This window comes from Arthrobacter sp. KUASC02, from assembly GCF_059739395.1.
This window is the reverse complement of the sequence record NZ_AP046053.1, coordinates 3,638,145-3,695,815: the sequence shown is the minus strand read 5'-3', so window position 1 is coordinate 3,695,815 and position 57,671 is coordinate 3,638,145. Positions and strand designations below refer to the sequence as shown.

Below are 57,671 nucleotides of genomic sequence, written 5' to 3'. Positions count from 1 at the left end.
CGCCCGCTGGGCCCGGTCCGTCCAACAGCGCGCTGGTGCTGCTCTGGGGCACCACCACGTGAACGGCGTTGCGCTGGACGGTAAAGTCGGCGGGCGTGGTGGTGGCGATCTCGCCGTCGAGGTTCACCGGCAGCGGCGGCTCGGTGACCAGCCGAACGTGCCGGCTTGTCAGGTGGTGCACCCGGTCGTGTTCGATGAAGCTTCCGTCCTTGAGCAGCCGTGCGATGCTCACATGCTCCCGGAGCGGACCCGCCAGGATGGCATAGATGTCCAGGAGGTGGTCATCGATCCCGGCGGTGGGGGAGACCGTGTTGCCGCCGCCGTAGTGCCGGCCGTTGCCGACCGCCACCTGAAGCAGGTTGTCCAGTTCCATCGGCTCGTGGTCGCCCTCGGGGAATTCGAGGCGTGCCCGGAACGGCTTGTGCCGGGCATAGGCCCGAAGCGTGGCGATGCTGTACGCCAGCGGCCCGATGTACCGCTTCAGGCGGGGGCTCAGAGCCTCCGTCACAGCCACCGATAGGCCCACGGACGCGACGTTGAGGAACGGCTCGCCGTTGGCCCGGCCGAGGTCGATGTCCACCACCTTCCCTTCGGCGACGGTGGCGCACGCCTCGGCAAGGTTGTTCGGTATCTCCAGCGTGCGGGCGAAGTCGTTGGCGGTGCCCAGCGGAAGAACGCCGAGCGCAACGTTGGTGCCGGCAACCCGGCCGGCGGCGTAGGACACGGTCCCGTCGCCGCCGCCGACAACCACCAGATCGTGGCCGTCCGCAAGAACCCGGTCAAGCGTCCCGGCCAGCTCGCCGCCGGACAGCACGTGGTGCACGGCTGAGATGGGCACGCCTGCTTTCCGCATCGTGTCCACGGCAAGTTCGTGTGCAGCTCCTCTGCGTGATCCGGCGTTGATGACGACGGCGGCAGAGCGGGCGTCCCGGGCAGCATTCATGAGGGCCATGTTAGGGCGGGGACCTGTGGGTTTCCTATGGCGGGAGATACATCCGAGGCACTCAGTCGTAGTCTCTCGGCCCGCGACGCCGGGGACCTTGGACTCTACCCCCGACGCCGGCACGAGCGTCCGATGGAACCATGACAGCTGGAACCGAACCCCGCACGCTCACAGGGTAGGGCGCGGCACGGTTCGGTTCGGCGAGGCAGTGAAAGGAAAGGCAGATGACCAGTACCGGTTCGTTCTTGATAGTTGTCGGTGTTGACGGTTCCGAATATTCCCGGGCTGCACTGGACTGGGCCATGGATGAGGCCCGGCAGCGCAATGGCCAGCTCCGCCTGGTCACAGCATGGAATAAGCCCCCGATGGCGTGGTATCCCGCTGTCCTGGAAACGGCGGCAGGTGAGATTGCGGCCGAAGAGTCCCCGGAGCAAGTCGCACGGGCACGACAGGGTGAGGCACTGAAGACCACCGCAGACGGAGGCGTGGCCGCGGCTGGGGAGCTGGTAGACACTCCTTCACCTGCTTCGGCAATTCTGGACGCCGCCAAGGACGCGGATCTTATTGTCGTCGGATCCCGGGGTCATGGGGGATTTCCGGGTTTGCACCTGGGCTCGGTCTCCACCCAGGTTGTCACCCACGCTCAGTGTCCTGTCCTGGTGGTTCACCGCAAAGCGTGATTCTCCTGGAGCTTGCTGCTCCGGGATGGCTGGCGGGCACCGTTAAGAACGCCGGAATCCCCGGGAAGATTGGCTCTTGCGCCTTCGGAAAACTAGGCGTAACACTGTTAATACGTTCTTCGAAAGAAGGACGGGAACGAACAACAGGGAACCTTGGAACACACTGTGGATCTGATCCGCGTGGTCTGCCGATGACGAGGCAGGAAACACCAGAATTCCCGCAAGTTCGGGAGATGATGTTCGTCATAACGGAATCAAAACAGTCGAAGCCCCTTCAGCCTTGCTGGTGGGGCTTCCCCTTTTTGCGTTCGACGGCGGCGAGGTCGTGTCGCTGTGGCGGCTTCTTCCCCGCTAGCCCGCCACGGCTGCCTTCGCCTCCTGCTTGGCCTGCATCCATTCGCTCATCCACGGGGCCCGGACGCTCGACGTGATCCGGCAGTCGGCCACGAAGGTCCCCTTCGCGCCGGCGTCGATCCAGTCCTGAAGCGCGGAAAGGTCCCCCAGTGAGCGGATGATCGCGGACTCAGCACCCAAAGCGCGGGCGATGCCGCTGAAGTCCACCTCCGGGATCAGCATCGGCTTTTCGGTCAGGCCCTGAGAGCCGTACTGGTGGATCTCGGCTCCGTAAGCGGCATCGTTGTAGATCACCACGATGGCGCTGCTCGCCGCCCCGATCAGCGATTCGAGGTCGGACAAGCCCATCAGGAAACCGCCGTCGCCCGAGGCCAGGACCAGGGTGCGGCCGTCCTCCAGCGCACGGGCTGCCCCGACGGCGCTGGCAAGGCCCAACCCGATGGCCTGGTAGGCGGTGCCCACCATCACCAGGTCCTGGGGCCGCGGGATGTTCCAGTACATGGGGGCCCAGCCGACGAAGTGCCCGCCGTCCTGGACCACCGTGCGGCGCTCCGGCAGCACGGCATCCAGCGCCGTGGCCAGGGAGCGCGGGTCCAGCCGGCCGTCCGGCGTCTCCGCTGAACCTGCGTGGTGGGCCGGTCCCTCGGCCAGACGCAGGACGGCCTCCGCACGCCAGGCTTCCGCGCGGCCGGCGTCCGCAGAGGCCGTGCCATCCAGCATCCGGAGGATGCGTCCCGTAGCGGACTTCACGTCTGCGCTGACGAACGTGTCCACCCGGGGGTGCGTCGGCTGCAGGGCGGCGTCGATCTGGATGACGGTGCTGTCCGGGCCGAGCAGGTGCCCGAACCGCATGGTGAAGGGGCTCAGGCTTGCCCCGGCCACCAGGACCACATCGGCCTCGCCCATGAGCCCGGCCGCGGTGTCGGTGCCGAAGCCGCCCGCGACGCCCAAGTACCCCTCGCCTTTGAGGAGGTTGAGCGCCAGGGCGGTTCCGGCGGTCAGTGCGCCGAGGCGGTCGGCGAGCTCCCGGAGCTCCGGGCCGGCGCCGGCGAGATGCGCACCGCGGCCGGCGAGGATCAGCGGCCGCTTCGCCCCAGCGAGCAGGCGGGCTACCTGCCCAAGGCCGCCGTCGACGTCGTCAATCACCGCCGGTGCCAGCGGCGCCGGAAGCGCTTCGTCCCCAGCCTCGAGTGCGGCGAGGTCATAGGGGATGGCAATCACGACGGCGGTGCGTTTGGTGAGTGCGTACTCCACCGCCTGCTGTGTGATGGAGCCCGCGGCGTCGCGGGTGACGGTGAAGGTGGCCGCGCCGAGTGCTGCGGCGATGGCTGCCTGGTCCACGTCCTGGGGCCGGGCGCCGCTGCTCGGAGCGTCCCCGGTGACCAGCACGACGGGGATTTGCGCCTGGACCGACTCGGCGAGGGCGGTGAGTGCGTTGGTGTAGCCAGGGCCGTAGGTGGTGGTGCCTGCGGCGAGGCGTCCTGACGTCCGGTAGTAGGCGTCGGCCGCGGCGATGGCGGCGCCTTCATGGCGGACGGCGGAGAAGCGGAGGCCCAGCTTTTCCGCGGCGTCCAGGAAGTAGACGTTTCCGTTGCCCATGACGCCGAAGACGTCGCTGACATAGCTGCTGAGAACCTGCGCCACGCGGCCGGAGACGGTAAGTGAAGTCATGCAGGAATCATGTGGGCTGGTTCACAGATAGGCAAGAGAGCGGAATTTGATTGGGATATTTGGCAGGCAAATGCAGGGATGAGTGAAAATTTGCCCACTTGTGGTGCGCATCACCCGTGTTTAGTGCGAGGGGCGGGATTCCTGCTCCGAGAGCCGGCTCAGGAGGCCGTCGTAGCGGGGCGGCATGAGTTCTAGTACGGAAATGGCCGTGCTGGTCCGCTGGATCCCCTCAATTTCCAGGATCTCGTTGGTGATGCGGTAGAGATCCGCCGTACTGCGGGCCACCACTTTGGCCATGAGGTCCGCGTCGCCGGTGGTGGCGTGCACCTCGATGACCTCCGGGATCGCGGCGAGCCCGTCTTCCACCGCACCGGTCCGGGTCTGGCTGATGGACAGCGAGAGGAAGGCCATCAGATCATAGCCGAGCGCTGCGGGATCCAGCCTCCGGCTGAAGGAGCGGAGGGCGCCGCTGCGCTCGAGCCGTGCCAGCCGGGCGTGGACGGTGTTCCGTGCGACGCCGAGGGTGCGCGAGAGTGCAAGGGCGCTGGCTTCCGGATCCTTGTCGAGGGCCAGGATGATCCTGCCGTCGAGGGAATCCAGGGTGCGGGGGTTCGGGATGGTCATATTTTCACCACGGTTACTAGAAGTTGAGCAGAAGTCCCAATGCTTTGAGGGTATCTTGCATTGTGTGGCGGATCACAATCATGATCAGTCCTCATGACCCGTGATCAGATCCTGACCGCACCGGACACCGCGCTTCCCGCCCTTCGCGGCGCGGTGGCCGGACTTCCGCCCTACGTTCCGGGCCGGCGCAGCGCCGGCGCGGACATTGCCGCCCTCGCCAGCAACGAAAGCCACTACGAACCTTTGCCCGCGGCCGCCGCCGCGGTGGCCGCAGCGGCGGGTACCATGAACCGCTACCCGGACAGTGCCGCCGTCGAACTCCGCGAACGGATTGCCAGTCACCTCGGCGTCACGGCTGACGAGGTCGCGGTGGGACCCGGCAGCGTCGGCGTCCTCCAGCAGATCATCACCGGCCTGTGCGACGCCGGGGATGAAGTGATCTTCGCGTGGCGTTCCTTCGAGGCCTACCCCATCCTGGTTGAGCTGGCAGGCGCACGGCCGGTCCGCATCCCGCTGGACAGCGCTGAGGGCCACGATCTCGAGGCCATGGCTGCGGCCGTCACTGCCCGCACGAAGGTGATCCTGCTCTGCACCCCCAACAATCCGACCGGCGTGCCCATCAGCCATGACCGCATCGAGGCCTTCCTGCAGTCCGTCCGCTCCGACATCCTCGTGGTGATCGACGAGGCCTATGTGGAATACGCCGAAGCGGGCAGCGGCCCCGATAGCCTGGCGCTCTACCGCCGGTTCCCGAACGTCTGCATCCTGCGCACCTTCTCGAAGGCCTACGGACTCGCCGGCCTGCGCGTGGGATACGCCGTGGCGGCGCCGGGCATCGCCGAGGGACTGCGGCGGACTGCACTTCCCTTCTCCGTGAGCGCGCTGGCCCAGAAGGCGGCCATCGCATCGCTGGACGCGGGGGAGGAGATGGAAGCACGCGTGGCAGCCGTCAGGAAGGAGCGCACCCGGATGGCCGCGCAGCTGGAAGCCCTGGGCTGGAAACTGCAGCCGAGCCAGGGCAATTTCCTGTGGATCCGTGCCGATGAACATTTGCTCGCGAGGCTGGTGGCCGCGTTCGACGCCGCCGGCATCATGGTCCGGGCGTACCAGGGCGACGGCGTGCGGATCACCGTTGCCGATCCCGCCTCCAACGATCTCGTGCTTCGGCTTTTGGAAGCGCACGCAGCCTCGACAATCGACTGACCCTTTACCAACCAACCGTTCCGCCTACAACCAGAGGACTCCCCATGGAACAACAGACAAAGACGTCTGGCCGCGCACTGGGCGCGGCACTCAAACCCCGCCAGCTGACCATGATGGGCCTCGGAAGCGCCATCGGCGCAGGCCTCTTCATCGGCTCCGGCGCCGGCATCCAGGCCGCCGGCCCGGCCGTGCTGATCTCCTACCTCGTGGCCGGAACCCTCATCATCCTGGTGATGTGGGCCCTCGGCGAGATGGCCGCCGCCAACCCGGACAGCGGCGCCTTCTCCGTCTACACCGCCAAGGCCTACGGGCCGGTGGCCGGTGCCACGGTGGGCTGGCTGTGGTGGCTGCAGCTCGTGGTGGTCATCGCGGCCGAAGCGCTCGGTGCGGCGGGCCTGCTGGCCACCATCTTCCCGGCCCTGCCGGTGTGGCTCGTGGCCTTCATCTTCATCGTGGTGCTCACCGCGGTGAACCTCACCAGTGTGAAGAACTTCGGCGAGTTCGAGTTCTGGTTCGCCCTGCTCAAGGTGGCGGCAATCGTCGGGTTCCTCCTGGTGGGCGCTGCCCTGCTCTTCGGCTGGCTGCCGGGCGTGCAGTCCCCGGGCCTGACCAACTTCACCGGCGCCGGATTTGCACCCAGCGGTTTCGCCGGGATTGCCACGGCCCTGTTTGTGGTGGCGTTCGCGTTCGGCGGCACTGAGATTGTTTCCGTGGCGGCAGCTGAGACGGCTGAGCCTGCCCGCAGCGTGAAGAAAGCAGTCCGGACGGTGCTGTGGCGCATCCTGGTCTTCTACATCGGTGCAATCTTCGTGATCGCGGCCGTGGTTCCCGTGGGTTCGGCGGGGCTGAAGAGCCCGTTCGCCGCGGTGCTGGATGCGGCCGGCATGCCCGGCGCGGCCACCGCCATCACTCTGGTAGCCGTCGCAGCGCTGCTCTCCGCCCTCAACGCCAACCTCTACGGTGCCTCCCGGATGGCCTACTCCCTCGCTGAGCGGGGCGAAGCACCGCGCATGCTCGCCTCGGTGTCCACGGCCCGTGTCCCGGTTGTGGCAGTCCTGGCCAGCGTCGCCTTCGGCGTTGTCACGGTGGTGCTGGAGCTGGCTTTCCCCGAAAAGGTCCTTCCCGTCCTGCTCAACATCGTGGGCTCGACGTGCCTGCTGGTGTGGACGTCAGCGCTCCTGGCCCAGCTCGCGCTGCGCCTCCGCGCCGACCGCGACGGGACGGAGCTTCCCCTGCGGATGCCCGGCTTCCCGTGGCTCACGGTGTTTGGTCTGGTCATCCTCGCCGCGATCTTCACGGTCGGCTTCATCGGCGAGGACTCCCGTCCCCAGCTCCTGAGCACGTTCGTACTCGTGGCGCTTCTGGCGGTGGCGAACTGGCTTTACCACCGGAACGGGAAGGTTGCGCCGGTCGTTGAGGCTTCGGATGGTGCCAAGGAGCCTGTACTCATCGACTGAATCAGGGGCTGCGGACACTTTCGTAGGTTCGGTGATCGCGGAGGGCGCGTCCGGCTTTGGCCGGGGCGCGCCCTCCGCGACTCGGTCGGGCGCGGCTGGTCGTCAAGAACGGACGCACGAACGTCGGGTTGCCGTAGGGGTTCTGTAAGTACCGCTAACCCTTCCCTTGCTAACGAAGCACGTCTGATCGGCCAGCGACTTGGGGTGGAATCGTACATAATTGTATTTGCCACTAAACGGGAGGCCCCTGCCAACGAACCTTGACGGGCGCGCACACGAGGTCGGCGCTGAGTTTGTCCAGCCAGGGCGGGACAGTGAGACATTTAAGGAGCCGTTATACGAAGTGGCTCGAATCAGGGAAAGAAGAAGATGTATGAGCGATCCGCGGAACAAGCTGAAATCAATGGGGAGATCGTTTATGGTTTCACTTGCTACTGCCGCCCAGGAGGTGCTGGGTCGAGATGCTGCCCTTAGTACCCTCAAGATAGATACCAAGAATAACGACTATAAAGATGTGATTGGGAAGCTAGCCTACGCGATCGTTGAGCTGCAAGAACAGGTTGCAGAGTTGAGGGCTGAGGTTGTGGAGCTACAGAAGGATTCAGGAACTGCTTAGAGGGAAAGAGCCGAAAGAGAAACCCCTGGTAGCGAACATACAGGAGCCGTAATGACGCCATTCGTACGAGATCCTGGGTGCTTTAGCAGCCGGCTTGGACGAGAGCCTTCAATAGGGCTGCGCCGAACTGAATGCGATCGCTAGAGTCCACCAGGCACTCGTTGTGGGCGCTTTGAGGAATGGGCAGAAGCTGGTCCTGAATGCCGAATTGTGCGCAGACTTCTTGGTAACCATTGTCGAGGCTGGCGTCTAAAGGCGGTGACACCGCAAAGCCCTCTGATAGACATCGAATACGTACGCCGCTCTTAACGAGGGTGATCCACCGCTCGTTCCACTCGTATCCAGTGAACCAAGGATCCTCGATCCTGTCACCAACCCCGCTTATTTTCCAGATCGCCAACAGATACGGGTCGCGGTAATTGCTGTTTCGCTGAGTCCGGTGGAGCATGCACAGTGAATACCCAAGGTCCGCATCACGACCAAAATAAATACCAGACCTGCCCTCGCGCATTTCGTCGTATTTCACGAGGTAATACCGCCAATCAAACCTGCCCTGTGTCTCATAGTCCTGGATTGCCTGTTCACGGAGGTTATTGAGCGCAGTTTCAACATCCCCTTGTTCTGCAACTGAGTCCAGAAGTTTCATGAAGGCCACCCGGGTGGCTGCCAGGGCGCTACGGCTACCGGTTCCAAGGACGCTCCTCCAGGCAGCCTCCGTGCCTCGCGCACCCACCCCGAACTGAAAGGACCGCTGTGCGCGGTCGCGCGGCCGCGCGTACGGGCCGGCTGCAAGCAGCGCGCCGGTTATCGAGGTCCAGTGTTCCCTTGAACGAAACAGCTCTGAGAAGGCCCTGGTGCGTCCGGGCAACGAATCAGCGTCAAGTTCAAAGGCCACCAAGGACCCTCTGAGGATGTCGTGGTCTTCCAGCTCAAACACCGTCGGGGTCAGATGCGGGTGGGTCTCCATGAAAGCGGCTTTGACAAGTTCGTCGTCAAACTGGTCACGATTAAAAGAGGTCGAGCCAGAGTGCAGGCCGTTGAGGGCTATGTCCTCGACTTCAGCCAGTAGGAGGGGCATGCGGTCGAGGCGTATTTCGTTTTCGGAGGCCTCAATAAGGTTCCTGATGATGCGAATCCGCCGCTTCAACGTGTCGTCCACTTCTGTGGAGTGTCCTGTCCGGTACGCCAGCACGGCGCAGAGCAGCAGCTGCTGGCCGAATGCGAACACGCGTGTTGCGCCCCGGTATTGGCCGTACGTGGTGATGCAGGACTCGAAAAGATTCGTTTTTCCGGCACTAAGGAAGAGCGGCACGGAACCGGCTGCTGATGTTTCTTGCCCCCCAGAAGCGAACAGTGCGGTGAAGTATGGTGCAGGATCACCTTCGGCCCAGGTGTCGAAGGCCTCGATAAGGTAACGGAGATGATCCTGGGCAGCTGGGTTGCTGGCGTCAAAGAGTGCCGGAGTTCGGGATTCGGTTGTCCCCGCTACAACCGTTCCCTGCTTCCATTCGCAAACCTCAATGAGGAAGGACAGGTAGTTGAGCAGCTTTCCATCGATCAGATCGTCGCTGCCCCTGTAGGCCCAGAAGACGTTTGCCCAATTGCCATCCATTTTATGCGCGAGCTCTTGCGTAGGATCTATCGGCGCTATCAGTGCTTCCAGACGTGCCTTGTAGTTTTCGAACCCGGTGAGGGGCTTTCCGCGCGAATTCATTCTGATATAGAGATCCGCGGGTGATCCCATTGCACGAATGGGTAGCAGGTGAAACGAGATCGCTGGAGCAGTGGCGTCTGTGAGACGCCGCCAAGCAGCGCCCAAGTCCGTTGCCGCAAAGCGTTCATGGATTGCAGTGATCATGGTTAGCATCGACTGGATGGTCGGATCATGCTGCCAGCCGTATTGAAACCACGATTGATCGCGGACCCACGAGGCAGGATCCTCGCATTCAGCAGGCGGAGGTAAGGCTACGAGCCGTTGGCAGAACAGGCGTGCACTCGGCCGGGTCGCGTAGTCGAAGGCAGTCCAGGTCTCTTGCTCCAGGGCAATTGAGATGCGGTGAGCCACATACCAGTGCAAAAGAAACAGAGTCGTGAGCCGTTGCTGCCCGTCTAACGGGCGAAATGCTTTATCGCCGCTGTCAACGTCGCCGTAGACGAAATCCAGGCCGATCCTGCCTGGGTTTTCACCCACGAGCGCGGAATAAAGAACCTCGAGGAACGAAGCACGGATTGCGGCGGTCGGCGCGTCCTCACGGCCCTGGGCGTAGTCGCGCTGGATCAGGGGAATTTCGATACGGGTTATTGGACCTGCAGAGTCAATGTCGCGGAGGAGGTGGGCGAAGGAAGTAACACGGCTTGTTTCACACATCTGTTGACCCCTCAGTCAAGTAAGGAGAAAGTACCTCGAGAATCGCGGCCAAGTATCCCTGACGGTCCGCTGGACCCCAGAAGTGCAGCTGTTGATTGGCGTCTGATGTGTAGTACTTCAGGAATACGTTCCGCGTGCACACCGGGATGTAGCTTCCCTTCTTATCTCTGCGAAGGACCTCGCGACGTTTGACTTCAAAAACAGAGTTGCTGAGTGCACTGTTTGCCCCGGAATCCAGAAGCGCAAGGTTGGTGATCGAATGCACGTCCAGGTCCGGCGCGCCGCCGAGTGCGTCGATTACCCTTGATTCAATCCGGCGGAACACACCCTGCGGCAGCTTCTGCATCGACAACGCAGCGTCCATTTCCTGTCGGAGTACTTCCCGCTCGTCCTCATCGAGTGAAGGCAAACCGGCGATGGCGTCACGGTGTAGGCGCAGCCATTCGGACCACTGCTCCTGACGCGTGAGCAGTTCAGCGTTTTGAGCGTGGACATGTTCCAGCGACCAACGGCCGGTTGCATGCGCGTGAAATGAATAGCGCTCTGATGAGTTGGTCTGACGGCGGACAGTCTCGACGTTCATGAGGAGCAGCGCGTGCTCGAGTCGATTGCTGCCCCGGCGCTCGTAGTTGAGATCGCGCACCCCGTCCGCGGAGAGAGCCAAACCTGTCCCGATCTGTTCTGTCAACAGATCATCGAACTCATGTTTCGTTCGGTCCCGCGACAGGTTCACCAGACTCCTGAGATTGTTCCCGGTTGCCACGAGAAACCCTACCCGGTGAAAGACATTCCGGTCCTCAAACCACCCGGTAATAAGCGAGTGCAGGTCTAGGACTTCGTCCCATGTTTCAAGAGGCTTCATCTGGATGCGGCTGCGAAGAGCATGGAACGTGTGAAAAATCGGTAGGTCTGTATTGACGGGGCCGGCCGCGAGGACATCCAGGAGCAGGCTGATGTGGGTGGAGTCGGACCGTACGCCCCCGGTCAGGAATGCCCAAAGTTCAGGGTTTCGCAGGTCGCGTTCGATCAAGTCCCATTGCGCCGCAATCTCAATGGAGCGACCACGTGTCGATGGAGCTTCATCGGCGTGCGTCAGTAACAACGCTTTGACGAGTTCAGCATCGGTGAGGGGAATTCGCCCGACATTCAACCTTGTGAATACTGCCGTCGAATCCGTGTCGGCTGGTGCCTCATACCAAATGATGCGGACGCTTTCGAAAAGGTACCCGTACACTTTGTTCGCAACGAATTGACGCCGTCCCTCATGGCGGTCAAACCACTCCCCGATGGTTCGGTAAGCGTCAACGACGTGGAAGGAGTCGATGTTGTCCTGACCTGTCACTGTTGAAGGATCCGCAAGGTATCCTCTCATCTCTTGTCGGGTCTCGTAGTCCAGGGAGAAACGTGCTGAGACATTCTGCAGCGATGCCTTCCTCATGAAGGCGAAGATCAGGTAAAGAGTTGTAAGTCGCTGCTGTCCGTCAATCAGTTCCCATCGCCCGTCAGGCAGTTCTTTGACAACCACCGGCTGAAGATAGTACGGAGCCCCTTGACTTTCCCAAATATCGTCGAGAAGACGCTTGACCTCGTGGGCGCCCCAACGGTAACCCCGTTGAAAGGCTGGCACCCAGAACGATTCTGTGACGTCACCCACGAACCGCTCGCGAAGCGCGGCATTGTTGATTTCTCCGGGCACTGAACTCCCCTTAGGTAAGTACACATCGCGTGCGATTCGTCAGCTGCTTTCCGCCGAGTCTATGACATGAGAATGATACTGCCAGCTATAGCGATAACTCCGGCGCATTGTTGATGACAAAGTTATTGAGCTGGCCAGCAGTCCGCGAAAACTGCCAAAAACCGCAGCTTATTAGCATGCCCCAAAGGAAAGCCAGAGACGAACCTTGGTTTTAGACCTTGGCACTATCGATGTTCCTAACCCCACAGGCCCACCCAACGCGCTTTGGAAAGTCACACGACTTAAGGAGCGTCTATCAGCATTCCGGCCTGCAGGTGCGTAGGGGCGAAGCAGGAGAGATGAATCGATGTCTATCGCAAAAGCAGGATCGACCCATGCCCGCTGAGGCAAAAGGCCGCAGCCCAGGGAGTAAGGCTTGCAGTTGCCTCCCAGCCTGAAGTGTTGCACTGTGCACCCTCAATATCTGGGCTGCTGGGATGTGCCCTGTTCAGGGAGAACAAGCCGACAATAAGTGCCATCGGCCGGACTCTCGCCTCCAGAGGATACGGCACCGAATCCGCTTGGCTTCGGACGCGGCTGCCGGCGAGTAGCCGGAAACACGTATCCAACCAGTCATGGCGCTTGGGCACCACCCTGAACTAAACCCATGAACATCGTCCGGTGCAGCACGTCCACGTGCTTCCGCGAGACGTCCACGGCTTCCTGGACATCGCCAGCACGCAGGGCCGCCACCAGCGCCACGTGGTCGCAGTTTGATTTGTGCAGCAGCTCGATGGGGTAGGGGATGAAATAGGCGTAGAGCTCCGCCAGCGTCTCGTGGTAAGCCTCGGCCGCCGTGCCCAGCCCTGACGCGGTGCCCACCAGTTGGTGGAACTGCTCATCGGCCTGGTGGTAGTCAGACCAGTCCGAAGACTCGGCCATGTCGCGTGTCAGCTGCTCGAGCTCGTCCAGCTGTTCAGCCGTGGCGTTGAGCGTCGCGTAGTGCGTCACGGCGCATTCGAACAGCAGCCTCCGGTCCACGAGCCGGTTCACGGCCTGGGACTCGGCCGGCGACGCGGAGAGTTCGGCCAGCACGCTCTGCGGAGGCTCATCCGCCACGAAGGTTCCGCCGGCCCGGCCCCGGCGGCGCACCACGACGCCCTGCTCCGCCAGGCTCGCTAGCGCGCGCCGCGCGGTGATCGGGCTGACCGACAGGCCCAGCGCCACATCCTCCTGGTCGGGCAGACGCTCGCCGGGTTTCAGCAGCCCCAGCGAAATCGCCATGCCGATGCGCAACCGCACGGCATCAATGGCGCTGCGGCGGTCGATGCCGGCCAGCCTCCCTGCGCCGATGGGCGATGTGTCGGCGGTGTCCTCCAACTGACGGGTCATATCCGCTACTTTACGGCCCATCCGCCCCTCTTCCCATAATTAGATCATTCTGATCTAATATAGTGCAGATCACATCCCCAACGTGGAGATAACCCATGCAACGCACTCTTCCCCTCATAGCAGCCCAGGCCCGGCCCCGGCTCATCGGTGAACCCGTCTCGGCCTTCGCGGACGAGATCAAAGCCGCCCTCGCCGCCCAGCCGCACAGCAAGCTCATCGTCTTCCCCGAACTGCACCTCTTCGGAGATCAGGACCCCGACCAGCAGCGCACCGAAATGCTCCAGGCCTCCGCCGAACCGCTAAACGGCCCCCGAGTCAAGGAACTCCGCCAGATCGCCGGGGACCTGGGCATCTGGCTGGTCCCGGGCAGCGTGTGCGAGCGCGGCCCGGAAGGGCAACTGTTCAACACCCAGCTGGTCCTGTCACCGGAGGGAGAGCTCGCCGGCTACTACCGGAAGGTCTTCCCCTGGCGCCCGTTCGAGCCCTATGACCCCGGCGACCGGTTCACCACCGTGGACCTGGCCGGCGTCGGCAGGGTGGGCCTGAACATCTGCTACGACGCCTGGTTCCCGGAGGTCTCCCGCCAGCTGGCCTGGATGGGCGCCGAAGTGATCCTCAACGTCGTGAAAACCACGACGCCGGACCGCCGCCAGGAGCTGGTGCTCGCCAAGGCCAACGCCATCGTGAACCAGGTCTTCGTCGTCAGCGTCAACTGCGCCGGTCCCACCGGTAAGGGCCTGAGCATCATCGTGGACCCGGAGGGCAACACCCTCGCCGAGGCCCCCGATGACGCACCCGTGCTGCTCATGGCGGAACTGGACCTTGCCGCCGTCGAGCATGTCAGGACGCACGGCACCGAAAACCTTAACCGCCCCTGGTCCCAGTTCCGCGACGGCGAAGACGCCGTCGAACTGCCCGTGTACCAGGGCCGGATCAGCCCGGCCACCTGGGCTCCCCAGACCTTCAACGCCTAAGGAACCACCCGTGACAACTTCACCCACCCTCACCCGCACGCTGAAACTGCCTTCGCTGGTCCTGTTCGGTCTGGCGTACCTGACCCCGCTGATCGTCCTGGGGATCTTCGGCATCATCGCCGAAACCACCGGCGGCGCCTCCCCGGCCGCGTACCTGGTGGCGATGGTCGCCATGCTGTTCACGGCGCACAGCTACGGCCGGATGGCCATCGCGTACCCCGTGGCAGGCTCCGCCTACACCTACGTCCGCCGGTCCATCGATCCCCGGGTGGGGTTCCTGGTGGGCTGGGCCATCCTGCTGGACTACCTCTTCCTGCCCATGGTCATCTGGCTCATCGGCGGCTCCTACCTGACCGCGCAGTTCCCCGGAATCCCCATCGCGGTCTGGATCGTGGGCTTCATCCTCATCACCACACTGCTGAACATCCTGGGCATCAAGGTGGCGGACAAGGCCAACTACGTGCTGATGGCGTTCCAGCTGCTGGTCATCGTGTTCTTCGTGGCGCTGTCCATCAGCAACGTGGTTTCGACGTCCGGCGCCGGCGGCCTGGCCAGCACCCAGCCGTTCTTCAACGACACCTCCAGCGTCGCCACCATCTCCGCCGGTGCCGCCATCGCCGCGTACTCGTTCCTCGGGTTCGACGCCGTCACCACCCTCACCGAGGAGACCATCAACCCGCGCAAGAACATGCCGCGAGCCATCATGCTCATCGCCCTGATCGGCGGCGGCATCTTCGTGGCCGTCTCCTACGTGACCCAGCTGGTCCACCCCGGAGGCGTGTTCGAGGACTCCGCCTCCGCGGCCAGCTCCATCGCCCTGCAGATCGGCGGGCAGCTGTTCGGCGCCGTGTTCCTCGCCGGCCTGGTGGTGGCGCAGTTCGCCTCCGGCCTCGCCGCGCAGGCCAGCGCCTCCCGCCTGCTGTACGCGATGGGCCGCGACTCGGTCCTGCCCAAGGCGGTCTTCGGCCGGCTCAGCGCCAAGTACCACACCCCGGTGGTGAACCTGATCGTCACCGGCATCATCGGCCTGATCGCGATCTTCCTGGACGTGGCCACCTCGACGTCGTTCATCAACTTCGGCGCCTTCACGGCCTTCACCCTGGTCAACGCGTCGGTGGTGTTCCACTACGTGCGCCAGCGCCGTGCCGGGCACCAGCTGAACCCCGTGTCCTACGTGATGGTCCCGGTGGTCGGAGCGATCATCTGCGCCTACCTGCTCTCCCAGCTGGACAGCAACGCGATTACGCTGGGAGTGTCCTGGCTGGTGCTGGGCATCGTGGTCCTTGCCCTGATCACCCGCGGTTTCAAGGCGGCACCGCCGGAAATGACGGCCCCGGAAAAGGCGACGGTTGAGGCGGCCGCCTGAGCCGGACGCCAGACTTTGGGCCGCCGTCTGAGCTGCGCTGGTGACAGAAGGGAAGGAGCAATCGTGAGGATAGCGCTCGGGCAGCTGGAGTCGGGCACCGACATCCAGGCCAACCTTGCCGCGATCGACCGGTTCACCGCCGAGGCCGCGCTCGACGGCGCCGCGCTGGTCGCCTTCCCCGAATACGCCACCTACGAGAAGAAAAAGGTGGACGCCACATTCGCGGAGGTTGCGGAGCCGCTGGACGGCCCTATCTGCCGGGAGCTCGCCAGCACCGCCCGCCGCCACCGCATCGCACTGGTGGCGGGCGTGGTGGAAACTTCGGACGAGTTGGGCAAGGCATACAACACCCTGGTGGCTTTCGGGCCGGACGGGGTCCAGTTGGCCGTCTACCGGAAGATCCACCTCTTCGACGCGCAGGGCTTCGGGGAGTCGACGTTCATCAAGCCGGGCCCGTCCACCAGCCCGGTGGTGTTCGAGTCCGGGGGAGCGCGTTTCGGCCTGATGACGTGCTACGACCTGCGGTTCCCCGAGCTGGCCAGGTCACTGTCCGACGCCGGCGCAGAAGTTCTGCTGGTCTGCTCGTCCTGGGTGCCGGGCACCCACAAGACAGAGCAGTGGCTGGCACTAAACGCGGCGCGAGCCATCGAGAACAGCGTGTACGTGGCAGGGGTGTGCCAGGCTCCGCCGGTCTCGGTGGGACGTAGTGTGCTGGTTGATCCTATGGGCGTTGTGGAAGCTGATTTGGGACTTGAACCTGGTGTTCGGGCGGTGGCTATCTCGCTGGAGACGGTGGTGCGGGTGCGGGAGGCGTTCCCGATGTTCCGGCAGCGGCGGATGTAGGCGGGCGGGCAAGCTGCACGGCCACCAGGCAGGCCGCAGCACCTCAGCTGAGCCGTTTGAGCAGCACGGGCATCGCACTAGAGGGGTTTCCACCTTTGACACCACTGGTAACTTGGCGGCCGCCTGCGTTCGCCCGAGTCACGGCTTCTCCGTAATCAGCGAAGGGAAACTTCGCCGTGACGGCCTTATTGTCGTGTCCCAGTTCTCTGAGCCGACGCCGTAGCGAGTCGTTCGTGCAGTGCTGGTTCATATCCTCAAAATGCCAGAGCAACCAGACTTCGAAACAAGGATTCGAGACGACCACGTCAATGTTGCTCGATGCCGCTTCGATTAGACATTGGCTCAGCGTCGCGTGTGCATCTACATCCACGATCACCCACGTCGAATCGTAACCGTCCTGATCCTCTCCACGAATCCGCTCAGCCTCCCGGAGTACATACAGGGGGTCTTTTCCAATGCCCTTGGTCTTGGCTGGACGAACCTGTACTCCAGTCGCATTAAGATACTGAAGTAGACCCTGCACATACTGAACCTCTGTTTTTATGCCCTCGGTGACGACTAATACTCGTTCTCTTGTTTTCCGACGCGGGCGATTCCGGCCAATTTCCCGTGACGATCTCATGCGTCCGCTGCTTCAGTTGGTTCATGATGGTCAGGACTTTCTAATTCATGGCGAGCACCGTTCTGCGCTGGCTGATGAATGAGATTTTCAAGGAATGACGGTGCAACAGACGGTGTAGCCCCATAGCGTCCATGGAGATAGCGGCGCGAATGATTCTCATCTTTGCGGGTTTCGAAATCACCCAAGGAATACAGTTCACTCATGCCCGCGTTATTCTTCTCCGCAAACCACACTTCTTCCGGATCGAGACGTACGTCCGACGAGGAGGACAAGAAGTACGTATCATGTGTCGTGAACACAAGTTGAGCGCCGAGGCGATTTGTTTTCTGATCCTTGAACATTTGAATCAGTACCTGTCCAAGCTGCGGATGCAGACTGGCATCGATTTCATCGATGAGCAAGACGCTGCCTTTTCGAAGCGCCTCCAGGGCAGGAACTGCCAGGGAAAGCCACGAAAGCGTGCCGGTGCTCTGGTCGACTGCTTCTAGAGCATAAAACTTCCCACCCTCACCTCGGTGCCGGAACGACAGGTTGCGAGAGACCTGCTCATATATGGGCTCCATATCTGGATCATCGCTGGCCGCCCCATCGTCCTCCCCTTGCGCAGTATTCGACCTCTTCTTGCTGGCCTCAAGCATCGCCCCGATCATCGACCGCACGACGTCCGGAATCTCGCGAGTAGCTATTTCGACTTCGCCGATACCGACATCTGCCACCTTGAGAAGAGTTACCAAATCGGCTACATCGATCTGTTCCGATGCCAAGCCTTCGATGATATTTCGCAGGCGCGACGTTCGGTCCTTTTCGTCAAATCGGGCAAGGGAGATTTCCGTTGTCAGCGCATCAAAAATCGGCCGCAACATAGGGTTCTTTGAAACAGCTGCACGCGAAAGAAAAAGCTCTCGGTCGCCAGTAAACTTTTCTATAGCGGCCAAGCCGCCTTTGAGGGAGCGACCGTAACGATATTTAACTTCTTCATCGGATGTTCGGTCGAAGAGTAAGCGTCTTCTTCCCGCTGGATAGTCATAAAGCCATTCGGAGTTGACGGATTTGGCGGACATGCTGAAGCCGTATTCGTACCGCACATCATCGATGACAAAATCAATGGCGTAATGGGATTGCTCGTCCCTTGACCCATCGTCGAGAGCGAACGCCTGATGCGGCAATCTGGATCTCTCGGACCATCTGGTCGCGGAGTGTCGCACAACCGCCAGCATGAAACTAAGAGCGTCTAAGACGGATGACTTGCCCGAGGCGTTGGCTCCGTAGATACCAGCAACCTTGAGGGTGTAGTCCGACCACGTCCCTTCGACCGGGCGCGTCGTCTTGAGCCGGGACTGCACCATGGTTAGCTCCGTGGCGTCGCGGAAGCTCTTGTGGTTCTGAAATCTGAATCGCAACAAGATCATGCACTAATAGTGCATCCTCAGACCGATTTTCGTCGAATTTACCCAGAATTCGATCGAAAGCAGGGGAGGGTATCGCGGACTTGACGTGCACCGCTACCGGACGATCCAGAGGCGGTCAGGATTGCGAGTTCGTACCGTCGGACAGAGAAACGACATCTGTAAAGGGTGGGCGAGCCCCCGTACAGCCGCAGTCACATCGGGTGTTCCAGTTCGCACGCAATTGGCTCCGATCGCCAAACCCGACAAGTTACGCAAGATATCCATGGTCTCCGATCAGGATTGCGCGGAGCTCCAGTTTTCAGCAGGCTCCGAACGACGGCAGCCCATTTCAGCTGCCCGGCCATTTGCTCCACGGTCAGGACGCGACGCTTACCGGCGCCGGTGCTGGGACGGAAAATACGCTGCTGGTCCACACGATCACACCGCCGGATTCCATGCCTGCGTCCGTGACAACGCCACCTTCAGCTCCCGGCCGCCGGCTTCCTCCAGCAACCCCGAATCACCAACAACGACCAGGAGGCTCCGTGCCCGGGACAACCCGACGTAGAGCTGCTCGGCAGCACGGTCCATGTCCTTGAAGCCGTTGACGCATAGCACCACCGCGGACCGTTCCAGCCCCTTGAAGCCTAGGACGTGGCCATAGAACTCTGCTTCACCGGCGTGGAATTCGCGCCAGTAGTCCTCCGTGGCGCCGCGCTCGAAGAAGTCCAGGTGCACCGGGTGCCGATCCTTGGTGGTGAGGAGGGCAATCTGGTTGTTGGCCCAGCCTTCTGCGATGAGGGCGTCCACGCAGTCTCCGGCGACGTCGAGGGCCTCGTCGGTGGGGCAATCCACCACCCTGACCGGTAAACCCGTGCTGCCGCGGGGAGTGAAGTGCTCGCCGGCAAAGGGCCTGAACGTTTCGGCGATCTTTCGGGTGTTCCGGAGGTTCTCGTCAATGTGGATGGGCACGAAGGTGGCCATGGGGCCGGACGTGAGGTCCGCCGTCCCGCCGCCCCAACGGCGGTAGACGTCCTGGCGGTCGTCCATGAAGGCGTACACCTCGCCGCCGTCGGGGTCCTTCGTGCAGGCGAGCAGCGCATCCCACCACAGCGGTGCGAAGTCCTGGGCTTCGTCGACGACGACGGCATCCAGCCGCTCGTGCGGCTCCATGCTTGCTGCCAGTTCCTTCAGCAGGCGAGGCATCTCCACATCGAAGTACTCCTGCCCTGATCCGTCCGGAACCCCCAGCCCGCGCACGTATTCGTGGAACTCGCCGGTGAACACGGGCTTGGCCTGGCGCCAGGTGGAAACACGGTCCTGCAGGTACTGCCCTAGCCCCTTGTTGTAGCAGAACAGGCCGACGCGTTTGCCCTGCCTGCTGAGCAGGCGGGCCTTCTCCACGGCCAGCCAGGTCTTGCCGCTGCCGGCGCCGCCGGTGAACCGGATCCGGGGGAGGGACCGGGTTGCTTGCAGCAGGACAGACTGACGCTCCGTGAGGTGGTCCTGGGCGTCTTCATCCTCCTGCGAATTGCCGGAAGGCCCGACGGCGGCGTCCAGGTTTCCGCTCAGCTTGCGGACGATGCGCTCCAGGAAGGCCGGAGCCAGCGGGGAGGCCCCGCCACCTTCGTTTTCTATCGCCCGGCGGACAAGCTCGGCGGGGGACTGGCTGTCGGTCTGGTCCAGGATGAGTGAGCGGGGACAGCCGGCCATGGCCCAGTCGTTGCGCACCTCCGTGTACGGCAGGCTCACCATGTAGACGCAACGGCTGCTCAGTCGTGAACCCAGCTGGTCCTCGAGCCAGTTCTTGAGAGCATGCAGCGAGCTTTGCGACTGCGCCACCGGGCTCAGTATCTTGCGCTTAGTGTTCCGGTCCGATTGGTACCACTGGCCGTCCGCGATGGTGATCTGGCCGCCTTTGACCTCGATCGCCGCCATCCCAACGTTGGGCCAGAGGACCAGCAGGTCAATTTCGTATTCTTTCCGTCCATCGCGAATGTGCACGGAGTGAGCCAGGACAACGTCGTCGGGAAGGCTTTTCTTCAGTGCGTCCCAGACGGCCTTCTCTGCCAGCTGTCCCTCGCCGAATTCCGGTTCCTCCGGTATGCACCTCATTGTTGCCCCCAAACAGTTGAACCGGCTGTCCGGTTTACGTTGAACCAACGTTAGCGGAGGGACTTGTGCATGGCAGTGATGGTGCTCCGCTAAGCCCTGCGATCCAGTTTCTGATGGCATGCTGAGGACGCTGCAATGAAAAAGTCGACTGGACCGCCGGCGGCAACCTGGGGAGCGTTTGTCAGGGTGCTGCCGGTGACGCTGGAGAAGCCTGTGGGCGAGTAGCTGCAACTGTTTACGGAGCAGTGTCTGAAGCAGCCCTGCTGCACCTCTGAAGACGCGGCGCAGCAACGGTGTCGCAGGCGCTAAAGCGACTATTCAACAACCTTGCGAGGCAGTACTGCACGTTCCGGCGGTGCGGCCATACCGTTTGGAAAACCTTGGCGTGTGGCGGCACCAATGGATTTATAACCCACCAGACGGAATTAGCGCCCATGTAAAGGTGACGAAGCTCCCGACCCCAAACTCTCCTCTCAGAACCGAGTCAGGATCTTAAACCCTGTCATGATTGCCGCCAACAGCAGCGGAATCGCCGCCGCGGCCCACGCTGTTTTTGTCTGTTTCGCCTCTCTGCGTTTGAGAAAACGAACTCGTGCACGCGCCACTTTTCCGGTGGCTTTGATTCCGGCAGTTTCCGGTGATAGCCAAGCCTGAAGCACGTCTTTAGAGATGGAAAGAAGCGGCACGAGCTGACCCAACCAGATCAAGGTGCCGATTCGTTCCAGCTCTTGCGCATTTCTCGTGGGTGTAGACAGCGCGGCCGCTGAACAAGGCCCCACAGCTGGTACGGCGATGCATTGCTCGACGATGTTTCGGTCATCCACATAGAGGGCCAGCGCAACGCCGTTAACAACGAACAGGATCGTGAAGATTACCAAAGCCGCAAAAGTATCGGTCTTCTGCTTCGAGGAGCCGTAGGGCACGACAGTCCAGACAGCAGCCAACGACACGGTGCAAAGTGTCAACCAGGCAAATCCTGCTACGAACGATCCTGCCTGTTGTTGAAGGTCGCTCAATTTCAGTCCTGACAGCACAGTCCATGCCAGTGACAAGATGCCAACGCTCAATACGATGTCGCGCTCGAAACTCCAGTGCCATCTCCGTCGGGTGGCGTGGCCCAAGGAACTCGGAAGCGGCCTTCGTGGGAAGCGAGGCCTTCCGGCATGGAACTGAGACCTTCTTGCAGATCTCGGCCGGGATTGATTCATTTTGAAAACCCTACCGGAACGTTCTTCTGCACGACGTCCGCAGTAAGCAGACGGATGCGGCGGAGCAACTGGCAAAAAGCGATGCAGCTTCTTGGCGCCCTCGCTGGCGTGCCACGGCTACCACGGCGCTTATGTTGATCAAGCAGCCTTCGGACAGGGCAGTCGGGGAAAAGCAGCGCCCACCAGAGTGGTCAAGTGATCTGAAGAACAACATTGTGGTAGCCATCTGTTTGAGCACTCCGCACGGATTTCCATTGAGCGTGGCCCTTAACGCCAGGTGGCGCTGAGCGCTGGTGCCGGCGCCCCCAGACCGACAATTATGTGGCGTCGGATTGGGGGTCGTCGTCCGGGTCGGTCGCTAGTGCCGCCGGCAGCGGAAGCCCGTACTTCTCGCACAGGAATCGGGTCTGGCAGTACCGTTGAGCGTCGGCTGCCACATTGCCGAGGATCGCGGAATTCATACCGGCACCGATGAGGGCGCCCACGTACGGTACGACCTTGGCGACGTTTTGAACTGGGACCCTGGAGCCGGACTGGCCCAGCTGTTGCATCAACTTCTCAAGCGTGGCCAGGAGACGATGGTCCGCGCGGAGCTTGTCTGACCACCTTACGCGTCCCCTGATTGCGTCGGCTGCACGTGCGACGTCACGCAACGGTTCTACTTTGGCCGCCTGCGCCATGAAAGACCGACGTACCAGACGTTGGATGAAGATCTGCTCATCGGGGTCTTTGGCGTCGTAGCCGTAGGAGTATGCGATGCGCGATGCAATAGACGTACTCAGGACCTGGATGACGAGGATGTCCGCTGTCATCGCGACAGGTATCCCGGCGACGGGGACCATAGCCAGCAGGCCCATGGCGCCACCTTCGAGCGCGCCAGCGGTCCGCCAAGTCAGGGTGTTGAACTTCAGCAGCCGGTCACAGACCTTGAGGTCCTGCTGCCGCAGTTCGGTGAAACTGTCGAGTTCGAAGCCTCGCTTGCGTGCGAGCTTCTCCACGCTCTTAGGGTCGTTAAGCTCCAAGGCCCAGTCGTTGACCAGCTCGAGCAGCGATGCCACAGCTTCGAGCGCCGGTCGCACAGCTGTGGTGGCGACTGCGTCCCCTGCGCGACGGATCGGTTCCTTGACTGCCTCCGGAACGGCGTCCGTAACGCGGTTCGCAGCATTTCCTGCGATTTCACCGGTGCGACTGAGCGCGGCACCCGCCCAGTTCGGCAGACCACGGCGGTTATTGCGGCGCTGCCAGTGCTTGTTGAGCGTGTCCCATACCTGCACCTCGTACGCGCTCATCGGGGTCGCTCCGTCGACGAATGGATCGGTGTGAATGCTCATTGAGGTTCTCCATTTCGACTGTGATCGCTTGGACCATGATGCCCTGCCGACCGTCGCGGTGGGAGAAGCAGCAGGGCGGGGGTCGATGTCCGATGTTGACTCGATGGCATCCGAGGTCTCGCAGTCTGCGTAGCGTTCCACCATTGCAGCGTCGCGCTGTTCCCGACTGAGTTCAGGAGTTGTTGTCATGGTCATATTCCTATAAGTTGGCCCAGACATTACTTGGCAACCGGTGGCATTGCACCGCCGGACACTCGTTCGACGGCACCATCGGTATCTCGGAGCACCCCCATAAACAGCGGATTCGGCCGTGCCCCAGACAGCACCCGCCGCACATCCTCCAGCACCTCCAGCGGAGACACCCCGGCAACCGAAGCCCCATACAGAGCAGTTACAGTCGGCGTCCGGGATTCCGCCCGGACACAGTGCAGCAGCACTGTCTTGCCCTCCGCGCGGTAGCGCTCGACGGCGGCCGCCGCCTCCCTGAGCACGAAACCGGCATGCGCGTTGTCCTCCTCAAAAGGAGAATCAACAACCCAGAACGTGGCGTGGTCTTCCACGGCCACAGCGGGAACATCCAGCGTTCCCAGCCGGCACAGCGACACCACTGCGTCGATCCCCAGTTCGGCCGCCCTCCCGAGCGAGCCGACCCCGCCCAGCCACACGCCGTCGTCGTGCGGGTGCTGGACCAGCGCGTCGGTGCGGCTCCACATGCTGTAGTCGTGGCGCTCGGCGCGCGGCCAGGACCCGGGCCGGCGGCCCTCGCCGCGGCCCAGCTCCATGCCGAGGACCATCAGGTCGCGGGCACGCAGACCCGGCCAGCCGTGCAGGTGCCGCCGCCATTCGAACGGCACCGCGGTGAAGCCGTAGGCGGCGCCCAGCAGTCCGCCGGCGATCGCGGCCACCGTATCGGTATCCCGGCCGCCGCGCACGGCCTCCTCCAGTGCCGCCCGCAGGTGGGCCGGACCGGACGCCGAAAGTCCGGCAAAGTGGATTGCACTCCACGCGCCCTGGAACGCCTCGACCACCCAGCCGTTGCGGGTGAAGTCGCGGGGCCGGGAACGCTCGGCAACATCGATACGCACCAGCCACACGGAAGCCCGATCGGCAGGCAGCAGCGGCAGGCCCGCCCGGACGTCGAGCCGCCCGGTGAGCACGGCGTTCCGGATGGCAATGCACCACAGCCCGCAGGCCTCCTGCGCATCCGGATCGGCATGGGTCAGGGCGCTCATCACACGAGCGGCGGCCATCAGTTCGGACGGATTCCGGTCCAGGTATGCGAGGGCCAGCGGGGCCGTGCGCATCAGCGAACCGTTACCGGCGCTGCGGCCGGTGCGGGCGTGGAAGTCCGCGGCGGCTGCGCTGAAGTCGGCCGCGTGAACCTTGCTCTGCCCGGCGGCGGAAGCCATCCGGCGGGCCGCCGCGATGACGGCGCTGGTCTGCGCGCCCACGTCCTTCGCCTCCGCAGCCCACGAAGTCCAAGCCCGGACCACCATGGTGAGAGCATCGGGGGAGGAGAAGCCGGCACCGGAGGAAGACTCCAGCAGCGCCTGGGCGATCGGGATGGCCATGGACGTGTCGTCGGTCCACTCGGCGGGCGCGAACCCGAACGGGCCTCCGCCCTGCATGGTGACTTCGGCGTCGTCCGGCAGCGGTGCTCCGAACTCGTAGCCGGCTCCGAGGGCGTCGCCCGCGGCCAGGGCAACGAGGACGCCGGCCGCGCGGTCATTCTGCAAAGGGTTCAGTTTCATGCCATCTCCATCAGGGGGTGTTTGGTGTTCCAGCCGGTCAGGTGCGCCAGCTGGGGGCGGCGCTGGGGGAGCGCGACGGCGATGCCGGCGGCGGTCACTGCTCCGGCGGCGCGGGACACGTTGCGGCTGCGGAGCGCGCCGTGGTCGCGGACCTCCATGGGCGCGGTGCCGCCGTCGAACGTTCCGAAGTCCATCGCCTGGACGCGGGCGGCGAAGTCGCGGGCTCGCTGGCCGGGCATCGGGCCGGATGCCAGCGCCTGGGGTGGCAGGAGCTCGAGGTCCAGCAGTGCCGCCTCGATCAGCTGGCGGTAGTGGCGGAGGAAGAGCGTGCTGGTGCCGAAGACCTCCAGGAGCAGCGGCTGCTGGCCGAGGCCGATCACCACGCCGCGCTGGCCTTCCAACGGCTTTGGTGCGTCCGCGGCGCTGAAGCGGTTCCGCTCCTCCTTGTCGTCCTGGAACCAGTCCATGTGCTGGAGGAGGGAGCTGGTGACGGAGGCGCCTCTGGCGTTGTCGAAGCGGCTGACCCGCTCCCAGATGCGGCCCTGGCGGTTGCCGCCGCGCTGCCCGCCGGGGCCGTTGGCAAGCTCGGACCAGACGTTGAGCGGCGCGCGTCGGGCCTGCCGGCGGTGGGTGGTTTGGCCGGCTTCCCAGCGGCCGGCTTCGACGCAGAAGGTGTCGATGTCGCGGGTTTCGCCCGGGCCGAGGACGACGTCGCGGGCACAGGTCCGGTGCTGCTGTCCGCCTTCGAGCAGCTCGCCTTCCAGCAGCAGCGCGGGGTGCGGGCCGTTGTTCGTGACGGTGAGGCGTTCGACCCGGGCGCCGCCGGCGAGTTCGGTGACGGCGACGTCGGCGTGGGTGCCGGTGCTGATGCCGAGGCCGCCGGAGCCGGAGGTCCAGACGGGGAAGATGCTGAGGGGGCCGAGCCTGCTGCCGGCGCCGACGTGGAGCTGCGGGACTTTCATGGGGACCTCCGGTTGATTTAATGCAATTCTGCGCTAATTAATCTCAGTATGCACCGCTTGCGTCTTTAGCGCAATACTGCGATAAATGGTGGTGTGAAGGATTCCAAGAACAGGTCTGCCCCGTCCCTGCTTGACTACCCGCGGCCGTCGGTTGCCGTGGACACGGCGGTGCTGACCGTGGCGGAGGGGAGCGTGTGTGTGCTGCTGGTGCGCCGCGCGGAGGATCACCAGCACGGAAAATGGGCCCTGCCGGGAACGTTCCTGCGCGAACGTGAGACCCTGGCGGATGCGGTGCTGCGCTGCCTGCGGGAGAAGGCGGGGATTTCGGGGCGGGTTCCGCGGCAGCTGCAGGTGTTCGACGAGCCGGGGCGCGACGACCGCGGCTGGGTGTTGTCCGTGGCGCACGTGGACGTGGTGCCGCTCGCGGCTCTGGGGGAGGCGCTGAAGTCCGACGGCGTCCGGCTGGCTTCCGTGACCGGGGAACCGGAGCTGATCGGCGGACTGCCCTACGGGCACGCGGACATCGTGGCGAAGGCGGTGGAGTGGCTGCGGGCTGCCTACGCGGAAGCCCCGGATCCTGGGGCCCTGCTGGAGGAGCCGTTCACGTTGAAGGATCTGCGCGCGCTGCACGAGGCGGTGGCCGGTCAACCGCTCATGCGGGACACGTTCCGGCGGTTTATGGAGCCGAAGTTGGTTGGGACAGGGCAGATGTCCGACGGGAAGCGGGGGAGGCCGTCGCGGTTGTGGAGAAGGCCCTAGATCCGTGTTGGCAGCGAGCACGAATCGACTATGGCCTTGGAGTTCGATCACGCAGTTATTTGTAGTGCTCGCGCCCCGTTGAGGATGCGGAGTCGGCCAAGAATGTTACAGAAGGGGATCCGGTCTGTGGATCAGAATTCGATTGTGTATAGGCAGAGAAATGCGCTGGCGTGGAAAGTTGTCAGCGAGCTCTGTCGTCGGGACAACAACTTGTACCTTGGACCGAAGGGCGGGGATGACAACGGCGTCGACGCCAACGCGCTCATGGTTCTGTCATCAGCTGGTCTAATGTACCAAGCCCGCCGGTACGGTCTCGGATTCGTGGCTACGAAAGGTGACATGGAGCTTCAGATTAAGTGGGATCGCGCGCAGCAGTTCAATAGCGCTCGAGACAGCTTTCCTGCGCAGTCCCCTCCCACCACGCCGCGAGCGCTCGGCTACCGAGTTATAGCGTCGCTCCTGGAGATCACTGCAACTGAAAGGGCCCGATGGATTGAGCGGTCCTTTGGAGGAGGGCCACTTGACCCCGATAGCGAATTTAGTCGTGGTCGTCTCAAGAATTGGGAAGGCGCCCGCAATCAGATCATCAAAGACAACTTGTGCATTGCCGAATTCGATAACTTTGGATGGGTAAAGACGGAACGCGGCCTGGTTGATTTGCGGGCAAGTTACAAAACGCTGGACAGAAGTCTCCATCGAGTAGTGCTGGAACACTTCGGTGGCCACTTGCTTTAGACGGTCGTTGAAGTGACTAACTTCAATTCCGATGGCGTTCAACACGTCACAATGGCCGCGGCCAGTAATTGAGTGTGCTGATATCACCGCGTTTTTTCGTGGGCGTACGGTAGCCGTACTTGCCAATTACTTGGTCGAACAGCGGACCATCTAGGACAGGATCGACCATAAATCCTCGCCGGCCGGAGTCGGCATCGTGCTCCCAGCTGTCCGGAATGATGCGGAAGAGACCGCGGGTGACGCCTCGGTGGACCGCCACGACATGATGAATGCCTTGCTCTTCGACCCTGGACCGGCTCAGCTTCCACCAGCAACGGACGGAATCGCCCAGTTCATTGGCATAGGCTGCCCGGTCAGTCGAATTGAGCCATTCCGTACGGAATCCGTATCCACTACGGACCGTACCGCCCGGCGAGACTTCTTCAAATTCCACCCACGGTTTGAGCGTGATGAGAAGAATCTGGGGAACGTTCGGCTGAAGGTCGGGAGCTCCGAACTCAGCGACTACGTTGGACAACGTTTCGATGCCATGGCCACGGGCCGACTCTTGTCGTTCATTCGTCAGCGCAGCGAGATGAGAAAGCGGTGTCATGCGTGGGCTCGATTGAGTCAGGAACGACGACAGGAGATCGATGGCGGCGGCTTCGACGTAAGTGTATTCGCTTCCCATGCCATGCCGAAGAATCCACACCTCTGGCTCCAGTCCCACGCTTCGAATGTCGTGGATGACCGCAGGAGATAGACGTAATTGCCGAGGTACTCGGCGACCTGTGTCAGGACCCGAACATCCATTTTCACAGCACTTCATTCCGTTCGTAGTCGTTGCCGGGGCTGTAGCCCAGCGTCGCGAGCGCAGCGTCGAGTACGCCCCGTACCTCAGCGGTTGCCCCAGCCCTAGTTTGTTCCGCGAGTGTCAAAAGCTGCTGTCGGAGTTGGCTTTCCTCTCTGGAGAGCCCGCGAGTGTATGCGGGAGCCAGCAGATAGGAGTGACTGTCCGTCGCGTAGGCCATCATCATGTCGAGGAAGATTTCGAGTTCCTTCCGGTCGCGGCCACAGCGGCCTGCGTCTCGTCCGCCCCGGAACCTGGTGCAGGAGCATTCCGGGCCATCGGCAGGATTTCTAGCTTCCCTTCCCACACGAGTTTTTGGAGCGGCTCATGAAAGAGCGACAGCACCGTGCCCATCTGGTGCTTCTTGGAGACCTCGGCCGGCAACGCACGCCTGACGTCGTGGACGATTTCATGGAAATGATCGTCGGCGAGGCCGAAACCAACAATTAGCAAATGATGCGTAAGCAAGTGGGCTTTGACTAAGGCTGACAAGGCGTCTCTGTTGCTGTTGTAGCTAAGGTAGTCATCCCGGGTGAGCACGATGCTTCCAGGTTGGCTGACTGATCCGTGCAGCTTAAGCAACCAGTTGTTGCCGACTGCAGGAACATTCTCCGGTAAGACGGTTCGCGGCCGCTGGGCATCAATGCAGGCAGTTTCGAAAAGTCTGTCGCAGTTGAGTGTGATGGCGCCAACAGACGGCAGGGTGGCAAGCAACGCCGGCGTCAACCCGTAGCGCGGCAGGTCGACAGCATTTGCTATGGCCTCTCCGAAGGCAGTTCGGGAGCCGTGCTGATCTGAATAGAGCTGCTCCAGAACGCCAGCTTGGTCGAGTACACCGAGAGCATCGAATGCGGCCTCTTGAGGGGCATCCAGATGGACGCCAGTCCTCAATTCAGCGAGGAGCTGTCCCCAGCTCGGTGCCCCAGCGCTGACGCTTACGCCGGCACCGAGGAAGGGCACCAGATGGCCCGCTCGGGCTATGCCACCAAGGTACTTGGCGCTTTCATGCAGTTGATCACCGAGGGAGGACCAAGTCGAGTAATCAGAGGCCTCGCGACGCAGCTTTTGGGCCAGGGAAAAGGCAGCTCTGTCTCGCAGCACCAGGACTAGGTCGACGACGTAGCGGGAAGCGAGTTCATTGCAGGCGTCGAGAATCGCGCACAGCGCAGCGCCGAGGTGGGTCCCGGCCCCTCCTCCGGCTGTACCGAAAAATGGCAACGCAAGGAGGCGCAGTGGACGCGAGCCAGACTCTGGAATGGCAGCCATAGCACTTCGCACGAATGCTTCAACCCTTACGGTGACGGCGGCCGGCGTCCAATTGCCGTCGTCCGGTACCGCAGCCATGATCGGCAGCGGAGCGTTAGGGTCCCAGGGCCGGATTGGCTCGGCCAGTGAAACACCATCATGGAAATCTGCAGAGGCCGAAGTAGCTGCGAGCTTCCGGAGCTCAGGATGAGCAACAAGCCAATGGTGCTCGATGCGGACGCGCGAGTCGGTAGGAAGCAGCCATGCGTCACACCTGAGGTTCAAGATGTCGGCCATGGCTACAAGAACGTGCGGTTGAGTCATATTGGCCTCAATCCTCGATGACGATTGAAGTTCCATCGACCCGCATCCAGACGCTGTCATTCGGCGTTCCAATCGAACCCATGATGGTCCGTCCAAGCCCGATGGTTCCCGAACGGGAGCCATTCACCCGCCAGAGAGCATCGACCCTGCGGCCCCGGTAACTCACCTCGAGATAACCATCTACTGCCGGCAATGCGAACTTCGACCGGGAAGGGACCCGAAGGTTAGAACCTGCCCGGTCTTTGTCGGTGATGACTTGGGACTCAATTCGCGTCCCCTTGCTCGCGCCGGCCTGGCTTGGGGACGTCGACCTTGCAGGACTGTGGCCACGTTCGGGAACCGATGCCAAGTCGGCGCGCGAGGCAGTTATTAGTGAACTCTCGACGCTCGCGCGCGTCTTTTTGTATCCGGCCATGCCATGCCGCTTCCTAATGCCCGCTTGCACCTCGATGTTTGCAAACGGGGCAATTCGCTCGGAGTCATAGAGGACTCTCCGAACGGACGGCGGTACGGTGGCTGCGAAAGTCTTCAGCAGCCGGTCCTCCGAGGACCTCGGTGTCTCGGTTTCCGCGTAGTGCACGAACAGTGACTCAAGATCGATGAGGGGCTTCAGCCACCATCCACCCGCGTGCGGCGAGCGTTGGCCAATGTGGGTGCCGTAGTACTGATGGACGCGCTTTCGCACGGACGTGCTGGCTAGACCGACGTAAAGAATGGCTGATTCCGGAATCCAAAAGGCACCGATTCGTTCGGCGAGACGCTCATTCGTTGCCGGCGCACCGTCGACGGTCACGGACGGGCAATCGATCCTAAGCGCTTCGAATGCGCCGAGGTCATATTGATATATCCCCATCCGGCCGACCGGATCGCTGAGCTCCGGGGTGGACGTCACGACATAAACACCAGGAAGATCCAACGGCACCTGGTCGCCCCACTGAACGACACCAGCCGGACGCAATCCGGACTTGTCGAAAAGTGCCCCCACTGAGATGGTCATTGGCTCATGCTAAATGACATCCCGCACAATACGGATTAGTGGGCTTACTCCGATTCAGCGGTGCCACAGTTGGAGAACGCCACCGACACGCCAGATGTCGGGGACTCTTTGTGCTATGGTCTTTTTCGTTGCTTCCAGAAAAAACACGCCGCATGACGGAAGTTTTCATGGATTACTACATGCGCGGGTGGCGGAATGGCAGACGCGCTAGCTTGAGGTGCTAGTCCTCGAAAGGGGGTGGGGGTTCAAGTCCCCCTCCGCGCACAAAGAAAACCCCCGGAAATCGGTTGATTTTCCGGGGGTTTTTTATTTACAGCGCCAAAAAGACAATCTCGTAAGGCATTTACCGAACTGTGTCCCCCGCCTGTTTTGTGGTATGAGCCGTCGCGGGGACTCCTGCCGGATGCTCGTGGTCACAGGCCACGTACGCGGGCTATGTTTGAACTAATCCGCTCGCAATAGCTGCCTAAATAGCTCAGGCTTTAGGGAAAGATCGCGGTGCTACCGTGCCTGCCAACCTTAGGTTGCCTTGGCAGGAAGCGCTTTTACGACGTCAGAGAGCAAGATGGCTCGCCCGATAGAGAATAGGTCACGCAACGAGTCGCGGCGAGACTCATGCTCCGTGCCTTCGTACTGCAACACCAGTTCGATGAATGTGGCTATGTCGATTGCAGAGCCACCGACACCTGTCTGTTCGATGATGTTGGACAGGCCACGGTTGATCGTCGGCTTCAGTCCGGCTGCGATGTACATAAAGAACGCCAAATCGTTCCCACCGCTATGTAGGTACGCCGGTATGTAGGTGTTGGTCATGACAGATTCAGCCGTATGACTGATCGAAAAGTCCTTGATCGCCTTGTTGTCGATTATGCCGGAGTACCCGGATGCCGGATCTTTTACCCAGATGTCCGGCTGGCGGCCCTGCTGGCCGACCTGCTCCGCTTCGAAGCCAAAGACTTTGCGGAACACTTCAGCAGTGGCCAGCTCAAAGTCGCGCGCTTCTTCACGGCCTTGATGGGCCATCTCGTTGAGCTTAGTCAGGAACGGTCCCAGTTCACCTTTGGGATGCAATCTCTGAAGTGTCGCCTGGACGAACGCCTCGTCGAAGCCCGTAATGTCTCTGATCTCTCGGACGACGCCTGCGTCTACGCCCGTGATGATCCGGGTCGTCGAAAGCTTCATGAATTGCGCGTTGACTTCCGACGCCATCACTGTTTGGAGAGTCACTGTGGTTTCGCGGGTCAGGTTTCGGTTGTCGCGCAATGCCCCGGGGGCCAGTCCGTAGGCGCGCTGGAACCTCGCCTCATCAGTGTGGTTTCGGAGCAGTGGCTTCGACTGGTACGTGCTCACGTAGTTTTGCGCCTTCTCCAGCTGGCTCGGTATCAAGCTGATCGACGACGGTCGGAGTTCCCGCTGGGTCAGCAATGTGTATTCCAACCAGTTCAGGGCGGTGTTGGCTACGTCGAGGAGGTGGCCGAATCGGTCGCCCGATCGTGACTGCTGCCAGCTGGTGCCGAATTTGTCGTCGAAGTCGGATTCGAGCGACGAGTCGCCATGTGTGCGGAACCTCAGGATCCTCTCGACAACGTCATCTACGCACTTCGGGTTGTTCGTCTCACCGTATGTAACGACGAGCTTGGCCGTCTCTTCCTGGGTCAAAATACCGCCCAGCTTCGGATGCAGGAGCAACTGGAGGATGAAGACGAATGGCCGGACTTTGAACCTAGGTGCCATCTCTTTTAGGCCCGGAGCTCCGCTGTACTGGAAGGAGGGGAACTGATTCTTTATGACCTGTTGCGTCAGCACGGGTATCGGGTTCGCCCCTTTGGCAAGCTCATCGCCGGCCAGAGTGGTATACAGCCTTTTGACCCCGTTCTGGTCAGTGCCGATAAACATGAGGCCTAGTGTCTTTAGTAACGCTTGATGCGTCCGGCCGCCACTTCCGGAAGCGTCACGACGTTCGCCGGGACGCTTGAGTCCAGCCTGTTCCAGCGCATCCTCGAAACTGAGTTGGGTCCCCTTCTGCCCGGCCCATTCCTTCCCAAGCGCTATTTTGACGCTGACTGCTACGAGCAACGGAACGCCCGTGAGCTTTCGGAAAGGCCGGGGGAACATCCAGTAATTCAACACGACGAGGCTACTCCTTGAAAGACGAGTCAACGCGGAAACACGGGGCCGGTGATTTTTCGGTGCAGAACTTCGAGGATCATCCGCACACCGTTGGCCGGAGCAAATAATGCCGGTCCACTTCCTACGCTCGCTTCCCCATTCTGCGCAGACGCGCTAGGGGAACCCGGTAATTAGCCCATTCAATTCTGTTGAGCGGACGATGCTCCCCAATGGTAAGCGCGAGTCCCCTGTCCTCGGAACTTGCGTCCCAGTCCGGGGCCTTATTCCGGCCGGAGCGGCCGGAATAACTGGCACCACATGCACCCGAACGTTCAGCTTCAGCTCCTCCTGCAACGGCGTTGCTGGCTTCTGATGGCGCCATGTTGTCAAGCCGCCCGTCGACAACGCTATGTCTCTTCGCAGCAGTTCATCCGGGGACGAATGAGATCGATGCGGGCCGCGGTAGTAAATGCTCTGAAAGCGATACAAGGCCAATTTAGCGAAATTTCGCCCCTGAAAGTCCATCACGAACATGTCGAAGTAATTTGAGGCCGTGACGTCAACTTCATCCCCCGTCTCCCCGGGTTGCAGGCGTCAGACCGCACGGCTCTGGGCGTACCTGACAAACGTGACCTTCCGCGCATACGTTCTGAGCTGTTGGCCATCAGGTCTGCAAAATGCCCCATCGGGTACGGGGAGGATAAGGGCCAAGTTCGCCCGACAGCTTGAGCGGCGATGGTTCACAGACGGAAGTCCGCCTAGGCTTGGTAGAAATGCTCTCTCACGACTCTGGTGGGCAACGGAGCTTACGGTTTCCCCCTGGGATGACCCTTCGGGACGCTTTGCGGGACTCCGCAACGATGACCATTACCACTTCACGATGATCATGTTTTCGAACCAACGTCTGCTCCAAGAGCTTCTTGACCGAATGATCTGTTGGTCAAGGGAAGTCCTGCTGACTATGCTGCAGGCGCTTGACGACGAGGGCGATTTCATCGACAGCGGGAAGAACCTTACGAGGTCATTTTTGGTAGACGACCTTCTTGATGGGCTATCGGCGAGTAAGCGCCCTCCCCGTAGCAGACACCGTCGGGACATTCAGGGCGCTGGCAGCGTCTCTATAACCTGACAACGACGTGGAATTGGTGCAGGGCAACGAGGGTGGAGAGGTGAGCCTTCTAGAACAGGCTCAAGTGCCTGATGGTGACGTCGACTCTGATTGCAACCTACTAGGTAATTTGCAATCAGAGGTTTTTGCGCGGCGACTCGCGTGTGTTTCTCGACACGACAGTCGGGCGCCGGAGCTCTCGTCGTCGGAGGCAGCTGCTAGACTGGCGCAGTCAGTCGAACATACTTTCGTAGATGCGATTAGACGCAAAGTTCGCAACGTACGCCCGTGGTGTGCGCTGAGCCTTTAGTTCCCAAGGGAGATGCAGTGAAGTACAGACTCGGTGAGTTATTTTCGGGCCCAGGCGGTCTCGCTTTGGGCGCCAAGCTGGCAGGAGTCAAGGTACCTGGACACGAAATCGTCCACCAGTGGGCGAGCGACTATGATCGCTCCACCTGCGACACCTACATCGCGAACATCCCGGGTGCATCCGCTGAATCGGTTCACTGCGAGGACGTCCGGACCTTTGAAACGCACTCACTACCTGAGATCGAGGGTTTTGCATTTGGGTTCCCCTGCAATGACTTCAGCATTGTCGGTGAGCAAAAAGGAATCGATGGCACCTTTGGACCCCTGTATCAGCACGGCATAAGCGTCCTGAAGTCCCACCAACCTCTGTGGTTCGTCGCTGAAAACGTCGGTGGCCTTCGAAGCTCCAATTCTGGCGATACCTTCGGGCTCATTTTGGGTGAAATGATCCAGGCCGGATATAGCGTTGTTCCCCATCTCTACAAATTCGAGCAGTACGGAGTTCCACAGGCGCGCCACCGGATTTTGATCGTGGGTATCCGAAACGATCAGGACGTTGAGTTTAAGGTCCCGTCACCGGCGCTTTACAGCCACATTGATGTTAGTTCCCGCTCGGCTATCGAACAGCCCCCTATTGCAGCTGACGCTCTCAATAACGAGCCTACAAAGCAGTCACCTGTGGTGCAGGAGCGATTATCCCACATCATGCCTGGCCAGAACGCTTTCACGGCAGATTTGCCGGAGCATCTCAAACTTAATGTGGCCGGTGCGACCATGAGCCAGATTTACAAGAGGCTTCGCCCCGATATGCCCTCTTACACCATCACGGGATCCGGAGGCGGGGGAACGCATGTTTATCACTGGTCGGAAAACCGTGCCTTGACGAACCGGGAACGAGCAAGGTTGCAGACATTCCCTGACTGGTACCACTTTCAAGGATCCAAGGAAAGCGTACGCAAGCAAATTGGCATGGCTGTGCCGGTGGAAGGAGCCCGCGTTGTTTTTGAGGCAGTATTGCGTACTTTCGCCGGGCTGGCTTACGATTCGGTGGAGCCCAATCTAATGAAGCGGGTTCCGGTCTTTTCGAGCTAAGTGCTCGACCTAATGGGGGTCCAATGTTTGCCACGGAGCTTTTCGAACGAGTCTTGATCCAGCCGCTTTTAGCCGGGGCTGACACCCTGACAATTGTTTCCGGCTACGCATCACCGGCCACGATCATTGAGCATATGAGTCGCATCAAGCGGGCCCTCGGTATCTCGGGTTCAGCATTGCCCAAGATGTCTATCGATCTTCGCATCGGCATGTTCGCGGCCGGCGGTACCACGCGGCCGGAGCACGACGCGTTCGTGCGTCTGACTGAACAAAGGCTCTTGGACGGAAGCCTGAAGGTTTCCTATTTTCCAGGGCCGCACGTCGTGCATTCCAAGGTGTATGTGTGGTCAGACAACGGCTCTCCCGTCGACGCTTTTGCAGGGTCGGCCAATTACACCAACCCCGGGTTTGGCCTGCAACGCACGGGACAGCAGAACGTCATGACCAACGTATATCCTGAGGTGGCAGCTGACTACTGCGAGTCCGGCGTGGATCTGTTGCTGTCCTGTTCCGACGTTGACGAAGCGACACGTGACCAGTTGCCCCTGCGTCATCAGCGCCCGTCCGAATTGGCTCTGGCGAGGTTGACTGAGCGTAGACCGGGGGAACTTTCAGGCGACCGTGAGTGGGTAGGCATTACACGTAGCTTGTCTCTGCTTAAGTCGAATGGTGATGACTATGCTCCCGGAGGCGGCATTAACTGGGGCCTGAGCCGTGGGCGGGCAAGCGAAGACGAGGCGTATATTTCTGTCCCATCTGCAATCGGACAGAGCGGATTCTTTCCGCCACGGAATGTAACCTTCGATATGGTGGGGGATGATTTGGAACTCCTCTCGGTAAGAATAGCCAGCGGCGACAACTCGTACGGGAAGGACCTAACAACTTCTGCGCCAAACTCGCACTTGGGGTCTTACATTCGCCGTCGTATGGGCCTAGCTTCAGGGGCGTTCGTTGGTAGGCAACAACTCGATCAATATGGGCGCTCGGACATCGACGTGACCTACCTCGGGAACGGTCAGTACGCTCTCGACTTCTCTGTGCACTAGTACAGGCTTGTGTTGCTACGCCCGCTGGCATTGGATTGAAACGGGCTGGGCCAGAGTTCTCGGCGGTGAAGCGCGACGGTGACGACACTGCCCGGGCTTCTGGGTTGGTCGGTACTTATAGTCAATGCACCTTCTACGTAGTTGACGGGTGTGGGTTGCGGCCCCGGTCCACGGACCGCAGGACGGTGGTATCCCACGATCACACCTGGTTCGGGCGGGACGGGCACAGTTCCTGGATCACCAATGGTTTATGGGTGGTCATGACCCTACGGTCGCCATTGAGTTTCCTCGCCCTTGCCACCCGGCGCCACGATGATTCCGAGGCAATATAGGTCCCCCGGTCCAGGGTCCGGTAGAACACTTGGGTCACGCTCAAATCCGCGGATTCATCGGTCAGAAACGCCTCGATATGAGCTCGTTCCTGGCCGCTGAGTGTCGCTGGCTGCACGCGTTCTTTCTGGACCGGGGTGCCGCATTCAAGGTCCGTGGCGCGGGGTTCCGTTACCAGGTAGGCCGGGAAACACCCATGACCTGGCACGCGGTCACCACGGTCAATCCGTCTGAGGCCTGCGACTGCTTCTTCTCGGATGGCGTCTGCAGCGGGGCCGGCTCCGCGCTCTCGGATAGTTTCTCCGAGACCCCGTGCGCTTTTTCCGTGGACTCCAACGCCGCCTTTAGAATCTCCTGACCGGTCCTTCGCCGCTTGCTCGGACGGGGCCGTGTAGACCGGCTTGAGCGCCTTGACGATCCCGTCGCGGTGCTGGCGTCCGGCTTAGCGGAAGCTGTTGCGCATCAGCTGCACAACGCACTGCTGCACCACCGTTCGCTCCCACGTGGTCGTGATCGCCACCGGCAGGCCCTTGAGCCCATCGCAGACAGCGATCAACACATCTTCCACACCCCGGTTCTTCAGCTCGGAGAACACCTGGAGCCAGAACCGGGCACCCTCACCGCCGTCGCCGGCCCAGATCCCCAGGATCTCCCGCTCCCCGTTCGCGGTGACGCCCATGACGACATAGAACGGAGTGTTGCGCACCTGCCCATCACGGACCTTGACTACGACCGCGTCCACGAAGAGCACCGGATAGACCGGATCCAGTGGACGGGCAGACCACTCCGCGAGTTCGCCAACAACCTTCTCCGTGATGCGGCTGATGGTGTCTTTGGAGACCTTGGCCCCGTAGACCTCCTCGAAATGCGCGGCGATTTCCCCGGTGGTCAGCCCCCGGGCGGACAGCGAGAGGACAATCTGGTCGATCCCGTCCAGACGCCGTTTCCGCTTGGGCACAATCACCGGCTCGAACGAGCCGTCCCGATCCCGGGGCACCACAATCTCGACCGGGCCGATCTCGGCCAGCACGGTCTTGGACCTGGTGCCGTTACGCATGCCATGCTCGTGGCCGAGGTGCTCGGTCAGTTCCGCTTCCAGCGCGGTCTCCAGCACATTCCTCGTGAGCTGGTTCAACAACCCCACCCGGGCCTACCAGGCTCACACCCTGCTCCTTGGCCTGCGCGAGCAACCGCTCCGCAAGCTCTTTCTGATCGATGATCTCTCCCGTCACAGGATCGATCATCACCCCTGCCATCTCGGCCGTGGACTCTGACACGGCCGTCCCCTTCCGGATCAGGCCGGACCCCCACACACCGTTTTTCTTACAGTCCCCACGGTCAGATCTCAGGTATTGTTCCCCCATGCCCACTGCGTAAGTTGGCTTACACGATGACGTCTAATTCGTTGACTGCACGAAGGACATCACAGTCCGAGGGGGATATAGGCAAGTGCAGGACGAGGTTCTGGTACCCGGGGTAGAACTGTTGGAATCGATGCGTTCGGTCGGGTACTCATTCGAATCCGCTATCGCCGACTTAGTGGATAACAGCATCACGGCTAAGGCCAAACGCGTGGACATTGTCGGCGATCCGGTAGAGGCAAAGTTCGTCACCATTACCGACGACGGCGATGGTATGGACCCGGCGACCGCCCGGGCAGCCTTGAGACTCGCAGGGTCTGTGGGGAACGGCGTGCGGGACAACGCGGACCTTGGGCGATTCGGTCTGGGTTTGAAGACAGCTTCGCTGTCTCAAGCTAGGCAACTCACGGTTGTTACGCGCAGGTCGGGAGTATCGACTGCCCTTCAGTGGGACATCGACCACGTGAAAGCAACGGGTCAATGGTCCCTTCAAGTCTTAGATGATGTAGAGCTCGAGGGTATTCCCGGAATAGAGACGTTTAGCGGGCGGGACTCTGGCACGCTAGTGGTCTGGCGGAACCTGGATTACCTCTTAGGGCGAGCGGAAGATGCGGAGGGAGTGATGGCCGAGCGGTTGTCCGGCCTGCGGGACCACCTGAGTCTGACTTTTCATCGGTTCCTTGAGGTGCATGCCGCGGGGCGCCTTCAGATCAGCGTCAACGGCCTTCTCGTTCAGCCTTTGGATCCGTTTTTGTCATCTAACCCTAAGACGCAACGGACATCTATGGAACGCATTGTTGTCGATGGGCACAAAATAGAAGCCACTGCTTTTACGCTTCCCCATACATCTGGAGTGACCCCAAAGGACCGCAAGCGTGCCGACTTGGGGGTCGACATGCGTGAAGCCCAGGGCTTCTATGTCTACAGGAATCGGCGCTTAATTTCTCACGGCCACTGGTATGGATTAGCGAAGCGAGACGAATTGACTAAGCAGGCGAGAATCCGAGTCGACCTGCCAAATTCTCTGGACCATCTGTGGCAACTGGATATAAAGAAGTCACGTGCTGAGCCGCCGCAGGTTTTTAAAACGCATCTACGCCGCATCCTCAGCGGCGTGATCGCAAAAAGCAAACGTGTACATACCTTCAGGGGGCGGAGGGAAACGGACAGAGAGATCGTCCGTATGTGGCTGAAGATTGTTGATCGCGACGGCTATCGCTACGAGGTAAACCAGGAACACCCATCGGTTCTCGCACTGTGCGACAACATTGATGCAGAGTCTAAGGTCACCCTAGCCCGCTTGCTTGCCGACCTTTCTGCAACCTTCCCCGTTTCAGACCTGTATGTTCACGCAGCCCAGAACGACCATCCCGTGCAAGTCACTGCCGATGCTGACGATGTACGTGCCCGACTGCGAGGCCTGCGGGACACTCACGCCTTTGCCGGCGCACCTGATCAGATTCTGAAGGTCCTGGCAGCAATCGAACCATTTGACCGTGTAAATGACCTAGAAACCCTTGTTGACGCCGTTTGGAAGGAAGATTCGTGATCGAGCTGGACGCTGAGAAGCGGAAACTGTTGCGTGCGCTGAATGGCACCATGGTCGATGATGAGACGATCGACTTAGACGAGGTGCGGGCGCGGGCTGTCGGTATGGCTCCATTTGTGTCAAAGGGGCTCGGCCCGGTGGATATCCAGTGGGTAGTCGACAGAGTTCTCGAGCTTCATGCCGTTGAACTCAAAATAGGTATTGGCGTCATCAACAAGTTGACATTCCAGCCTTGGGTCGAAATGCGGAAGGAGACAGTTCCCCGTGCCCGCTGGGACGCCTATGAGGAACTTCTCCTGCGGCGGGAGTGGAGCCCACGAGTTGTCGACAAATTGGATTCTCAAACTGACACAATTGTGGACTTAATGGGGGATCCCACAAAGGCCGGCGAATGGGCTAGAAGAGGACTGGCCATCGGGGAGGTGCAGTCAGGAAAGACGGCTACCTATATTGGAGTTCTAAACAAAGCCATCGATTACGGTTACAAGCTGATCATCGTAATCGGCGGTCATACTGAGGATTTGAGGCGGCAAACTCAGCGCCGGGTGGACTCCGATCTAACTGGACTTGACTCACTATTCATGAGCGAGAATATCGCTCAGGAGGCCACCATTCGAGTCGGTGTAGGCCAAATAAACGAAACTCTCCAGGCAAATGTACTGACTACGGCTCGCTCAGACTTCAATGCTGCGAGCAAAAGAGCCGGAGTAGTTGCTTTTGGAGACACGCCAACAGTGTTTGTCATAAAAAAGAACGCTAAAGTGCTCGCCAACCTCGCGGCATACCTGAAACGACAAGCGCCCCAAGGACAGCACACGCTACCATTGGTGGTCATCGACGACGAGGCGGACTGGGCTTCAATTAACACAAAATCGGAAGACGAGGTTGCGGCCGTAAACAAAGGCATACGCCATCTCCTCTCTGCTTCGTCACGCAATTCTTACATGGGTATTACGGCAACTCCTTTCGCCAACGTACTTATCGACGACGAAGTTGAGGACGATCTGTTCCCGCGTGACTATATCCAGTCACTGGAGAGTCCTTCTAACTATCAAGGGATCGAAACCTATCTTGGCGGTGAACCTGGTGCAACCAACCATCGCTCAATAATCACGGATGTATCAGACTGTCTTGAAGTATTGCCTTTCTCGCACAAACGCACGCGCGCCGTCGACGCCCTACCCGAAAGCATGCTGGAGGCGCTGTCGGCGTTCTATGTTGGCACGGCAATCCGGTTGACCCGCGAAGATGGACCACGTCCAGCCGCGATGATGGTCAACGTTTCGCGCTTCAACGACGTGCAAGCCAAGATAGCGAGCTTGACTGAACTCGCCGTGAGTGACATAAGCGCTGCCGTTCTTGCGGAGTTTGCGATGCCGGAGAATCGTGCCGAATCTATGGCCACTGGGCGCTTGCGCAGGGTGTTTGAACGCGAGTACTCACAGTCTGGAGTTATCTGGTCCGAGGTTCGTCCCCTTGTCATCGCCGTTGCCGAAGACATCCGTGTCGAACTTGTAAACGGTTTGACCATGGCCGGACGAAACAAGCGGCTGAGCGGAATGTCGCGCGATGCCCGTTTCGAGGAGTCCCTGAGACCGACAGTCTTTATTGGTGGCGACGTCTTGGCGCGCGGCCTGACGTTGGACGGACTGCAGATCAGCTACTATGTGCGCCGAGCAGGTGCGGCCGATACACTCCTCCAAATGGGACGCTGGTTTGGCTATCGGCCCCGCTATGAAGATCTAGTCCGAATCTGGATCGACGACGACGTTGTGAAACTCTTCAAGTACGTCGCTGAGCTCTCTGCGGACCTTCGTGCGTCGCTACGGGAAATGAATGCCCTTGAACTTACACCCAAGGACTTCGGCCTGAAGATGCGTCGACATCCTGAATCATTCATGATCACTGCCGCGAACAAGCAGAAGCATGGTGTGGCCTTCGAAGGCTTGATTTCTATACATGGAGCTACGTTCGAGTCTCACGTTCTGTCGTCCGATGCCGGGGATAGGGCACGAAATTTGGAGGCTGTGAAGAAGTTTGCTGTCGAAGTTCATGGATTGGGTCACGCAGAAGACCCCGAGTTGCGTTCCGGGCACCACCAGGTGTGGAGGTCAGTACCGGCGGACCTCATAGAGCGTCTCTTCACCAAGTTCCGTGGGTACGACCACGAACCATTCTTTGGTCGAGCTACGGGCGGGCAGGGGTTGGCCCAACTTGCGGCGTACCTCGCCGACGCTAAGAACGGCGATCTCTGGGACGTAGCATTCGTTAGCGGTAGCGGGGAGAATGCTTCGTTCGGCCCTATCACCGTCAAAAGTAGCGTTCGCGACGGTATTACTTCGGAGCACGGAGCCAAGGTGTTGCGAATGGGTAATAGGCGCGTGGCTGCCGGCAGTGACCTCAAGAACGTGCTCACAATTGAGCGTGTCCGGCAGTTGGAGCAGGAGTTGTCTGAGGACGAAAAAGTCACCGAAGGAACGATCGCCCGCAATGCCCTTGAACGTCCGGTCATCCTGATCTACGCAATTACTTCCCGATCCACGGATCTGGAAGAGTCGATATCCGAAGACGACCCGCTTGTCGCTCTCAAAGTAGCTTTTCCAGGACTAACCGCGGAAGAGGAGTTGCTAGAGCTGGAACAGGGGCATGGCGCCAAGTTCATTGTCAACAAGGTCTTCGCCCGAATTAACTTCGGCATGCCGACAACTGAGGACGACGACGAGGTCGAGGAATGAAAATTGAGGAGACGCTCGCTCGCGTGTTGGCGAAAGGCGACAACCAGATACTAGCCATAGAACACAGATGGTTCACCGTCTTTGCCCAGAATGTCGGAGGCCGTCCGGCGATTGTTTTGGAACTGCGCGAGGCTCTGCCACAGTTCGTTGACGGGGCCAAGGGATTCACAGTCTTCATTGACTCCCGGAACGATGGAACTAATTATTTACAAATCGCATCTACGGATAAGGGGCTCCGGCCGGCTTTTTCAGCATTATGTCGGCATCTACTTAGCGAAAGTAGTAAAGCTGCATCATTTCGCGGTGCTTTGGAAACATTCCTGAATGCCCTGGAGGGGTTCCGTAACCTTCTGGCGCGTCAGGTGGGTCGGTTGAGTGAAGAAAGAATCCGTGGCCTCTTCGCCGAGCTCATTATTTTGCGCCGCGTGCTCGAGTTGGGCATTGAACCAATCACAGCCCTCCGGGCTTGGAATGGCCCCTATGGAAACAGTAAAGACTTCATCTTCGTCTCCGGATACTGTGTAGAAGTGAAATCAGCACATCGCCCGGCGACTCGGGTGAGGATTACCAGTGTGGAGCAACTCGAGACTCCGGATATAACTTTACAGCTTGCCGTCGTTCCGATGGAGCGGGCTAACCCCAATGACGACGGTGCTATTGGTCTCACGTCGCTCATAGGCTCGCTGGCCGGGCAGCTGGGTAGTTCATTGGAAAGCCGCGAGTTGTGGGCGGATGCGTTGGACGCGATCAAGATCGACCTCACTGACGACTACTACGGCGAATGGTGGTTCGTGCCAACAGATGAACTGGTGTTCGACGTCCTGGGAGATTTCCCGCGCGTCAATGAGAAGTCGGTTCCTGCGGGTATCTCTGACGTGTCTTACAGTCTGGATCTTGGTGCGCTTGAGCATTACCAGAGCACGCTCAAGCTGGAAAACTAGTTGGAGCATTGGGGGCGTAATGAACGATTTTGAGAACGAGCTTCGCAACAACATTGCCTTGAGAGCGGCGGGAGAATCCGAATTCCAGCTGTATGCGTTTGCCGATGAGCTCGCGGAACGACTAGAGGCGGCAGAAGTAGTATTCGACGTCGCTGTCGAGCCGTTGCGTTGCACGGGGCGCCGTGGCCGAGTGTTGGAATTACTAGGTTACGCGGAGGACCATGCTGACGATTCCCTGGTTGTAATAGTGGGACTGCACTATGACGAGCCGGGGCGGGTCTTGACGATGACCGATGCAAAACGAATCTTCGCGTCGGGCGCTTCATTCCTCGAGCATGCGGCGGACGGCTGGCTGACTGAAAATCTGGAGCCAAGTTCCCGCGAAGCCGAACATGCCTCTTACTTCGCCCAGCAGTTGAAGCGTGCGGACCGTCTCAAGTTCATCCTCGTAACGGATGGGACTATGAGCCAGCGCATCAAGACCATCCCAACCAATCAGGTGTGTGAGAAAGCTGCGTCATACACAATTTGGGATGTTCGTCGATTTGAGGAGCTCTCGCTCTCCGAAAGCGGCCGTGACGAGCTTGAAATCGATCTCACGCGATGGGTGCCAGATGGTTTGTCTTGTCTCGTGGGAGCGCAGAGCGGCGAACACGCCAAGAGCTATTTGGCCGTTTTGCCGGGGAAACTGTTAGCCGAAGTCTTCCAAGAATTCGGAAGCCAGCTACTTGAGTCCAACGTACGTACGTTTCTGAGTGCGCGTGGCAAGGTCAACAAGGGGATCCAGTATACGCTTGCGCACGAACCCGAGATGTTCCTGGCCTACAACAACGGGCTTACGACCACAGCCACAGACATCGACGTAGTCACGTCGGCCGGCGGCGTAAGAATTCGTTCCATACGGAACTGGCAAATTGTGAATGGAGGGCAGACCACCTCATCACTGTTGTACTTCCTGAAGCAGCAGGGACGTGAATTGGACGACGTTTTCGTGCAGATGAAACTGGTCACCGTCGATGCGGATCAAGCCGGGAGTCTGGTCGCCAACATCTCTCGCTTTGCGAATAGCCAAAACAAGGTTAGCGAAGCTGACTTCTTCTCCAATAGTGAGTTCCATGTGCGACTTGAGCAGATCAGTCGACGGCTCAAAGCGCCCGCGCAGGAGGGTGAGCAGTACCAAACACGATGGTTCTATGAACGCACACGCGGGCAGTATGAAAACACTCGGAATGCTGGTTCCGCCACCGAGAAGAGAAAGTTCGACCTGGAGTACCCGAAGCGCCAGAAGGTGACAAAGACCGACTGGGCAAAGTATGCCTTCTCTTGGTCTCAGAAGCCACACCTCGTGAGCAGGGGGGCGCAGAGCAATTTCACGGCCTATGCCGTTCTGGCAGATAAGGCTTGGAGTGAAAGACCTGACGAATTCGGTGACGCATACTTCCGGGCTAACATCGCGAAAGCCATCATGTACAACGAACTCCGCTCAGCTATCGTGAAGGAACCGTGGCAGGGTACTGGCTACCTGGCCAACGTCGTGACGTACGCGATATCCAAGTTCTCATATGAGGTAGAGCGCCAGTTCCCGGGGTCGAAGTTCGACTTTGAGGCAGTATGGCTGCGACAAAAGCTGAGCAAGACAACACTAGGTGCGCTTGTAACCACCGCGCGCGCGATGCACCGCGTCCTGACGGATGAAAATCGGCCTCAGGACAACGTAACCCAATGGGCGAAGCAGGAAGCCTGCTGGAACATTGCAAAACTGGCGCGATTTGAGTTGCCAGACGACCTGGCAAGTGACTTGATCGCAGGGGTGAGCCTCAGTAGCCGTCAAGGAGAGGCACGAAAGCAACGCCGCATGGACACTGGCTTTGAGACGATCGAACGGATGCTCAACGTTGCGCCGCACGTTTGGGAGGAAGTCCTTTCCGAGGGCGGCCACGCAGGAGTGATCAGCCCCACAGACAGGGATATCATTTTGACGGTCGCGCGACGAAAGCTGGTTCCGACTGAAAGGCAGGCCGCACGTCTTCTTAGTGCACTGGAAAAGTGCGCGAGTAATGCACTTATCAGCCGCACGGACTTCTAAAGCGTTCGAAGAGTGCAAATTCGGGTAACCATGGCGCGCATCGAGCGACTGTTACTGCTCACATGGAGGGAAATAGGTGCAACAATATCTCGAGTAGTTTGCGGCCTTGATGTTCATCAAGCTGGATAACTTGACTGACTTTCGGTGCTGATGCCCGGTCATCGGATCCGTACGTGGCCAGATGCAGAATTCGCCCCCGCTCGGGGTCTTCCAGAACTTGATAAGTGCAGTCGACTTCGGTGCGGTTTAACCGCACCGCTGAGTGGCCGGGCTCTATGCTTCGAATTATCGCCATGACTCGAATGCTAAGCGCAGAAGGCGAATTTTCATATGTTGGACACGATCGCGAAGAAGGTTTTGAACTGCAATTTCCCGCCGCCACCTCCACCTGTACCCCGCATCCCTAAACTTTGTCACCTGCTCCGGTTCCGCGCCGTCGTCCGTCACCAGCTCCACGGCAGTGCTAGACGGGCCCAGGCATGGAAGGGCCGCAGGCTGAGCTTGGACGAATCCGCCAGCACGTACACGTCCCGCCCACGCCGGGCCATGAGCTCCTTGAGCCGGGTCTTGGCGTGATCGGCCTCGCAGATGCCGTCCTCGGCGGTGACGGCGTCCGCGCCTAGGAACACCCGGTCAAAGCTCATCCGCTCCAGCGCCGCCTCGGCCAGCGGGCCCACGAAGCTCTGGCTCAGGCTCCGCAGCCGGCCGCAAGGCAGTCCACCTCGATGCCCTCCGAATCGGCCAGTTCCTGCATGGTGTTGATGCCCGGCGTCGTCACGGACAGCTTCTCGAACCCCCGGAGCTCGTGGGCAAGGGCACCCACGGTGGAACCGGCGTCGAGCAGGATGTTCTCCCCGGGCCGGATCACCGACGCCGCCCAGCGGGCGATGGCATGCTTCTGCTCAAACGCCTCGCCCGTGCTCTGCCGCAGCGACGCCTCCGGGTGAGCTCCCAGCGCCATGGCCCCGCCGTAGGTGCGGGCCAGCCAGCCCTGCCCGTTCAGCAGCGCCAGGTCCCGGCGGATGGTGGAGGCCGTCACCTCGAACCGGGCGGACAGCTCCTCCACAGAGGCCAAGCCGGTGGTCACGGCAAGGTGGTAGATCTCCTCGCGCCGCGCATTTGCGCTCAGCATTCCCGGTCTGGCCGGTGCTGCACGGGGTTACCCGGTACCGCTAAACCGCTCAGGCGCTGTGTCATTTAGTGAGGAGGGACCCCATGCGCCGCTCTTGGGCAGGGTCTCGTCGATCTCGTGCCACCGCTCCCATGCTGCTTGGCGCGTGACTCCTAGAGAGGTTGCGATCTCCGCCCAGGAGAGGCCCGCCTTCCGCGCGTACTTCACGGTCACGAGTTCAGTGTTGTCACACGTCTGGCGGACTTGCTGTATCGCCATCAGGGTGGCGACTACCTCAGCCTTCCAACTCTGTGGGCTCGACATGGACGCACCAGTAGAGCGAGGTCCCTTCATGGCCCTATGTACGGTGGGGCCGCCGCTATATCTCGCCATGAAGTCAGCGTGCCCGTGCGCAGCTGTCTTGTCAAGGTACCTTGACAAGACAGCTGCGCACGGGGCCTTGCGGATCCGTGCTCAGGTGATGATTCCTGTACTAGTGAGGAAGCTGCTGTCAGTCCGGAAACGTACTGGATGAATGGCCAGGCCTGCCAGACGAGCAGGGACGCCGAGCTGGAACGCTTGCTTGCCCTTGGTGCCCGCCAGGCCGATGTCGGTCAGACAGGCGCCAAGCAGTGGCACGTCCTGTCTGACCCAGAGGGCAACGAGTTCTGCCTCCTGCGCAAGGGCTTGACTTCTGACCGGGCGGTGAAGCTAAACCAGCAGGTCCCCTCCCGTGTCGTTCATGCCCGCACGGAATGCCGCATACCGGTCATCGCGGCGACCCACCAATAGTCCTAGCGCTTCCACCGCGTGAAGATCCGCGGCACCCATATCCGTGGACAACCAGCGGACAAGCAGCTCGGCGTCCCCGACGGACCGCACCGCAGAGGCCAAAGCCACATCCAGCTGGTCCCGCAGCAGCTGGACCCCCAGAACACCCGACCTGCTGAGCAGGGGAGCGGTGTACGCCTCGAGCGCTTCGGCTACTTGCCCGTCGCGCAGCAGCCGCGGCACCCGCCCGGAATCCGTGCACCCGGCCAGCCCGGTAACCAGCCGGTACGGGTTCGACTCCACCGCGTCGCCCAGCATCGACCGGACCCGGAACATCTCCGTGCGGATGGCCTGCGGAGTGCCCGCATCCCCGTGCAGTTCATACGTCAGCTCCTCGGCGCTCCACCCCTGCGACCGGGAATCCAGCAGCGCTAGGATCTCTGCCCGGCGGCAGCGTTAGCGGCACCCGGCTGCCGTCGGCAAACACCGCGGCGAACTTGTCGCCGAGCACCTCCAATGACTCAACCGCAGCGCCGGGCTGGCGCACAACCTGCCGGGAGGCACGCACGGAAGACGCAACACCCAAGGAGGCAGCGCCGCCGACGTCCCCAGCAGGGACTCAGCCACCCGGACAGCGCACCGCGCCATCGCGGCGTGTCCGCGCTGTTGGTGTCCAGCGGCCCCGAGACGTCCAGTACGCCGAGCAGCCGGCCGGTGGCCGGGTCCATGATGGGCGCCCCGTGCAGGCCCAGTCGTGGTGGGTGCGGACCAGGTGCTTGGCGGAGAACAGCTGCACCGGCCCGGCGGTGACCAGCGCCTCGCTGACGGCGTTCAGGTCACGAAGCGCCGGCAGCACCTGCTGCAGCCGGTGCTCCCGCAGCAGCTCCAAGGACGTCGGCGGCGTCGTGCAGGTGGCGCGGGCTGTGCTGGTCCCGGCTGATGCCCAGGGCCATGCAGCGGCGTCACGAATCGGTTGGGCCTCGTGAGCCGATAAGCTCACGAGGTGTCTATGAGCGATGAGTCTAATGGGGGTCGGAGAGCCGCATGGCTGACGATGACGTGCAGTACGAGTTCAAGGAAGTGCGTGCGATACGCGGCACTGAAGGAAGGACGACAAGAAAGTGGCAGGAGTCCGGCTGGGAACTAGTCACCCAAGAGCCGGGCCCGTTGTTGCAGTCGAAGTTGACTTTCCGCCGCCCTAAGCCGAAGATGCCGTGGCGCCCAATGGCAGTGTTGGGCGGTGCTGTTCTGCTGGTGGCTGTCGTGGGTAGCATCGTCGGCGCGATTCAGGGAGGCGACGGCGCGCCCGAGGCATCCACGCCACCGACCGAGGCTGCGGTCGTGCAGAGCCAACAGCCGTCCGCAGAACCGAAAGCGCCTGAGCCCGCAGCAAAAAGCTATGCGTACCAAGGGCCGCCATATGAGATCGTCGCGATCGATAGAAATCAGGGCCCAGCGAAACTAAACCAGTACTGGGTATACACGAGCAAGTTGGACTATTCGTCGGATGCGTACAAAGACCAGATCAAAATGCTCATCGCGGATGTGGCACATGCCCAGGGCACAAACAAGTTCCTCGTGGAAGTCGTTACAGACAAGGAGATAGCCCAGGCAGAGTCGCCGTCGACGTACGAAAGCTTCGTCGAGGAGCATGGGGTGGGCTACGCCCTAAAAACTATTCCCCAGAAAGAAAAGACAGAGTGGGTCGCATCGTATACAGGCGGTTTTGACCCAGACTCCGGAGAAGCAAGCGATTCCGCCAAGGCTTTTGAAGTTGTTTGGTTCATCGCTGCGGACGCTAAAATCGAGAAGTGGCAGCCTGAAGCTGCGGGCTGATCCACTAAGAAACCGGACCGGTGAACAACGCAGCTTGGCGACGATCCCTCGCCGCAAATGTGGCGCGAACATCGAGGCTACCCTTGCTCCCACCTGACCGCCGCCACCTCAACCTCAACCCCTGCATCCCTAAACTTCCTCACCTGCGCCGGATCCGCGCCGTCGTCCGTCACCAGGGTCCACGGCAACGCCAGCCGCGCCCACGCATGAAAGGGCCGCAGCCCCAGCTTGGACGAGTCCGCCAGGACGTACACCTCCCGGCCGCGCCTCGCCATGAGCTCCTTGAGCCGGGTCTGGGCGTGGTCGGCCTCGCAGATGCCGTCTTCGGCGGTGACGGCGTCGGCGCCCAGGAACACGCGGTCAAAGCTCATCCGTTCCAGCGCAGCCTCGGCCAACGGACCCACAAAACTTTGCGAAAGGCTCCGCAGCCGGCCGCCCAGGCAGTCCACCTCAATGCCCTCCGAATCGGCCAGTTCCTGCATGGTGTTGATGCCCGGCGTCGTGACGGACAGCTTCTCGAAACCCCGCAGCTCATGCGCCAGGGCACCCACGGTGGAGCCGGCGTCGAGCAGGATGTTCTCCCCGGGCCGGATCACGGACGCCGCCCAGCGGGCGATCGCGTGCTTCTGCTCAAACGCTTCCCCGGTGCGCTGCCGCAGCGACGCCTCCGGGTGCGCGCCCATTGCCATGGCACCGCCATACGTGCGCGCCAGCCGGCCCTGGCCGTTCAGCAACGCCAGGTCGCGGCGGATGGTGGACGCCGTCACCTCGAACCGGGCGGACAGTTCCTCCACGGAGGCCAGGCCGGTGGTGACGGCGAGGTGGTAGATCTCCTCGCGCCTGGCATTTGCGCTCAGCATTCCCGGTCTCCTTCGCGTGGGCGTGCTTACCATGCTAGTTCCGGCCCCCACTAAAACAGTGCTGCTACACGGCCACGCTGGGCCGCGTGGCCATCTCCGCCGCCTGGTGCAGCGCCTCCACCATGCTGCGCGGATCCGCGATCGCCTTGCCGGCGATGTCAAAGGCGGTGCCGTGGTCCACGGACGTGCGGATCACCGGCAGGCCCACGGTGATGTTCACGCCGGCCTCAATGCCCAGCACCTTCACCGGGCCGTGGCCCTGGTCGTGGTACATGGCCACCACCAGGTCGTAATCGCCCCGGCCGGCCAGGAAGAACAGCGTGTCCGCCGGCAGCGGGCCCGTCACGTCGATCCCGGCAGCCTGCGCCGCCTTCACGCCCGGTTCGATCTTCTCCGCTTCCTCGCCCTGGCCGAACAGCCCGTTCTCGCCGGCGTGCGGGTTGATGGCGCAGACGCCGATCTTCGGGTTCGGGATGCCCGCCCGGACCAGGGCCTCATGCCCGCGGCGGATGGTGCGCTCCACCAGGTCCGGGTTGATCTTGCGGATGGCGTCCATCAGCCCGATGTGCGTGGTCACGTGGATCACCCGGATCTTGGGGGTGGAGAGCATCATGGACACTTCCTCCGTGCCCGTCAGCTGCGCCAGCAGCTCGGTGTGCCCGGGGAAGATGTGCCCGGCGGCGTGCAGCGCCTCCTTGTTCAGCGGCGCGGTGCAGATGGCCTGCACCGTCCCGGCCATGGCCAGCTCGCTGGCCACCCGGATGTACTCGTACGCGGCGTGGCCGGCCACGGGGGAGAGCTGCCCCCACGGCAGGTCCTCCGGCAGCAGCGCCAGGTCGATCACGTTCACCCGGCCCGGCGTGAACACCGCGTCCTCCACCTTCTCGATGGTCCGGATGTCCGCCTCGATGCCCAGGACATCCGCGGCCTGGCGGAGGCGCAGCGCGTCGCCGATCACCACGGGCCGGCACTCGGCGTTGCTCTGCGGATCCAGCACGGCGGCCACCACCACCTCCGGCCCCACCCCGGCGCCGTCGCCCATGGTGACGGCCACATAGGGGAGGGCGTCCTGCTCGGTCTTGCGTGCTGCTTCGGTGGTCATGTCTGCTCCAGATCGTTCGGAAGTCTTGCGGGGAAGGGTGTTGGCGGGAGCCTGCGCGGACCGGCCGCGGCGCTCCCGGATTTCGTCGTAAAGCTGTAGGAGGGCCAGGTCATCGCCGAAGCTGCCGGGCTTGGTGCCCACCAGCGTTCCGTCGTCGGCGCGGCTCAGCACCGCCCCGTGCTGCACGGCCGCGAGCGGTACCAGCTGTTGAAGGCCGACGGCGTCCAGGACTTCCCGGGCCGTCTCACCGCCGGTGAGGATGAGGTCAGCGCCTGTTCCCTTGGCTGCCTCGGCCGCGAAGCCGGACAGCGCCCGGACGATGCCCGCGGCCTTTGCCGGATCCACCTTTGCGGCGGCCAGGGTGACGGCCACGTTGCTCCCGGCCGCCAGGGCCTGCCGGACCTCGTCCAGTTCCGGTTGGTATGCGCCGGAGGCACCGGCATAGAGCGGGTGCAGCCTTATCACCGCGAAGCCGCGCGCTTCCAGCCGGGCCAGCTGCGCCTGTGCGGTTCCGGAGGCGGAGCCGACGACGGCGAGCACCGGCCTGGCGCCCACCTGCGGTTCCGCGGCGGCTGCGTCAGCCGGTGCCCCGGTCTGCGCATTTCGCGCAGTTTGTGCGGCCAGCCGCTGCGCGAGAACGTCAGCCGTTCCGCCCGTGCCCACCAGCACCACGCGGCGGCCGCCGGCGCTGAAGCCGAGCTCCAGCAGGGCATCCACCACATGCTCCAGGTCCCGCACGGTCTCGCCGTCCGCCACCACCAGTGCGGGCTGCCCGGATTGCAGCAGCCCGGCGAGTTTGGCGGGAAGCGCGCCGGACCGGACCGCGGCCAGGTCCAGGGTCCGCACCGAGGCCGGATCCTCCGGGCGGAGCAGGGAAGGAATGTCAGCAGGCGGCGCGGACAGTTCGGCCTGCCACAAGTCCGTCTGCGCCAGGGGAGTTCCGGCAACCAGCGGCTTGCCGTCGCGGACCGAACGCTGCAGCTGGGGGAGTGCCCCGGCAACAACGGCGTGGTATCCCAGCCCGGTCAGCGCGGCAATTTCGGCGCGCACGTTCCCGCGCCACAGCGAGTCGATCTTCTTGAAGGCCACCTGCGCGGCCGCAGCCACAGGACCGGAGAAGGCCTCAGCCACCAGCGACCCGGCAGCGGCCTCAGGAAGCCCGCGCGAATGCGTATCGGTGACCACCACATCGGTGACCTGCCCCGCAAAGGAGGCGCCGCCGTCGTGCGTTCCCGGAAGAACTGCCGTTCCCAGCGAAACCTGCGCGGACAGCCCATGCTGCACAAAGCAGTAGCCAACCTCGGCGGCGCCGGAGAAATCGTCGGCCTGCACATACACGGAAGCCACATTGCTCCTCTCGCGCTAGTAGTCGGTTGGGCCCCGCCAAACGCGGGACTGCATTCATCATGGCACGATTGCGCGAATCACGCTAGATGGGTTGCGCAATTCGCGCAGGAGTGGCAAAGTGATGGAGACAACATTCGGCGCAGCCAACCGGCAGGCCGCCGTCCCCGTTCTACCGAGAGGTCAACGATGACCGTTCTTCCTCAAGGAAGTGAGATTTCCCGCCGCCGGCTGCTGCAGTTCGGCGCCGCGGCCGGGTTTCTGCTGGGCACAGGAGGCCTCGCCGGCTGCGCCGGCCCCACCGGCCTGCCGGGACCCAGCACCCTGACCCTGGCCCTCAACCGGTCCCTGGTCAGCCTGGACAACAAGCTCAACCAGTTCGACGCCGCCGTCACCGTGCAGCGCTCCGTCCGCCAGGGCCTCACCGCCATCGGCCCCGAAACCAAGCCCGTCCTGGTCCTCGCGGACCGCTTCGAGATGACCGGCCCCACCGAATGGACCGTCCGGCTCCGCGACGGCATCCGCTACTCGGACGGCAGCCCGGTCAAGATCGAGGACGTGGCCACCGCCCTGAAGATGTACCAGCAGGTGCAGGGCTCCTTCGTGGCCGGCTTCTTCCCCGAATTCCCCGCCGTGGTGCCGGTGGATGACCGCACCTTCAAGATGGTGTCCAAGAAGCCGGTCCCCATCCTGGATTCGCTCATGAGCATGATCCTGATTACCCCCGCCGCGCAGAACAAGCCGGAGGAACTGCAGGACGGCCTGGGCACCGGCCCGTACGTGGTCACCAAGTTCAACCGCGGCGCCGGCACCTACAGCCTGGCCCGCAACCAGAACTACTGGGGCCCCGCCCCGCAGGTGGAGAACGTGGAAGTCCGCTTCCTCCCCGAGGAATCCAGCCGCGTCATCGCACTGCGCAGCGGCGAGGTGGACATCATCGACTCCATCACGCCCGACTCGCGCGAACAGCTCGCCGGACTTCCCGGCGTCGAACTTAAGGAAGCCTCCAGCCTCCGGCTGAACCAGATCTTCTACAACTTCCGCAAGCCCGCCGGCCACCCGCTGGCCGACGTCCGCGTCCGCGAAGCCCTCAGCTGGGCCATCGACGGCGAGGCGCTGGTGAAGGACGTGCTGGTGGACTCCGTCAGCGCGGCCGAAGGCGTCACGCCGTCCAGCCTCACCGGCTACCACAAGACCGGAACCTACACCTACGATCCGGCGAAGGCCAAAGCCCGGCTCGCGGAACTGGGCGTCAAGGACCTCACCCTCAAGATCATCTGGGAAACCGGCGAATTCGCCTCCGACACCTCCGTGATGGAAGCCCTGGTGGAGATGTTCGGCGCCATCGGCGTCAAGACCGAGCTGCAGCAGTTCGAACCCGGCGGCAACATCCTGGCCTGGCGCCAGGGCAAGCAGGGCGACTGGGACCTGCTGGGCAACGGCTTCAGCAGCCCCACCGGCCTGGCCATCACCATGATGCAGGGCATGTACGCCGGCACCCCCGAAAAGGAAAAGACCCGCGACACCTACCAGGGCTACGTGGTCCCGGACGTGCAGGCCAAGATCCAGGCCGCCTCCTCCGAGGTGGACCCGGCCCGCCGGCAGGAACTCCTGGCCGTGGCACAGCAGGCCATCTGGGACACCTGGCCCTGCGCCTGGGCGTTCGTCCCCAAATCCGTCCTCGCCCACCGGGAGCGGGTGTCCGGGATCAACCTGGCACCCACCAACTCCTACCCCCTCGTTGATGCCCGGCTGGAGGCCTAAGCCATGACGAACTACATCCTCAAGCGCCTGGGACAGGGCCTGCTGACCGTGTTCCTCACGGTGTCCACCGTCTTCGTCCTCATCCGCATGGCCCCGGGCGATCCCGCCGTCTCCTACGCCGGACCGCTGGCCACCACCGAACAGCTCGACGCCGTCCGGGAACAGTTCGGCCTGAACAAACCGGTGCTGGAGCAGTACTGGATCTTCCTGCAGCAACTGTTCACCGGCAACCTGGGCCAGTCCTACTCCTTCCAGGCCCCAGCCATGCAGGTGGTGGCCGAGCGGATGCCGTACACGCTGACCCTGGCCACTGCGTCCATCCTGCTCACCGCCGTCGTGGCCATCCCGCTGGGCGTGTGGATGTCCCGCCGGCCGGACACCGGCAAGGAACTCGGCGTGAACGTGCTGACCATCGCCGGGCAGTCCATGCCCGACTTCTGGACCGGCATCATGCTCCTCACCGGCTTCGCCGTGCTGATCCCCATCTTCCCGGCCTCCGGCTTCGCCACCTGGGGCGGGCTGGTGCTCCCCACCATCACCATCGCCATCCTGCAGATCGCCCTGATCTCCCGGATGGTCCGGCGCGAAATGACGGCCAACTTCGCCGCCCCGTACCTCACGGTGGCCCGCTCCCGCGGCGTCAAGAACTCGGTGCTCACGTGGCGCTACGCCATGGGCAACTCCGCCATCCCGGTGTTCACCGCCCTCGGCACCCGCTTCGCCGCCATGCTCAACGGCGTGGTGGTGGTGGAAGTGGTGTTCGCCTGGCCCGGCGTCGGCTCCCTGATCGTCCGTGCCCTCGAAACCCGCGACTACCCCCTCATCCAGGCAACGGTCCTCCTCACCGCACTACTGGCGGTGGGTGTCCAGCTGGTCATCGACCTCGCCTACCCGCTCCTTGATCCCCGCGTTCGTCTTGGAAAGGCGGCAACAGCATGAGCATCGATACGGCAACTCCCGCCGGCGCTTCGTCACCACTGCCGGCCGGGCAATCGGCCCGGCAGCCGAGCCCCAGCGCCGTCACCAAGGCGGACATCGCCAAGGCAGGCGCCACCCGCCGTCGTAATGCCGCCAAATGGAAGCTCATCGTGGGCACGGTCTGTACCCTGCTGGTGATCATCCCGATCATCCTGGCCCAGGTGCTGCCGCTGCCGGACGCCAACTTCCAGGACCTCTCCGCCCGGCGCCTGCCGCCGTTCACGGACGGGCACCTGTTCGGCACCGACCAGCTGGGCCGCGACCTCCTCTCCCGCGTGCTGCACGGCGGCCAGGTCTCGCTGACCATCGGCCTGCTGGCCGTGCTGGTCTCCGGCGCCATCGGCATCATCCTCGGCGCGGCCGCCGGCTACTTCGGCGGCTGGGTGGACACGGTGGTTTCGCGGCTCCTCGAGGCCCAGATGTCCCTGCCGCTGCTCATGATGCTGCTGCTGGTGGTGGCCCTGTTCGGCCCCTCCATCCCGGTGATCACCTTCGTGATCGCCATCGCCCAGTGGCCCGAAGTTGCCCGCCTCACCCGCTCCATGGTGCTGGTGGAACGCGAAAAGCCCTACGTCTCCGCAGCCCGGATCCTGGGCCTGCACCGGATCCAGATCCTGATCCAGCACATCATCCCCAACGTGATCAAGCAGGCCACCCTGGTGGTGCTCCTCCTGCTGGCCCAGGCCGTGCTGCTCGAATCCGCACTCAGCTTCCTGGGTGCCGGCCCGCAGCGCCCCTTCGCCACCTGGGGCCGCATCATCTCCGACGGCCAGGACTACATCACCACGTCCTGGTGGATGGTCACCCTGCCGGGCCTGGTGATCGTGCTCATGGTGGTGGGCGTGAACCTGCTGGGCGACGGCCTCCGCGACCGTCCCCGCCGCAAGAAGAAGGGTGCCTGACATGACCGCTTCCACTGTCACCGAACAGCCGAAGTTCACCGAACAGCCGCTCCTGGAGGTCCGCGACTTCCAGGTGGAACTGATCACCGACGCCGGCATCATCCGCGCCGTTGACTCCGTCAGCTTCAGCATCCACCGGGGCGAGACGGTCACCATCATCGGTGAGTCCGGTTCCGGTAAATCGACGACGGCGATGGGCATCCTCCGCCTGCTGCCCGAGGACCTTGCGGTGCTTTCCGGCACCGTGCTGATCGACGGCGTCGACGTCACCGCCGATCCCAAGGCGATCGACAAGGTGCGCGGCAAGACCCTGGCGCTCATCCCGCAGGACCCCATGACGGCGCTGAGCCCGGTCCACTCGATCGGCAGCCAGCTCTTCGAGGCCATCCGGATCGCCGGCGCCGCCTCCGCCAAGGACAAGGGCGCCCTGCAGGCCCGGGCCATCCGGCTCCTGGAGCAGGTGCACATCCCCACCCCGGAGAAGCAGCTGAAGAAGTACCCGCACCAGCTCTCCGGCGGCATGCTGCAGCGCGTTCTGATCGCCATCGCCCTGGCCAGTGAGCCGCAGCTGCTGGTGGCGGACGAGCCGACGTCGGCCCTGGACGTCACGGTGCAGGGCGGCATCCTGGACCTGCTGCTGGAACTGCAGGAACAGCGCGGCATCGGCATCCTGATGATCACGCACGACCTCGGCGTGGCCCGGCTGATCTCGGACCGCATCCACGTGATGAAGGACGGCCGGTTCGTGGAGTCCGGCGACGTCCAGCAGATTGTGGACCACCCCGCCACCGAATACACCCGGGCCCTGCTGGCCGCCGTGCCCGTCCTGGGTCCGTGGGACGAAACCCCCGCCGCCACCACCCTGACCACAACTGGAGCAAGCCATGACTAAGCCGTTCCTCGCCGTCGAAAACCTCGTGGTGGACTACCACGTGCCGGGCGGCACCTTCCGGGCCGTTGACGACGTGTCCTTCTCCGTGGACAAAGGCAAGACGATCGCCGTCGTGGGTGAATCCGGCTGCGGAAAATCCACCATCGCCAAGGCCCTGATGCGGCTGGTGACCCCCACCAGCGGACGTATCGAGCTGGATGGTACGGACATCGCTTCGATGAGCGAGGCGAAGCTGCGTCCCATGCGGTCCAAGTTCCAGATGGTGTTCCAGGATCCGTACGGCTCCCTGGACCCGCACATGACGGCACAGGAAATCGTGGCCGAGCCGCTGAAGCTGCAGGGCGTCCGGTCCAAGGCGGAACGGCACAAGGCGGCCGCCACGCTGATCGACCAGGTGGGCCTGCCCGTGGCGTCCCTGGACAAGCACCCGTCCGAGTTCTCCGGCGGCCAGCGCCAGCGGATCGGGATCGCCCGGGCCCTGGCGTCCAAGCCGGAACTGCTGGTCTGCGACGAAGCCACCAGCGCGCTGGACGTGTCCGTTCAGGCGCAGGTGCTGCGGCTGCTGAAATCCATCCAGGACGAAACCGGAATCACCTACGTGTTCATCTCGCACAACCTGGGCGTGGTGCAGGAAATCAGCGATAGCGTCATGGTGATGCAGCGCGGCAAGCTGGTTGAATACGGCTCCACCGCGTCCGTCCTGACCGCCCCCAAGGAGGACTACACCCGCAAACTCCGCCGCGCCGCGCTGGACCCCTCCACCATGACGGGCCTCAAGCCGCGGCACCTGGTCCGCTCCCTGGCGCTCGCCAACCAGGCGTAAACCTACTTTTCTGAACCAACGCAACCGCAAGGAATCAACGCATGAGCAAGCAGCCCGAAGGCGCCCAGGTGGACGGCCTGAAACTTCCCATCTCCCGGCTGGTCCTGGGGACCATGACGTTCGGCGACACGGTGGATGAAGCCACCGCGGGGCGGATGGTGGAGGAAGCGCTCGACGCCGGCATCACCAC

General features: G+C 62.0%; 46 protein-coding genes, 1 tRNA gene and 2 pseudogenes (2 of these 49 cut by a window edge). 25 read left to right on the top strand and 24 right to left on the bottom strand.

The annotated features are described in order from the left end of the window. A protein-coding gene (locus tag AC6JAC_RS16930) for a lipid kinase (protein WP_497965640.1) crosses the window boundary here: on the bottom strand, positions 1 to 943 show its 5' portion. 14 nt of this gene lie to the left of the window's left edge; 943 of the gene's 957 nt are visible here — the first part of the coding sequence; it begins with the start codon at positions 941 to 943; its stop codon lies beyond the left edge, outside the window. A gap of 224 nt (positions 944 to 1,167) precedes the next feature. On the opposite strand from AC6JAC_RS16930, the gene AC6JAC_RS16925 reads away from it, so the two are divergent. Continuing rightward, positions 1,168 to 1,623, top strand: coding sequence for a universal stress protein (locus AC6JAC_RS16925; RefSeq protein ID WP_497965638.1), 456 nt, complete (start codon positions 1,168 to 1,170; stop codon positions 1,621 to 1,623). 351 nt (positions 1,624 to 1,974) lie between these two features. Here AC6JAC_RS16925 and AC6JAC_RS16920 read toward each other — a convergent pair whose 3' ends face one another. Together AC6JAC_RS16920 and AC6JAC_RS16915 are read right to left on the bottom strand one after the other, a co-directional pair. After that, positions 1,975 to 3,648, bottom strand: coding sequence for a thiamine pyrophosphate-binding protein (locus AC6JAC_RS16920; protein WP_497965636.1), 1,674 nt, complete (start codon positions 3,646 to 3,648; stop codon positions 1,975 to 1,977). Between the two features lie 120 nt (positions 3,649 to 3,768). Beyond that, entirely contained in the window at positions 3,769 to 4,272 is a 504-nt protein-coding gene (locus tag AC6JAC_RS16915) for an Lrp/AsnC family transcriptional regulator (protein ID WP_028272046.1), read from the bottom strand. Between the two features lie 93 nt (positions 4,273 to 4,365). Here AC6JAC_RS16915 and hisC point away from each other — a divergent pair, with 93 nt between their 5' ends. The 3 genes from hisC (at position 4,366) to AC6JAC_RS16900 (ending at position 7,548) form a co-directional block, all read left to right on the top strand. After that, positions 4,366 to 5,475, top strand: a complete 1,110-nt coding sequence (gene hisC, locus AC6JAC_RS16910) for a histidinol-phosphate transaminase (RefSeq protein WP_497965634.1) — start codon at positions 4,366 to 4,368, stop codon at positions 5,473 to 5,475. Between the two features lie 44 nt (positions 5,476 to 5,519). Further along, positions 5,520 to 6,932, top strand: a complete 1,413-nt coding sequence (locus AC6JAC_RS16905) for an amino acid permease (protein WP_497965632.1) — start codon at positions 5,520 to 5,522, stop codon at positions 6,930 to 6,932. A 373-nt stretch (positions 6,933 to 7,305) separates the two neighbouring features. After that, the gene (locus AC6JAC_RS16900) at positions 7,306 to 7,548 is read left to right on the top strand and encodes a hypothetical protein (RefSeq protein WP_497965630.1); all 243 of its coding nucleotides are present in this window, start codon (positions 7,306 to 7,308) and stop codon (positions 7,546 to 7,548) included. An 82-nt stretch (positions 7,549 to 7,630) separates the two neighbouring features. Here AC6JAC_RS16900 and AC6JAC_RS16895 read toward each other — a convergent pair whose 3' ends face one another. From AC6JAC_RS16895 to AC6JAC_RS16885, 3 genes are all read right to left on the bottom strand, one after another. Continuing rightward, a complete protein-coding gene (locus AC6JAC_RS16895) occupies positions 7,631 to 9,916 on the bottom strand; it encodes a DUF262 domain-containing protein (protein ID WP_497965628.1) in 2,286 nt (761 codons plus the stop codon). Continuing rightward, a complete protein-coding gene (locus tag AC6JAC_RS16890; protein ID WP_497965626.1) occupies positions 9,909 to 11,612 on the bottom strand; it encodes a DUF262 domain-containing protein in 1,704 nt (567 codons plus the stop codon). Before AC6JAC_RS16890 ends, AC6JAC_RS16895 begins: the two co-directional genes overlap by 8 nt. 612 nt (positions 11,613 to 12,224) lie before the next feature. Then, a complete protein-coding gene (locus tag AC6JAC_RS16885) occupies positions 12,225 to 12,983 on the bottom strand; it encodes a FadR/GntR family transcriptional regulator (RefSeq protein ID WP_497965624.1) in 759 nt (252 codons plus the stop codon). A gap of 95 nt (positions 12,984 to 13,078) precedes the next feature. Here AC6JAC_RS16885 and AC6JAC_RS16880 point away from each other — a divergent pair, with 95 nt between their 5' ends. From AC6JAC_RS16880 to AC6JAC_RS16870, 3 genes are all read left to right on the top strand, one after another. Next, a complete protein-coding gene (locus tag AC6JAC_RS16880) occupies positions 13,079 to 13,957 on the top strand; it encodes a carbon-nitrogen hydrolase family protein (RefSeq protein ID WP_497965622.1) in 879 nt (292 codons plus the stop codon). 10 nt (positions 13,958 to 13,967) lie between these two features. Then, positions 13,968 to 15,323, top strand: a complete 1,356-nt coding sequence (locus AC6JAC_RS16875; RefSeq protein WP_497965620.1) for an APC family permease — start codon at positions 13,968 to 13,970, stop codon at positions 15,321 to 15,323. 63 nt (positions 15,324 to 15,386) lie between these two features. Continuing rightward, complete coding sequence (locus AC6JAC_RS16870) at positions 15,387 to 16,166, top strand: carbon-nitrogen hydrolase family protein (protein WP_497965618.1); 780 nt, start codon at positions 15,387 to 15,389, stop codon at positions 16,164 to 16,166. Positions 16,167 to 16,209: 43 nt separating this feature from the next. On the opposite strand, the gene AC6JAC_RS16865 is transcribed toward AC6JAC_RS16870, so the two are convergent. From AC6JAC_RS16865 to AC6JAC_RS16835, 7 genes are all read right to left on the bottom strand, one after another. Then, positions 16,210 to 16,788 (bottom strand): RloB family protein, encoded by a 579-nt coding sequence (locus AC6JAC_RS16865; protein WP_497965616.1) that lies wholly within the window; start codon positions 16,786 to 16,788, stop codon positions 16,210 to 16,212. After that, complete coding sequence (locus tag AC6JAC_RS16860; RefSeq protein ID WP_497965614.1) at positions 16,785 to 18,197, bottom strand: AAA family ATPase; 1,413 nt, start codon at positions 18,195 to 18,197, stop codon at positions 16,785 to 16,787. The genes AC6JAC_RS16865 and AC6JAC_RS16860 overlap by 4 nt, the downstream gene beginning before the upstream one ends. Before the next feature lie 417 nt (positions 18,198 to 18,614). Further along, complete coding sequence (locus AC6JAC_RS16855; protein WP_497965612.1) at positions 18,615 to 20,291, bottom strand: nuclease-related domain-containing DEAD/DEAH box helicase; 1,677 nt, start codon at positions 20,289 to 20,291, stop codon at positions 18,615 to 18,617. A gap of 473 nt (positions 20,292 to 20,764) precedes the next feature. Further along, positions 20,765 to 21,307 carry a hypothetical protein gene (locus AC6JAC_RS16850; RefSeq protein ID WP_497965610.1) on the bottom strand — a complete coding sequence of 181 codons (543 nt, stop codon included), beginning with the start codon at positions 21,305 to 21,307 and terminating at the stop codon, positions 20,765 to 20,767. Between the two features lie 509 nt (positions 21,308 to 21,816). Then, positions 21,817 to 22,830 (bottom strand): EcsC family protein, encoded by a 1,014-nt coding sequence (locus tag AC6JAC_RS16845; protein ID WP_497965609.1) that lies wholly within the window; start codon positions 22,828 to 22,830, stop codon positions 21,817 to 21,819. A gap of 218 nt (positions 22,831 to 23,048) precedes the next feature. After that, a complete protein-coding gene (locus tag AC6JAC_RS16840) occupies positions 23,049 to 24,581 on the bottom strand; it encodes an ADP-ribosylglycohydrolase family protein (protein WP_497965607.1) in 1,533 nt (510 codons plus the stop codon). Then, positions 24,578 to 25,543, bottom strand: coding sequence for an ARPP-1 family domain-containing protein (locus tag AC6JAC_RS16835; RefSeq protein ID WP_497965605.1), 966 nt, complete (start codon positions 25,541 to 25,543; stop codon positions 24,578 to 24,580). Before AC6JAC_RS16835 ends, AC6JAC_RS16840 begins: the two co-directional genes overlap by 4 nt. A 93-nt stretch (positions 25,544 to 25,636) precedes the next feature. Here AC6JAC_RS16835 and AC6JAC_RS16830 point away from each other — a divergent pair, with 93 nt between their 5' ends. Together AC6JAC_RS16830 and AC6JAC_RS16825 are read left to right on the top strand one after the other, a co-directional pair. Further along, positions 25,637 to 26,302 (top strand): NUDIX hydrolase, encoded by a 666-nt coding sequence (locus tag AC6JAC_RS16830; RefSeq protein WP_497965603.1) that lies wholly within the window; start codon positions 25,637 to 25,639, stop codon positions 26,300 to 26,302. Positions 26,303 to 26,332: 30 nt separating this feature from the next. Continuing rightward, on the top strand, positions 26,333 to 27,037 hold the full coding sequence (locus AC6JAC_RS16825) for a TY-Chap2 family putative peptide chaperone (RefSeq protein WP_497965602.1): 705 nt from the start codon (positions 26,333 to 26,335) through the stop codon (positions 27,035 to 27,037). Positions 27,038 to 27,083: 46 nt separating this feature from the next. Here the strand turns inward: AC6JAC_RS16825 and AC6JAC_RS16820 are convergent, their stop codons facing one another. The 3 genes from AC6JAC_RS16820 to AC6JAC_RS16810 all read right to left on the bottom strand — a co-directional run bounded on the left by AC6JAC_RS16820 (position 27,084) and on the right by AC6JAC_RS16810 (position 30,432). Further along, positions 27,084 to 27,746, bottom strand: coding sequence for a hypothetical protein (locus AC6JAC_RS16820; RefSeq protein WP_497965600.1), 663 nt, complete (start codon positions 27,744 to 27,746; stop codon positions 27,084 to 27,086). Positions 27,747 to 28,049: 303 nt separating this feature from the next. Beyond that, entirely contained in the window at positions 28,050 to 29,435 is a 1,386-nt protein-coding gene (locus tag AC6JAC_RS16815) for an SIR2 family NAD-dependent protein deacylase (RefSeq protein ID WP_497965598.1), read from the bottom strand. Positions 29,436 to 29,442: 7 nt separating this feature from the next. Then, entirely contained in the window at positions 29,443 to 30,432 is a 990-nt protein-coding gene (locus tag AC6JAC_RS16810) for a hypothetical protein (protein WP_497965596.1), read from the bottom strand. A 181-nt stretch (positions 30,433 to 30,613) separates the two neighbouring features. On the opposite strand from AC6JAC_RS16810, the gene AC6JAC_RS16805 reads away from it, so the two are divergent. After that, positions 30,614 to 30,696: transfer RNA gene (locus AC6JAC_RS16805), tRNA-Leu, on the top strand. 255 nt (positions 30,697 to 30,951) lie between these two features. Here AC6JAC_RS16805 and AC6JAC_RS16800 read toward each other — a convergent pair. Then, complete coding sequence (locus AC6JAC_RS16800; RefSeq protein WP_497965594.1) at positions 30,952 to 32,562, bottom strand: restriction endonuclease FokI C-terminal domain-containing protein; 1,611 nt, start codon at positions 32,560 to 32,562, stop codon at positions 30,952 to 30,954. Between the two features lie 532 nt (positions 32,563 to 33,094). Here AC6JAC_RS16800 and AC6JAC_RS16795 point away from each other — a divergent pair. From AC6JAC_RS16795 to AC6JAC_RS16785, 3 genes are all read left to right on the top strand, one after another. Continuing rightward, complete coding sequence (locus tag AC6JAC_RS16795; protein ID WP_497965592.1) at positions 33,095 to 33,670, top strand: DUF6339 family protein; 576 nt, start codon at positions 33,095 to 33,097, stop codon at positions 33,668 to 33,670. Positions 33,671 to 33,976: 306 nt separating this feature from the next. Next, on the top strand, positions 33,977 to 35,050 hold the full coding sequence (locus tag AC6JAC_RS16790) for a DNA cytosine methyltransferase (protein WP_497965590.1): 1,074 nt from the start codon (positions 33,977 to 33,979) through the stop codon (positions 35,048 to 35,050). Between the two features lie 23 nt (positions 35,051 to 35,073). Then, the gene (locus AC6JAC_RS16785) at positions 35,074 to 36,096 is read left to right on the top strand and encodes a restriction endonuclease PLD domain-containing protein (protein ID WP_497965588.1); all 1,023 of its coding nucleotides are present in this window, start codon (positions 35,074 to 35,076) and stop codon (positions 36,094 to 36,096) included. A 688-nt stretch (positions 36,097 to 36,784) separates the two neighbouring features. Here the strand turns inward: AC6JAC_RS16785 and AC6JAC_RS16780 are convergent. Beyond that, positions 36,785 to 37,670: pseudogene (locus AC6JAC_RS16780) on the bottom strand (IS256 family transposase); the annotation flags it as partial. 205 nt (positions 37,671 to 37,875) lie between these two features. On the opposite strand from AC6JAC_RS16780, the gene AC6JAC_RS16775 reads away from it, so the two are divergent. The 4 genes from AC6JAC_RS16775 to AC6JAC_RS16760 are packed head-to-tail and all read left to right on the top strand — an operon-like array spanning position 37,876 to position 45,098. Continuing rightward, complete coding sequence (locus AC6JAC_RS16775; RefSeq protein ID WP_497965586.1) at positions 37,876 to 39,336, top strand: ATP-binding protein; 1,461 nt, start codon at positions 37,876 to 37,878, stop codon at positions 39,334 to 39,336. Then, positions 39,333 to 42,071: a Z1 domain-containing protein gene (locus AC6JAC_RS16770; protein ID WP_497965584.1), complete on the top strand. Its 2,739-nt coding sequence runs from the start codon at positions 39,333 to 39,335 to the stop codon at positions 42,069 to 42,071. Before AC6JAC_RS16775 ends, AC6JAC_RS16770 begins: the two co-directional genes overlap by 4 nt. Beyond that, the gene (locus AC6JAC_RS16765; RefSeq protein WP_497965582.1) at positions 42,068 to 43,012 is read left to right on the top strand and encodes a PD-(D/E)XK motif protein; all 945 of its coding nucleotides are present in this window, start codon (positions 42,068 to 42,070) and stop codon (positions 43,010 to 43,012) included. Before AC6JAC_RS16770 ends, AC6JAC_RS16765 begins: the two co-directional genes overlap by 4 nt. Before the next feature lie 19 nt (positions 43,013 to 43,031). Then, positions 43,032 to 45,098 carry an AIPR family protein gene (locus AC6JAC_RS16760; protein ID WP_497965580.1) on the top strand — a complete coding sequence of 689 codons (2,067 nt, stop codon included), beginning with the start codon at positions 43,032 to 43,034 and terminating at the stop codon, positions 45,096 to 45,098. 443 nt (positions 45,099 to 45,541) lie between these two features. On the opposite strand, the gene AC6JAC_RS16755 is transcribed toward AC6JAC_RS16760, so the two are convergent. Together AC6JAC_RS16755 and AC6JAC_RS16750 are read right to left on the bottom strand one after the other, a co-directional pair. After that, complete coding sequence (locus tag AC6JAC_RS16755) at positions 45,542 to 45,775, bottom strand: hypothetical protein (protein WP_497965578.1); 234 nt, start codon at positions 45,773 to 45,775, stop codon at positions 45,542 to 45,544. A gap of 11 nt (positions 45,776 to 45,786) precedes the next feature. Next, positions 45,787 to 46,230 (bottom strand): DeoR/GlpR family DNA-binding transcription regulator, encoded by a 444-nt coding sequence (locus AC6JAC_RS16750; RefSeq protein WP_497965576.1) that lies wholly within the window; start codon positions 46,228 to 46,230, stop codon positions 45,787 to 45,789. 537 nt (positions 46,231 to 46,767) lie between these two features. On the opposite strand from AC6JAC_RS16750, the pseudogene AC6JAC_RS16745 reads away from it, so the two are divergent. Beyond that, positions 46,768 to 46,899 (top strand): annotated as a pseudogene (locus AC6JAC_RS16745) (VOC family protein); the annotation flags it as partial. 21 nt (positions 46,900 to 46,920) lie between these two features. Here AC6JAC_RS16745 and AC6JAC_RS16740 read toward each other — a convergent pair. Continuing rightward, the gene (locus tag AC6JAC_RS16740; RefSeq protein ID WP_497965574.1) at positions 46,921 to 47,316 is read right to left on the bottom strand and encodes a hypothetical protein; all 396 of its coding nucleotides are present in this window, start codon (positions 47,314 to 47,316) and stop codon (positions 46,921 to 46,923) included. Positions 47,317 to 47,599: 283 nt separating this feature from the next. Beyond that, positions 47,600 to 47,980, bottom strand: coding sequence for a hypothetical protein (locus tag AC6JAC_RS16735; protein WP_497965573.1), 381 nt, complete (start codon positions 47,978 to 47,980; stop codon positions 47,600 to 47,602). 44 nt (positions 47,981 to 48,024) lie between these two features. On the opposite strand from AC6JAC_RS16735, the gene AC6JAC_RS16730 reads away from it, so the two are divergent. Continuing rightward, positions 48,025 to 48,816, top strand: a complete 792-nt coding sequence (locus AC6JAC_RS16730; RefSeq protein WP_497965571.1) for a hypothetical protein — start codon at positions 48,025 to 48,027, stop codon at positions 48,814 to 48,816. Positions 48,817 to 48,893: 77 nt separating this feature from the next. Here the strand turns inward: AC6JAC_RS16730 and AC6JAC_RS16725 are convergent, their stop codons facing one another. Together AC6JAC_RS16725 and pdxA are read right to left on the bottom strand one after the other, a co-directional pair. Beyond that, positions 48,894 to 49,676 carry a DeoR/GlpR family DNA-binding transcription regulator gene (locus AC6JAC_RS16725; RefSeq protein WP_497965569.1) on the bottom strand — a complete coding sequence of 261 codons (783 nt, stop codon included), beginning with the start codon at positions 49,674 to 49,676 and terminating at the stop codon, positions 48,894 to 48,896. A 64-nt stretch (positions 49,677 to 49,740) separates the two neighbouring features. Further along, positions 49,741 to 52,125 (bottom strand): 4-hydroxythreonine-4-phosphate dehydrogenase PdxA, encoded by a 2,385-nt coding sequence (pdxA, locus tag AC6JAC_RS16720; protein WP_497965567.1) that lies wholly within the window; start codon positions 52,123 to 52,125, stop codon positions 49,741 to 49,743. 186 nt (positions 52,126 to 52,311) lie between these two features. Between pdxA and AC6JAC_RS16715 the strand changes: the two genes are divergently transcribed. The 6 genes in view from AC6JAC_RS16715 to AC6JAC_RS16690 are tightly spaced (at most 41 nt apart) and all read left to right on the top strand, a layout consistent with a single transcriptional unit that may run on beyond the window. Next, entirely contained in the window at positions 52,312 to 53,886 is a 1,575-nt protein-coding gene (locus AC6JAC_RS16715; protein WP_497965565.1) for an ABC transporter substrate-binding protein, read from the top strand. A 3-nt stretch (positions 53,887 to 53,889) separates the two neighbouring features. Further along, positions 53,890 to 54,825, top strand: a complete 936-nt coding sequence (locus AC6JAC_RS16710; RefSeq protein ID WP_497965563.1) for an ABC transporter permease — start codon at positions 53,890 to 53,892, stop codon at positions 54,823 to 54,825. Then, the gene (locus AC6JAC_RS16705; protein WP_497965561.1) at positions 54,822 to 55,766 is read left to right on the top strand and encodes an ABC transporter permease; all 945 of its coding nucleotides are present in this window, start codon (positions 54,822 to 54,824) and stop codon (positions 55,764 to 55,766) included. The genes AC6JAC_RS16710 and AC6JAC_RS16705 overlap by 4 nt, the downstream gene beginning before the upstream one ends. 1 nt (position 55,767) lies before the next feature. Beyond that, positions 55,768 to 56,658, top strand: coding sequence for an ABC transporter ATP-binding protein (locus tag AC6JAC_RS16700; RefSeq protein WP_497965559.1), 891 nt, complete (start codon positions 55,768 to 55,770; stop codon positions 56,656 to 56,658). After that, a complete protein-coding gene (locus AC6JAC_RS16695) occupies positions 56,651 to 57,481 on the top strand; it encodes an ATP-binding cassette domain-containing protein (protein ID WP_497965557.1) in 831 nt (276 codons plus the stop codon). Before AC6JAC_RS16700 ends, AC6JAC_RS16695 begins: the two co-directional genes overlap by 8 nt. Positions 57,482 to 57,522: 41 nt before the next feature. Further along, on the top strand, positions 57,523 to 57,671 hold the 5' portion of the coding sequence (locus AC6JAC_RS16690; protein ID WP_497965555.1) for an aldo/keto reductase. The gene runs 841 nt beyond the window's last position; only the first 149 of its 990 coding nucleotides appear in the window; its start codon is at positions 57,523 to 57,525; its stop codon lies beyond the right edge, outside the window.

Bases quoted from the DNA above. Each gene is read 5' to 3' on its own strand.
- AC6JAC_RS16725 (WP_497965569.1), bottom strand. From the start codon at position 49,676: ATGCTGAGCGCAAATGCCAGGCGCGAGGAGATCTACCACCTCGCCGTC.
- AC6JAC_RS16760 (WP_497965580.1), top strand. From the start codon at position 43,032: ATGAACGATTTTGAGAACGAGCTTCGCAACAACATTGCCTTGAGAGCG.
- hisC (WP_497965634.1), top strand. From the start codon at position 4,366: ATGACCCGTGATCAGATCCTGACCGCACCGGACACCGCGCTTCCCGCC.
- AC6JAC_RS16810 (WP_497965596.1), bottom strand. From the start codon at position 30,432: ATGACCATCTCAGTGGGGGCACTTTTCGACAAGTCCGGATTGCGTCCG.
- AC6JAC_RS16700 (WP_497965559.1), top strand. From the start codon at position 55,768: ATGACCGCTTCCACTGTCACCGAACAGCCGAAGTTCACCGAACAGCCG.
- AC6JAC_RS16785 (WP_497965588.1), top strand. From the start codon at position 35,074: ATGTTTGCCACGGAGCTTTTCGAACGAGTCTTGATCCAGCCGCTTTTA.
- AC6JAC_RS16825 (WP_497965602.1), top strand. From the start codon at position 26,333: ATGGCCTTGGAGTTCGATCACGCAGTTATTTGTAGTGCTCGCGCCCCG.
- AC6JAC_RS16840 (WP_497965607.1), bottom strand. From the start codon at position 24,581: ATGAAACTGAACCCTTTGCAGAATGACCGCGCGGCCGGCGTCCTCGTT.
- AC6JAC_RS16900 (WP_497965630.1), top strand. From the start codon at position 7,306: ATGAGCGATCCGCGGAACAAGCTGAAATCAATGGGGAGATCGTTTATG.
- AC6JAC_RS16865 (WP_497965616.1), bottom strand. From the start codon at position 16,788: ATGAGATCGTCACGGGAAATTGGCCGGAATCGCCCGCGTCGGAAAACA.
- AC6JAC_RS16740 (WP_497965574.1), bottom strand. From the start codon at position 47,316: ATGTTCCGGGTCCGGTCGATGCTGGGCGACGCGGTGGAGTCGAACCCG.
- AC6JAC_RS16885 (WP_497965624.1), bottom strand. From the start codon at position 12,983: ATGACCCGTCAGTTGGAGGACACCGCCGACACATCGCCCATCGGCGCA.
- AC6JAC_RS16880 (WP_497965622.1), top strand. From the start codon at position 13,079: ATGCAACGCACTCTTCCCCTCATAGCAGCCCAGGCCCGGCCCCGGCTC.
- AC6JAC_RS16765 (WP_497965582.1), top strand. From the start codon at position 42,068: ATGAAAATTGAGGAGACGCTCGCTCGCGTGTTGGCGAAAGGCGACAAC.
- AC6JAC_RS16860 (WP_497965614.1), bottom strand. From the start codon at position 18,197: ATGATCTTGTTGCGATTCAGATTTCAGAACCACAAGAGCTTCCGCGAC.
- AC6JAC_RS16710 (WP_497965563.1), top strand. From the start codon at position 53,890: ATGACGAACTACATCCTCAAGCGCCTGGGACAGGGCCTGCTGACCGTG.
- AC6JAC_RS16750 (WP_497965576.1), bottom strand. From the start codon at position 46,230: ATGCTGAGCGCAAATGCGCGGCGCGAGGAGATCTACCACCTTGCCGTG.
- AC6JAC_RS16915 (WP_028272046.1), bottom strand. From the start codon at position 4,272: ATGACCATCCCGAACCCCCGCACCCTGGATTCCCTCGACGGCAGGATC.
- AC6JAC_RS16695 (WP_497965557.1), top strand. From the start codon at position 56,651: ATGACTAAGCCGTTCCTCGCCGTCGAAAACCTCGTGGTGGACTACCAC.
- AC6JAC_RS16855 (WP_497965612.1), bottom strand. From the start codon at position 20,291: ATGAGGTGCATACCGGAGGAACCGGAATTCGGCGAGGGACAGCTGGCA.
- AC6JAC_RS16705 (WP_497965561.1), top strand. From the start codon at position 54,822: ATGAGCATCGATACGGCAACTCCCGCCGGCGCTTCGTCACCACTGCCG.
- AC6JAC_RS16730 (WP_497965571.1), top strand. From the start codon at position 48,025: ATGGCTGACGATGACGTGCAGTACGAGTTCAAGGAAGTGCGTGCGATA.
- AC6JAC_RS16835 (WP_497965605.1), bottom strand. From the start codon at position 25,543: ATGAAAGTCCCGCAGCTCCACGTCGGCGCCGGCAGCAGGCTCGGCCCC.
- AC6JAC_RS16815 (WP_497965598.1), bottom strand. From the start codon at position 29,435: ATGACTCAACCGCACGTTCTTGTAGCCATGGCCGACATCTTGAACCTC.
- AC6JAC_RS16925 (WP_497965638.1), top strand. From the start codon at position 1,168: ATGACCAGTACCGGTTCGTTCTTGATAGTTGTCGGTGTTGACGGTTCC.
- AC6JAC_RS16715 (WP_497965565.1), top strand. From the start codon at position 52,312: ATGACCGTTCTTCCTCAAGGAAGTGAGATTTCCCGCCGCCGGCTGCTG.
- AC6JAC_RS16905 (WP_497965632.1), top strand. From the start codon at position 5,520: ATGGAACAACAGACAAAGACGTCTGGCCGCGCACTGGGCGCGGCACTC.
- AC6JAC_RS16845 (WP_497965609.1), bottom strand. From the start codon at position 22,830: ATGAGCATTCACACCGATCCATTCGTCGACGGAGCGACCCCGATGAGC.
- AC6JAC_RS16895 (WP_497965628.1), bottom strand. From the start codon at position 9,916: ATGTGTGAAACAAGCCGTGTTACTTCCTTCGCCCACCTCCTCCGCGAC.
- AC6JAC_RS16920 (WP_497965636.1), bottom strand. From the start codon at position 3,648: ATGACTTCACTTACCGTCTCCGGCCGCGTGGCGCAGGTTCTCAGCAGC.